Raw genomic sequence first — 54,452 nt, 5'->3', positions numbered from 1 at the left:
TCGTCGCCGTGACGCGCGCGAGCGCGTCCTCGATGCCGCCGCGGTCGCGGCCGACATCGTGGGAGTCCATGGCGTCGACGAGCGCGATGTAGCTGTTCGCGTCGAAGCGGCGCGTGAACTTGTTGCCGTGGAAGTCGAGGTAGCTCTCCACCGCGAACCGGCCGCCGTGCCCGAGCGGGCTCTTGTCGGACTGCCATGACCGCTGGAAGCGCTGGTTGAGCTCGGTGGGGCTGCGGTAGTTCAGCAGCGCCATCCGCCGGGCGAGTGCCAGCCCCCGGTGGGGGCCCTCGCCGTCGGGGGCGTCGTAGTACTCGCCGCCGGCGAACCGGGGGTCGATCTGGATCGCCTCCAGCTGCACGCCGTTGAGGGCGATCTGGTCGGCCGTCGTCACCGGCGGTGCCGACAGCACCGCGAGGCGCTCCACCCGCTCGGGGTGCCCGACGCCCCACTCCAGGGCGTGCATGCCGCCCATCGAGCCGCCGATGACCGCCGCCCACCGGTCGACGCCGAGCGCGTCGGCCAGGCGCACCTGCGCGGCGACCTGGTCGCGGATCGTGAGGTACGGGAAGCGGGAGGCCCACTCGTAGCCGTCCGGCGCGATGGAGGACGGGCCGGTCGAGCCCTGGCATCCGCCCAGCATGTTCGGCGCCACGACGAACCAGCGATCGGTGTCGACGGGGGCGCCCGGCCCGACGATGTCATCCCACCAGCCCGCCGTCGGGTGGCCCGGTCCCGCGGGCCCGCGCACATGGCTGTCGCCGGTGAGGGCGTGCAGGATGAGGACCGCGTTGTCGCGGGCGGCGTTCAGCTCGCCCCAGGACTCGTAGGCGAGACGGATGCCGGGGAGCTCCTCCCCGCCCTCGGTGGCGAACGCGCCGAAGGCCGCGAAACGACGCTCGCCGGCCGGATCGCCGTCGCGCCATGCGCCGGTCGCCGGCGGACGCGCGCGCAGCAGGCGCGCGTCGGCCTCCGTGATCGGCGCGGAGGGCACCGTGTCTTCGGAGGTCTGCCAGTCCATCCATCCATTCTCCCGGGTCGGCGCGGATGCCGTCGTCGTGTTACGGGCGCCGGTGACGGCGGCCGGATGTCGCAAAAGCAGGCTGAATCGACCTCCGCGGTCCGCGGGGGACCGAGAAGGTGCGATTCAGCCTGCTTTCGGAACGGAACCGGCGCGGCGCTGTCACGGGCGACGCGGCACCGGAGCCGGCACGGCGCTGTCACGGGCGGCGCGGCACCGGAACCGGCGCCGGCGGCGCGGCTCAGGCGCGGGCGGCCTCCGAGACCCGGCGCGCGGCGGCGAACGCCTGCTCCAGGTCGGCCTTCAGGTCGTCGATGTTCTCGAGGCCCACCGACAGGCGCACCAGACCCGGCGTGACACCGGCGGTGAGCTGCTGCTCCGGGGTGAGCTGGGAGTGGGTGGTGGATGCCGGGTGGATCACGAGCGAGCGCACGTCGCCGATGTTGGCGAGGTGGCTGAACAGGCTCAGCGAGTTGACGAACTCACGGCCGGCCTCCACGCCGCCCTTCAGCTCGAAGGAGAGCACGGCGCCGACGCCCTTCGGGGCGTAGCGGTTGGCGGCGGCGTACCACGGCGAGCTGGGCAGCCCGGAGTAGTTCACCGACGCGATGTCGTCGTGGTTGTCGAGCCACTCCGCGATCTCCTGCGCGTTCTGGACGTGACGCTCGATGCGCAGCGAGAGCGTCTCGACGCCCTGCAGCAGGTTCCACGCGCTCTGCGGCGAGATCGCCGAGCCGAGGTCGCGCAGCAGCTGCACGCGCGCCTTGATGATGTACGCGAGGCCGTCGCCGACGGCCGTGGTGTAGCTCGCGCCGTGGTACGACTCGTCGGGCTCGGTGAGCCCCGGGAACTTCTCGACGTTCTGCGACCAGGCGAACGAGCCGCCGTCGATGATCGCGCCGCCGATCGTGGTGCCGTGGCCGCCGAGGAACTTCGTGACGGAATGCACGACGATGTCGGCACCGTGCTCGAACGGGCGGATGAGGTACGGGGTCGCGATCGTGTTGTCGACGATGAGCGGCACGCCCGCCTCGTGCGCCACGTCGGCGACGAGGCGGATGTCGAGGATGTTGATCTTCGGGTTGCCGATCGTCTCGGCGAACAGCAGCTTGGTGTTCGGGCGGACCGCGCGGCGCCACTCCTCGGCGTCGTCCTGGTTCTCGACGAACGTGACCTCGATGCCGAGCTTGGCGAGCGAGTACTTGAACAGGTTGTACGTGCCGCCGTAGATCGAGCTCGACGAGACGATGTGGTCGCCGGCCTGCGCGATGTTGAGGACGGCGAAGGTCGCGGCGGCCTGGCCGCTGGCGAGCGCGAGCGCGCCGGTGCCGCCCTCGAGCGCCGCCAGGCGCTGCTCCAGGACGTCCTGCGTCGGGTTCTGGATGCGCGTGTAGATGTTGCCGAACTCCGCCAGCGCGAACAGGTTCGCGGCGTGGTCGGCGTTGTCGAAGACGTAGGAGGTGGTCTGGTAGATCGGCGTGGCGCGAGCCTTGGTGACCGGGTCCGGCGCGGCGCCGGCGTGGATCTGCTTGGTCTCGAAGCGCCAGTTCTCGGGTGCGGACATGTTCGGCTCCTGCGTGGTTCGGGTGGTGGCGGGCGGATGCCGGCGACCACACCGACAGTACGGAGCGCCCCCGATGTCAACAAGCACGGGGAAATGTGACGTAACACCGGTCCGGGTACCGTAGAGGCATGACCAGACGTGCAGTGGTGACGGGGGCCAGTTCGGGGATCGGCGAGGCGACGGTGCGTGCTCTGCGCGCATCGGGCTGGGACGTCGTGGGTGTCGCGCGCCGGGCGGAGCGGCTCGAGGCGCTGGACGCCGAGGTCGGCTCCCGCTCGTTCGCCGCGGACCTGTCGAACGAGGCCGACGTCGCCGCGCTCGTGGCGCACCTCGCACAGACCGGCGATGTCCACGCGCTCGTGCACGTCGCCGGCGGCGCGCGGGGCACCGATCGCGTCGAGGACGGCGACCCCGCCGACTGGCGCTGGATGTTCGAGGCGAACGTGCTGTCCGCACAGCTCGTGACGGCGGCCCTGCTGCCGCTGCTGCGGTCCGCGATCGGGCCGGGCGGACATGCCGACACCCTGTATGTGACGTCGACGGCCGCGCAGACCGCTTACCCCGGCGGGGCGGGCTACAACGCCGCGAAGGCGGGCGAGGCGATGCTCGTGCATGCGCTGCGGCTCGAGCTGAACGGCGAACCCATCCGCGTCACCGAGATCGCCCCGGGCATGGTCTACACCGAGGAGTTCACGCTCAATCGCCTGGGCGGTGACCGGGCGAGCGCGGAGCGGGTGTACGAGGGCGTGGAGCACCCCCTCACGGCATCCGACGTCGCTGATGTCATCGCGTACGCGCTGAACGCGCCGGGACATGTCAACCTCGACCTCGTGACGATGCGCCCCGTCGCCCAGTCCGCGCAGCACCTGCTGGCCCGCGGCCCGCTGCGTCCGCGCGGCTGAGAGCGGGGTCTCGCGCTCAGGCGGGGGGAGCGTCGGCGAACGCGACCTTCGGGACGAACAGCAGCAGGACGGCGGCGAGGAACCCGCCGCCGGCGCAGATCGCCCACACGGTCATGTATCCGCCGAGGGATGCCGCGGTCTGGCTCGCGACGGCGCCCACGCCCGCCGCGAGCACGACGCCGAACACCGCCGACGAGAACGTGCCGCCGATCGTCTTGGTCGTGTTGGTGAGCGCGGACGCCACGCCCGTCTGCCCGAGCGGTGCCGCCGCGGCGGCCGCGGCCGGCAGCGCTCCGACGAGCGCGCCGCAGCCGAGGCCCGCGATGCACAGGTTCAGCAGCACCTGCCAGAGCTCGAGGTGGAACGGCAGGAACAGCGTGTAGCCGACGCCGACGAGCAGCGTCGCGACGATCAGCACGATGCGCGGGCTCGCCCGGCGCGAGGTCACCGCGAACAGGATCGCGCCGACGATGAGCGACACGAGGTACACGCCGATGATGTTGGAGCGCTCCGTGGCATCCAGCCCCAGGCCGTACCCGAGCGAGCGGTCGGTGCCGGCATACGTGGACAGCGGACCCTGCGCGCCGAGCAGGCTGATGCCGATCAGGAACGCCGTGACCTGCACGGGCCACATCTCGGGGCGACGCAGCACGCGGATGTCGATGGCCGGGTCCTGCTGGCGCAGCTCGTACCGCACGAACAGGGCGAAGACGGCGAGACCCAGGACGATCAGCGCGATCACCCAGGTCCAGGCGTCCGCGCCGAGGCCCAGCTCGCCGATCATGCGCATCCAGGCGAGGCCGCCGGTGACCAGCAGCAGGCCCCAGGCGAGCAGCACGAATCCCCACAGGTCGAGGGAGCGGCCCGGCTCCGGCTTCGACTCGGGCACGCCGAACCAGATCACGACGGCGACGAGGGTCACCGCCACCGCGGGCACGATGAGGGTCGTGGTGAGGTCCTGCGTGGCCGCGAAGATGCGCCCGGCGGCCAGCGCGCCGATGATGGCACCGGCCTGCAGGCCCACGACGAGCAGGCCCGCCGCGCGCCGCGTGGTCGACACGCCACGCTGCTGACGCCGGCCGCGCTCGAAGATGAGCGCGATCTCCAGCGGCAGCCAGACGACGTAGAACCCCTGCAGCGCCCACGCGATGAGGAACGACCAGAAGGATGTCGCAAAGGCCAGCCACCAGGTCGCCCCGGCCGTGAGGATCGCCGCGATCAGCAGGATCTTCTTGTGCCCGTACATGTCGCCGAGCTTCGCGAGGATCGGCACGACGAGCGCCGACAACAGCAGCTGCGATGCCTCGAACCAGTTGACGTCGGAGTCGTGGATGCCGAGCGTCGTCACGATGTCGCTGAACAGGGGCACGTAGTAGCCCTGCAGGATGCCGCTGACGAGCTCGACCAGCACGAACCATCCGATGAGCGCGGCGGTGACGCCGACCGCCGAGGAGCGCACAGACGCGGTTGCGGTGGCGAGCGCTCCCAGAGCCGACTTCGATGTCACGGCGCTCAGTCTAGGGGCGTGCCCGCCGGTCGCCGCGCACGCCGTGATGCGGCGCGCGGCCGTGCGCGACGCCGCCGGCGGCGGTTCGCGCCGGCTCACCGTGTGCTCGTAGGCTGAAGGCGTGACGAGCGACCGCGAAGTGCTGACCTGGGACGGATTCGGCGAGGCGACGCGCGAGCTGTCGCGCAGGATCCTCGCCGACGGCTTCGTCCCCGACATCGTCGTCGCGATCGCCCGGGGCGGCCTGCTGCCCGCCGGGGCGATCGCCTACGGGCTGGGCGTGAAGAGCTGCGGAGCGCTGAACGTCGAGTTCTACACCGGCATCGGCACCGTGCTCGACGCCCCGGCGCTGCTGCCGCCCGACCTCGACCTCGGCTACCTCCCGGGCAAGCGCGTGCTGCTCGTGGACGACGTCGCCGACAGCGGCCGCACCCTCGCGCTGGCGGTGCGGATGCTGCAGGACGCGCAGGCCGACGTGCGCTCGGTCTGCATCTACACCAAGCCGGGTTCGGTCGCCTCGCCCGACTACTCGTGGCGCGAGACCGACCGCTGGATCGACTTCCCGTGGTCCGCCGCCGGCACGGTCGCCGAGGAGGACGCCGGCGCCGAGGCGAGCGCCTGATGGCGATGACCCTCGGCGAGCTCGCCGCGGCCGGCCTCGTCGACCCCAGCTGGGCGCAGGCGCTCGCCCCGGTCGCGCCCGATATCGCGGCGCTCGGCGAACGCCTACGCGCCGAGGTCGCCGCCGGAACGCACTACCTCCCCGCGGGCGACAAGGTGCTGCGTGCCTTCGCCCGGCCGCTGTCCGAGGTGAAGGTGCTGATCGTCGGACAGGATCCCTACCCGACACCCGGCCATCCGATCGGGCTGTCGTTCGCCGTCGATGCCCACGTGCGCCCGCTGCCGCGGAGCCTGTCGAACATCTACACCGAGCTGGAGGCCGACCTCGGCGTCCCGCGGGCGCCGCACGGCGACCTGTCGGCGTGGAGCGATCAGGGCGTCATGCTGCTCAACCGTGTGCTGACCGTGGCGCCGGGCGCTCCGGCATCCCACCGCGGGTGGGGTTGGGAGAAGGTCACCGAGCACGCCATCCGCACGCTCGTCGCCCGCGACGCACCGCTTGTGGCGGTGCTGTGGGGGAGGGATGCCGCGAACCTGCGGCCCCTGCTGGGCGCCACCCCGATCGTCGAGTCGGCGCATCCGTCGCCGCTGTCGGCGAGCCGCGGGTTCTTCGGGTCGCGCCCGTTCTCGCGCGTGAACGCGCTGCTCGCACAGCAGCAGGCCGCGCCGGTCGACTGGCGCCTGCCCGCGTAGGCTGTCGCGCATGCTGGAAGAGGAGTACGACAAGACGCGCCGGCGCCTGCCGGCGCATCTGCGCCGCGTCGAGACCGAGCGTCCGTTCTCGTTCGAGATCCGCCCGGTGCAGGATGCCGACATCCCGGACATCCGCGAGATCTACAACCACTACGTGACGAACTCCGTCGTCACCTTCGATGAGAAGAAGTGGTCGCTCAAGCAGTGGCGCGACAAGGCGGCGCACCTGCACAAGCTCGGCATGCCGTTCCTCGTCGCGCAATCCCCGTCGGGGCAGGTGCTCGGATACGCGCTCGTCCAGCCGATGTCGTCGAAGTCGGCGTACCGGTACAGCGTCGAGAACTCGATCTATCTCGGGCAGGCCGCGACCGGCAAGGGGCTCGGCCGGGCGCTGCTGGAGGCGCTGATCGCGGCATCCGAGGAGGCGGGCATCCACCAGATGGTCGCCGTCATCAGCGACAAGGGCGCGGAGGCGTCGATCGCGCTCCACGAGAAGCTCGGCTTCGTCGAGGTGGGGCGGATGGGGCGCGTCGGCTTCAAGTTCGGCCGCTGGCTCGGCACGATCTACCTGCAGAAGCAGCTGCAGCCCAAAAAGCGCCGGCGGAAGCTGTTCGGCGCCGGTCGGTGAGCGGCGGAGTCACCCCGCCGCCGCCTCCCGCACCGCATCGATGAGCGTGCGCCACGGCCCGGAGGCCTGATCCTCGGTGAGGTCCGCGTGCCGCGAGGCGTCCGGCAGCGTGGCCCGCACCGACCACGCGAACCGGTCCGCGCCCGTCGGCCGCGCGCTGTCGCACTCGTCCCACGGGCAGGCCTCCACCAGAGCGCGCCACTGCGCGGCATCCTCGGCGCTCTGGGACTGCACCGCCCAGCGCCGCGTCATCCCGGCGATGCCGCCGGACCGACTGACGGTCACGGCCACGACGGCGTCGGGCTCGCCCCCTGCGGGTTCAGGATCGTTCGTCACCGTTCACGACCCCGACCGCGGACCACGCGGTGCGGACGGCGTCGGCCTCCTCCGAGTCCTCACCGTACTCCCGCGCGGCGACGGCCACCGTCTCCGCGGCGAAGGCCGCGAAATCGGCGGTGCGCGAAAGTCGTCCGCCGGTGAGCGCCAGGTACCAGATGCGGCCGGCGCGCTCCCATGCGTACCCGCCGAGGGCCGTCGCGACGAGGTGGAACGCCTTGTTCGGGATGCCGGAGTTGATGTGCACGCCGCCGTTGTCCTCGGTCGTCTCGACGTAGTCGCGCATGTGCGCCGGCTGCGGGTCGCGGCCGAGCACGTCGTCGTCGTAGGCGGTGCCGGGCGCCTTCATCGACCGCAGAGCCGTGCCCTGCACGGCATCCGTGAAGATCCCCGCCCCGATCAGCCAGGACGCCTCCACGGCGCTCTGCCGCACGAGATGCTGCTCCGTGAGCGCGCCGAACACGTCGGCGACGGACTCGTTCAGGGCGCCGGACTGTCCCTGATACTCCAGGCCCCCGGCGTGTTCGATCACGCCGTGCCCGAGCTCGTGTCCGATGACGCTCACCGAGCCGGTGAAGCCGGTGAAGACCTCGCCGTCGCCGTCGCCGAACACCATGCGCTCGCCGTCCCAGAACGCGTTGTCGTACTTCTGGCCGTAGTGCACGGTCGCCTCCAGCGTGCCGCCGGCGCCGTCGATGGCGGCGCGGCCGAAGGCGTCCCACAGCAGGTCGAACGTGTCGCCGAGGCCGTCGAAGGCCTGGTTGACCGCCACGTCGTCGGATGCCGGGTCGTCCTCGCCGCGCACCCGCACGCCCGGCAGCGTCTCACGGTGCTGCGCGTCGGAGATCACGCGATCCGGTGCCGGAGAGCCCTCCAACACCAGCGCGTCGCCCTCGACCGTGACGTCGAGGTTCGCGCGCGTCGGGTGGTAGACGCGGGGCGTCGCGAGCGTCGCGCGGGCGGCCTCGGCTGCGACGGCCAGGTGCGGGGCCTCGGCGGTGGCCAGCCGTGCCAGCAGGTAGGGCGGGATGATCGCGTGCATGCGGGTCACCCTACGCCGCGCCCCCGACACCGGTCAGCCCCGGGGCGGGTCGATGACGGGGATCGAGGCGAGCAGGCGCCGCGTGTAGGCCACCTGCGGCGCGAGCAGCACCTTCTCGGTCGGGCCCTCCTCCACGATCCGGCCGTCCTTCATCACGAGGACCTCGTCGCACAGGTTCTGCACCACGCCGATGTCGTGCGAGACCATGACGAGGGTCAGCTGCTGGGCGGCGCGGAGCTCCCGGATGAGCTCCAGGATCTGCGCGCGGACGGTGACATCGAGCGCCGACAGCGGCTCGTCGCCGACGAGCAGCCGGGGCCGGTGGACGATCGCGCGCGCCAGCGCGACGCGCTGACGCTGACCGCCGGAGAACTCGTGCGGGTAGCGGTCGGCCATCTTGGGTTCGAGGCCCACGTCGGTCAGCACCTCGTGCACGCGGGCACGGCGGTCGCCCTCGATCCCGAGCGCCCACAGCGGCTCCCCGACGATGCGGCCGACGCTCATGCGGGGATCGAGCGAGGCGTACGGGTCCTGGAAGACGATGCCGGTCTCGCGTCGCAGCCAGTGCAGCGACCGCGCACCGGCCCGCGCGTCGACGGCGCGCCCGGCGACCTCGACGGTGCCGCCCGTCGGCACGTCGAGGCCCAGCATGAGGCGCACGAGCGTGGACTTGCCCGAGCCGGACTCGCCGATGATCCCGACCGCGGAGCCGGCGCGGACGTCGAGGTCGGCGTCGTCGAGCGCCGTCGTCCAGCGCTTCGGCGTGAACAGGCGCCCGCCGCGCTGGCGGAAGCGCCGGGTGAGGCCCCGCACCCGCACCAGTTCCCGGGGATCCTGCCGCCGGCCCGTGCCCGGCGCGTCGTGCTCGGTCATGCCGCACCTCCCGGTCGCCACAGCGTGGCGGTGGCATCGCGCAGCAGACCCTGGGTGACGGCCGACTCCGGGGCCGTGAGCAGCCGTGACAGCGGTCCGCTCTCCACGACCCGGCCGTCATCGAGGACGACCGCGTCGGTCGCGATCTGCGACAGCACGGCGAGGTCGTGCGTGATGAACACGAGCGACATGCCGTCCTGCGCGACCAGACCGTGCAGCAGCTCGAGGATATCCGCCTGGATCGTGACGTCGAGCGCCGTCGTGGGCTCGTCGGCGATCAGCAGCCGCGGTCGGCAGGCGAGGGCCATCGCGATCGCGACGCGCTGACGCTGTCCGCCGGACAGCTGGTGCGGATAGCGGCGCACGATCTGCGCGGGGTCGGGCAGTCGCACGCGCTCGGCCTCGGCGATCGCGCGCGCGGCGGCATCCGCCCGCCCGATCCCCTCGTGGATGCGGACCGACTCGGCGATCTGGCGCCCCACCGTGCGGATGGGGTTGAGGGCGGTGCGGGGCTCCTGGAAGACGATGCCGATCTCGTCGCCGCGCAGGCGCGCGAGCTCGCGGTCGGCCAGCCCGATCAGCTCGCGATCGTTCCAGCGGATGCTGCCGGTCGCCGTCGCGCCCTCCGGCAGCAGCCCGAGCACGGCGAGCGCGGTGAGCGACTTGCCCGAGGCGGACTCGCCGATGAGGCCGACCCGCGCGCCGTCCGGGACGTCGAACGAGACGCCGTCGACGACACGGCGGCCGTCGATCGTGATGACGAGATCGCGGACGGCGAGGCTCATGCGATCACCGCCGGGGTGTGCGTCTGCGCCTCGGGCCGGGCGCGGCGCCGGGACAGCGTCGGGTCGGTGGCCTCGCGCAGCCCGTCCCCGAGCAGATTCAGCCCCAGCACCGTGAGGGTGATCGCGAGCCCCGGCCACACCACCGTGAGGGGGTGCACGGAGATGTACGTCTGCAGGTCCTTCAACAGCAGCCCCCAGCTCGGCTCGGTCAGCGGCGCCCCGAAGCCGAGGTAGCTGAGGCCGGCCTCGGCGAGGACCGCGACCGCCATGCCCCACGACAGCTGCACGATGAACACCGGCGCCACGTTCGGCAGTAGATGGCGCCACAGGTTCTGGAACGGGGTGAGGCCGCTCGCGCGCCCGGCCAGCACGAAGTCGCTGTGCAGCACGCGCCGCAGTTCCGGCCGCGTGACGCGGGCGATGTTCACTCCGAAGCCCATGCCCACCGACACGATCACGACCCAGAGCGAGCCGCCCCACACCGATGAGATCATCATCGCGATCAGCAGCACGGGAAAGGCGATCAGGATGTCGACGAGTACGGCGACGGTCTCGCGCAGCCAGCGGGCGGTGAGGGCGCCGAGGGCGGCCAGCAGGACGCCGATGAGGGTCGCCACGACGCCCGCACCGAGCGCGACCCACACCGTCGTGCGCGCGCCCGCCATGAGCAGGCTCAGGATGTCGCGCCCCGACCCGTCGGTCCCGAGCAGGTGCGGCCAGCCGGGAGGCGCCCAGCGTCCCGACACGTCGACACGCTGCGGGTCGAACGGCAGCCAGAAGCGGGCGACGAGCGCCGTGAGGCCGATCACGGCGACGACGATGAGGCCGAAGCGCCCCGTGCCGAGGTGCCACAGCCGGTGCAGCCACGCGAACCGGGCGGTCCCCGGGCTCTGGTGTCGAGGTGTCATTCCGCCTCCCGCTGCCGGGGGTCGATGACCCGGTGGACGAGGTCGACGACGAAGCCGACGACGAGGACGAATCCGGTAAGCACGAGCAGCTCGCCCTGCACCTTCGGCAGGTCGCGGTTGCCGACATCGGCCACCAGCATCCGCCCGATGCCGGGCAGGCTGAACAGCTGCTCGATGACGACGGCGCCCACGATGATGCCGGCGACCTGCAGGCCGAGCACCGTGATGATCGACAGGCCGACGGTGGGCAGCCCGTGGCGCACCAGCGCCTGGTTGCGCGTCAGGCCCTTCGCGGCGGCGGTGCGGACGAAGTCCTGACCGGTCGCCTGCAGCGTCGCCGACCGCACGAAGCGCATGAGCATGGCGCCCTCGACGACCCCGATCGTCACCGCCGGCAGCAGCAGCGACCGGAAGGCGAGCGAGGGCTCGGACCACCCGCTGCGCGGAAATCCCTGGGCGGGCAGCCACCCGAGCCACACCGCGAAGACCAGCACGAGCATCATGCCGGCCCAGACGACGGGGACGGCGGCGACGGCCTGTGCCCCCACGCTCATCAGGGTCCCGTCGCGGTGACCGCGCCGCATCGCCGAGAAGACGCCGAAGGGGAGCGCGATCAGCAGTGCGACGGTCATCGACATGAGCCCGAGGGGGATCGTGACCTGCCCCTTCTGGAGCAGTTCGTCGACGACCGGCGCCCCGGTCAGCAGCGACGTGCCGAGATCGCCGCGGGGGATCCCGCCGATCCAGGTGAGGTACTGCGTGATCAGCGGCTCGTTCAAGCCCATGCGCTCGCGCAGCGACGCGATCTGCTCGGGGGTGGAGTTCATCCCGGCGATGAGCTGTGCCACATCGCCGGGAAGAACCCGCAGCGTGAGGAAGATCAGCGCGCTGGCGACGAGGAGGCCCAGCAGCAGCAGGGCCAGTCGCGTCAGCGCGTAGCGGATCACCTCCGGTCGATCAGCCCTGGCTCTTGGCCAGCTCGGAGAGGTTGAGGCGCTCGTTGACGTTCACCGACGGGAAGCCGGTGACCCCGGAGGCGACGGCGACGACCGAGGCGCCGTTGTACAGCCAGTCGGCGGCCTGGTCCTCGGCGACGATCTTCGCGGCCTGCTTCAGGAAGTCCGCGGCGGTGTCGGGGTCGGTCGCGGCGACCGACTTGGCGTACAGCGCCTGAACCTCGGGGTTGTCGTAGGTGAAGTAGTAGTCCGGGTTCGCCCAGTTCTCGAAGTCACGCGCCTCGGTGTGCAGCACGAAGCTCAGCTCGTAATCCTTGTTGATGTAGACGTTCTGCAGCCAGGCGCCGAACTCGACGGCATCGACCTTCAGCGTGATGCCCACGTCGTGGAGGTTCGAGACGAGGATCTGCGAGACCGTCGTGCCGTAGAACGACGGGATCGTCAGCGTCAGCGTCAGGTCGCTGAAGCCGGCGTCGGCGAGGAGCTTCTTCGCGGCATCCGGATCGAACGGCGCCGTCGACTCGAGGTCCTCGTAGCCCGGGTCGAGCTCCGGGATCGGACCGTACAGCGTCTGGCCGGCGCCGAGCGCCTCGATGATGGCGTCGTGATCGATCGCCTGACGGATCGCCTGACGCACGCGCTTGTCGGCGAGCGGCCCGGTCGTGGAGTTCATCGCGAGCGTGCCCTTGTCGGTGGACTTGCCGACGACGACGGCGAAGTCGCCGTTCGCCTCGATCTGGTCCTTGAGGTTCGCGTCGAAGCCGGTCACGACGTCGAGCTCCCGGGCGAGGGCGCCGTTGAGGGCCGCCTGCGTGTCGGGGATGTAGTCGAAGACGACCTCCTTGACCCCGGCGGGCTCACCCCAGTAGTCGTCGTTGCGCTCGAACGTGATCGAGTCGCCCTGCTTCCAGTCGGTGAGCTTGTAGGGGCCGGTGCCGTTCGCCTTGGTCTTGCGGTCGGTCGTGTCGCCCTCCTTGAACACCAGTCCGGCGCGACCGGTGAGGTTCCACAGCAGGGTGGAATCCGGTGCGCTGAGGGTCAGCACGATGTCCTGGCCGTCCGCGGCGATCGTCGTGACGTTCGCGAGGCGGGCGGAGTCGCGGTGGTCCGCGTTGTCGCGCACCTCGGTCAGCGACGTCACCACGTCCTGCGGGGTCAGCTCCTGACCGTCGTGGAACGTGACGCCCTCGCGGAGCGTGAAGGTGTAGGTCAGGCCGTCCGCCGAGACCTCGTGGCGCGAGGCCAGGGTGTCGACGATCTCCTGATCGGGCGTGCGCGAGACGAGGCCCTGATAGACGTTGTCGATGAGGATCTGATCGAGCGCGGCGCCGGCGGTCTCGCGGATGTCGAGGTTGCTCGGCTCGGCGACCAGGCGCACCGCGACGGAGGCGTCGGGGTCGGCCGGTCCTGCGGTGGCCGTCGGCGACGCGGTGCTGCCGCCGGTGCAGGCGCTGAGCAGCAGCGCGCCGGCCGCGAGCAGCGCGGCAGCGGCGACGGTGGTGCGACGAGGCATGTGGGGGGGTGTCCTTTCGCAAGGGCGGGGGCGCGTCGTTGCTGTTTCGCACGGCCCGCGAACTCGGGTGCGCGTTACAGCCTAGGCTTTGCGCATCCGCGCACGGTCATCGTCCGTCTCAAACCGTCGCGGGGCGTCACGTGTTCCGTGCGACGAGGCGGGCGAGCGCCACCGGCTGCTCCTCCTGCACGTTGTGGCCCGAGGCCACGTCGATGACGGATGCCGCGGGCACCCGGCGGCGGAACTCGTCGGCATCCGCGGGGGTGACGAAGCCGCGGTCGCCGCGGACGAGCGTGATCGGCGCGGTGACGGCGGCGAGGTCTTCCCAGCCGGATGCCGAGAGCGCGCCGCGCAGCGTGCGCTGCTGCGCCCCCGCGGCCTGAGCGGCGGCGGGATCGGCGGCGAGGGCGTTCGCCAGATGCGCGAAATGGTGCTTCCACTCGACGCGGCCGTCGGGGCGGATGCGGGAGTTGAGGAAGACGCCGCGGGTGGCCGCCTCGCGGGAGCCGCCCAGGCCGAACGACAGCGCCCGCTCGACGAGTTCGTCGCGGCTGGCCCAGTCGGTCGGCCCCGCGAAGAACGCCGCGATCGACGCGGCGTCGCCGTTGGGGTCGATCCCGGGGGTGATGTCCACGATGACGAGTTCGCGGACGAGATCCGGGTGCGTGGCGGCCAGAGCGGCCGCGGTGAGGCCGCCCAGCGACTGGCCGACGAGCACCTGGGGCGCCGTGGTCCACGCCGCGATCGCGTCGGCGATGTCGGCGGCGAGCGTGCGGCCGGTGTACGCGGCATCCTCGCGCCAGGAGGAGTCGCCGTGCCCGGGCAGGTCCAGCGCGAGGGCGGGCAGGCCCAGCGCGAGCACCGTGGTGTCCCACGTGTGCGCGTTGAGGCCCGCGCCGTGGAGGAAGGTGACGACCGGGGGAGCGTCGCCGTAGGCCAGCGCGCTGACGGTGCGACCGTCGGGGAGAGCGTGGGTGAGGCGTCGCACCGAGGGCACCTCGGCGGGTGTCCCCGCCGCGCGCAGCTCCGCAGCCTGCGCGGGGAGGAAGGAGAACTCGTCCATCCCGCCATTGTGGTGCATGCCCGCCCCCGGGTCTCCGGGCCGGCGCGCGGGGCCGGGTGCCGATGCGGGCCCGGGGCACGGGGCGGGGGAGGCGGGGTGCGCCGTAGGCTGGGCGCATGACCTCGGAACGCCGCGTCCACCTCTCCCGCTCGGCCCGTCCCGCCTACGACGCCCTGGAGGCGTTCTCCCAGACCGTCGGCACGATCGCCGCCGAGGCGGGCATCGACGACCGCATGAAGGAGATCGCCCTCATCCACGCGTCACAGTTGAACGGGTGCGCGTACTGCGTGCGCGTGCACGTGGACCGCGGCGTGCAGGCGGGACTGACCGCGGACGAGATCGCCCAGCTGCCGGTGTGGCGCGAATCCGGCGTGTTCACGGCGCGGGAGCGCGCGGCGCTCGAGCTCGCCGAGCGCTACGTCTACATCCACGAGGAAGGCATCCCCGACGACGTGTACGACCATGTCGGCGGCATCCTCTCCGAGCAGGAGTACGTCGCCCTCAGCTGGCTGCTGGTGTCGATCAACGCGTTCAACCGCATCACGATCGCCGGGAAGTACCCGGTGCCGCCGCGTCGCGGCGAGCGGGCGAGCACCGACCCGGCATGAGCGACGTCCCCGGAGCGCTGAACTTCCGCGACGTCGGGGGCCTTCCCGCCGGCGCGGCGCGGACGCGCGCGGGCGTGCTGTTCCGCTCCGGCAACCTCGCCCGGCTGGACGACGACGGCCGCGCCGTGCTGGCGCGGCTCGGCATCCGTCGCATCGTCGACCTGCGCGAGGACGACGAGCTCGCCCGCGAGCCGAGCCGTCTGGGGGCGCTGCCCGTGGAGACGGTGCGCGTTCCGCTGTTCCTCGGGTCCACGGCATCCTTCTTCGTCGAGGACATCTCGCTGCCGGAGATGTACCGTGCGCTCGTCGACGGCTCGGCAGACCGCATCATCGCCGCCGCGCGCGCCGTCATCGCCGACCAGCCGGTGCTCGTGCACTGCACGGTCGGCAAGGACCGCACCGGGGTCACGATCGCCCTGCTGCTGGCCGCCGCCGGTGTCGAGGAGGATGCCGTCGTCAGCGATTACGCCCGCACCGAGACCCTGCTGCCGCGCGAGCGCAACGCGCGGGTCGTCGCGCACCTGCGTCGGATGCACCCGGAGGCGCGCCATCTCGAGGATCTCGCGACGCGCTCGCCCGCGCCGGTGATGCGGACGGTGCTCGAGGACGTGAGCGCCCGGTTCGGCTCCGCGGCGGACTATCTGCGCGCCGGCGGTATGGCCGACGACGAGCTCCGCGCCCTGCGGGACGTCCTCATCGACCGAGATTGAGGTAAGGCTACCCTTAAAGGGGTTATAGTAGAGTCATCATGAGTTCCCCGGTCCTGCATCTCAGCGCGCACAACGAGACGGCCTGCAAGGCGTCGCGTCACGCGCGTGTGCAGCATCTCATCACCGCGGACGAGAACGCGCTCGCCGAGCTCGGCGCGCTGCTCGCGACCCTGCCGATCTGCTCGACCGGGCGCGTGTTCATCGAGGTGCCCGACGCGACGTGGATCTCACCGGTCGACGTTCCGGTGCGCATGATCGTGACGTGGCTCGACCGCTCCCGCCGCACCGGCGACCCCGGCACCGGCCGTGCCTGCGCTCCCGGTCAGGCGCTCAGCCGCGCCGTGAACGCCTGGGCCGACGAAGTGCTGTGCCCGGCGGACGAGACGGATGCCGCGTGCGTCGACGGCACCCGCATCCACCTGCTCGGCGGGTACCTCGGCACGGCCGACATCTTCGATCACCTCACCGACGCGCTCGGCGTCGCCCCGGAGCGGGTGCACACGCCGGAGCGCTTCGGACTGCTCAGCGCCCGCTGAGGCCCCGCGGCACGTAGTTGCCGTCCTCGAGGCCGGCGAGGATCTCGAACCGGTTCGTCAGCGGGTTGCGTCCTGCCAGCAGGTACAGCAGCGGCATGAGAAAGCCGTAGCGGCGCCACTGCCGCGCATGCACCGCCTCGTGCCGCAGCACCGCGTCGGTGACCGGAGCGGAGCCGGTGAGGTAGCAGCCGCCGACGCAGACGCCGCCGCGACCGAACGTCCACGCGGGCATGCCGGAGAACACCCACAGCCCGGCACGCCGCTCGATGCGACCGGTCGACCACAGCGTTCCCCAGACCCACCCGACGGCGGTGCCCCACGCGTAGCCCGCCAGGCTCAGCGGCGAGTCCAGCAGCATCCGCGGGATGATCGCGTCCAGACGCGCGCCGCGCGCGACGGCACGGTCGGCCCGCTCCCGCCAGCCCGCCGGTGGCGTCGCGATCACGCGAGCGCCCCGACGACGCGGAGGATGGTGCCGAGGTCGTCGACCGCGGCGGCGGGGTCGGCGGGGGCAAAACCGGCGATCGAGGCGCCGACGAGCGGCCGCCGGGCGCGGACGGCGGCGATGGCGCTCGTCAGCTGGTCGAGTGTGAGGCCGAAGGGCACGGGCAGGCCCACCCCGGTGATGACGGCCGGGTCGAGCACGTCGAGGTCGACGTGGATGTACACCGCGGAGGCCCGCGTCGCGGCGACCGCCTCGGCGGGGGCGCCGGGGTCGGCGAGGTCGTCGACCGACAGCACCCGCAGGCCCACCTCGTCGACGAAGGCCTGCTCGGCAGGGTCGAACTCGCGGGCGCCGGCGAGGACCACGCGGTCGGCGGCGACGGCTCCGCTCCCGGGCAGCGGAAGGTCGGTGAACACCGCGCGCAGCGCCATCCCCGCGAACGCGCCGGACGGCGAGGTGGCGGGGGAGTTGAGGTCGGCATGGGCGTCGAACCACACCACGGCGAGGTCGGGATGCTGCTCGGCGGCATGCGCGATGGCGGGGACGGCGACGCCGCAGTCGCCGCCGACGACGATCGCGGGCTTGGCCGCCTGGCCGAGGGCGTCCGTGACGGCGTCGGCGATGCGGGCGAGGGCACTGTACCGGCGGATGCCGGTGCCCAGCGCCTCGCCGGCGGAGGCGGGCACCTCGACGCGTGCGGTGGAGGCGCGGGGAAGGTCGCCGGCGATCGCCTCGGCACCGTCGACGAGGTGCATCGCCCGGGCGGCGGGAGACCCCTGCCACTGCGGGACCACGAGGAATCGGGTCATGCAAGCATCCTCTCGTGCCTGACAGCCTGGACAAACCACTCGCGGCGCGAGAAACCACGCCTGCCGTGGTTTCTCGCGCCGGAGATGGTGTCTCGCGCGGGGCGGGCTGCCGCCCCCGCGCGGTGTGGTCTTACTGCTCCAGGGCGGGAGCGGCGGTGCCGCCGGTCTTCAGCGCGGCCAGGCGCGCCTCGACCTCGGTGAGCTCGCCGACGTCCTCGAGCTGGTTGAACTGGGCGTCCAGCGACGACGCGGCGATCTCGGCCTTGCCGGCGGCGAGGGCCTCCTGACGGCGGACCTTGTCCTCGAAGCGGCCCAGCTCGCTCGTCGGGTCGAGCACGTCGATCGACTTGACGGCGTCGTGCACCTTGTTCTGCGCCTCGGCCGACTTCGCACGGGCCAGCAGCTCGGAGCGCTTCGACTTCAGCTGCTCCAGCTTCTGCTTCATGCCGTTGAGGCCGTCCTTGAGCTTGTCGACGACCTCGGTCTGCGCTGCGATGGCCGGCGCGAGGGCCTTGGCCTCGTTCTCCTCGGTGATCTGGCGCTGCAGCGCGATCTTGGCCAGGTTGTCGAACTTGTCGGCATCCGTCGTGTTGCCGGTGCCGCGCAGCTCGTCGGCCTTCTTGCTGGCCGCGAGGGCCTTGTTGCCCCACTCGGTGGCCGCCTTGACGTCCTCCTCGTGGTCCCGCTCGAGCAGGCGCAGGTTGCCGATCGTCTCGGCGATCGCCGACTCCGCGTCGGCGATGTTGTTGGTGTAGTCGCGCACCAGTTGGTCGAGCATCTTCTGCGGGTCTTCAGCGGAGTCGATCATCGCGTTGATGTTCGCCTTCACGAGGGTCGAGATGCGGCCGAAGATGGACTGCTTTGCCATCGGTTTTCCTTTCCTAGCGGGAAGCTGTGGGTCAATCGTTCAGTGAGGGGCGAGGGATGCCGGCGCCTGCGCGGCCGATCGGGGACGGCTCAGAAGCGGCCCCCTCCGCGGCGCGAGCGTGTGCCGCCGCCGCCGAAGCTGCCGGGGCTCATGCCCCCGCCGCGCGAACCGCCGCCGAAGCCACCGCCGAAACCGCCGCCCCCGCGGCTGCGGCCGCCACCGCCACCACCGCCCAGCAGCGAGTTGATGACGATGCCGCCGAGGATCGCGCCCATCACGTTGCCGCCGGAACCCGAGCCTCCGGAACCGCCGAACATGCCGCCCGCGCCGGAGCCGAACGCGCCGACGTCGTTCTGGGCGTACTGGATCGCCTGTGCGGCGAGGTCGTTCGCGCGCTGCGCGTACTGGACGGCCTGTGCCGGGTCGGCCTGCTGCAGCTGCCGCGCCTGCACGAGGGCAGCGCCGGCTTCGGCGAGCCGCGTGCGGGCCTCGGCGCCGATCGCGCCGCGGCGGGACGTGATGAAGTCCTCGGCCGCCGACACCTGGGCCTGAGCCTGGGTCATGAGGGCGCCGAGCTGGTGCTGCGCGCGATCGGCCCGCTCCTGCGCGTCCCGGATGCCGGCGAGCATCGCGTCGATCTCCTGGTTGGCCTTGTCGAGACCCTGCAGCGCGACGAGGGGCTGCTGGGCGGTGCCGGTGAGCAGGGCGCGCGCGGCGTCGACCTGCTGCCGCGTCGCGGCGACGACGGGAGCGAGCCGGCCATCGGGATCGGGCAGGGCGCTGGCCGTGGCGATGTCCTTCTCGAGGTCGGCGATGAGGGCCGCGGCATCCGTCTCGGCCTTCGCGAGATCGCCGCCGAGCTTGCCGATCGCGTTCTGCAGCAGTTGCGCCTGCGCGACGGCCTCTTCGGCGGCACGGATGCTGAAGGCAGCGCCGCCGCCGTTGCCGGCGTCGAGCTGCTGCTGCGCGGCGGCCAGTTGCTCCCGGGCGAAGTCGAGGCGCTGCTGGGCCTGCTCGGGGTCATCGGCGACGGTCGCGAGGGCGGCGGGGGCGTAGCGCTGCTGCAGCGCGGTCAGGGCGGCCACCGCTGCGGCGTGCTCACCGGAGACCTGGGTGTGCAGATCGGTCACGTGCGCGAGCGCCGCGGGCGCGTTCTGCTCGAGCTTGCGGAGTTCGTCGAACGCGGCGGCTTTGGCGTCGAGCTCCGACCCGGCGTGCTCGCACAGCTCGATGATCCGCGTGTTCCACGCACGGACATCGCCCTCGGCATCCGGCTGCTCGTCGTCGAGCTTCTGCTTGAGCGCGAACGCCTCGTCGAGGTCGTGCCGGGCCGCGGTGAGGGCATCGTCGAATTCTTTCGCCGCCGCGTCGCCGAACTCGGCCCGCGCGAAGCCGAGCTCCTGCTCACTCGTCTTGATGGCGTCGTCGGTCTGCACGAGGGCAGACGACGCGCGGCGGCCGAGCTCTTCGGTGGAGAGGCCCGCGAGCGGATCGACCGGAGCGCCGTCGGCACCTGCGCCGCCCGCGACCGCGGGCTGGCGCGTCTTGCGCCGCGAGCGGACCACGATCCAGATGACGAGGCCCGCGAGGGCGATCACGACGACGATGAGGAGGATGGGCACGAGTGCGCCCCCGCCGTCGTCGGCGCCGCCGGATCCCCCGCCGATCGCGGCGGCGAGGCCGTCGGCGGCCGCGAAGGCGGCGCCCGACCAGTCCGGGTTCTCGCTGTCGAGGGCCGGCTGGATGCGCTGCTGCTCGATCGTTCCGAGCTGATCCTCGGTGACCGGACCGTCGGAAGAGCCCGACAGGTAGAAGGTCCGCCCGTCCGTCGCGATCGCGAGGAGGTACTGGTGGGGGCCGAGGCCGTTGTTCGTCGCCGTCGTGTTGGCCCAGTCCTCGGGAGAGGAGGGGTCGGTGAAGGTGGGGACGTACACGACCCACAGGTCCACGCCCGAGCTGGAGTTCAGCGCCCGCAGGCGTGCGTCGACGGCGGATTCCTCGCCGCTGGAGAGCACGTCCGACTGGTCGACGACCCGGGTCGAGCCGAGCGTGACCGGGTCTGTCGCCGATGCCGCCGCCGCACCCCCGAAGATGATCGCCGCCGCGGCCGTGATGGCCAGCAACAGTCGCGTTCGCATGCGGGATCCCTCCTGCGCGGGAACGTTTGCCCCCTTTCCCCGATCCTATGCCCCGCGGTGCATGTGCCGGTAGGCCGTCGCGAGGGCTGTCGCCTGCGGATCGGCTATGAATCGCCGGTCGTCGCCGATCCCGAGCGTCGCTGTCCCGCCACGCCGCGCACGCCCGGTAGGGTGACGGCTTCGGAGGGTGGATCATGAGCGACGGATTCGGTGCCGACCGCTACGGGACGGACGTCCTGGCGAAGGGCTGGCGCGAGGCGGGCCGGCCGGTGGTGCCGCAGGTCGCGGCCGAGCGCGACCTCGTCGTCGAGGTCGCCGGCGACGGATTCTGCGGCGCGGTGACCGGTGTGCGCAGCGGTCATGTGGAGTTGGAGGACCGGGTCGGCAGGCGCCGGGTGTTCCCCCTCGGCGGGGGCTTTCTGATCGACGGCGCCGCCGTCGTGCTGACGCCCCCGGCGGCCGCCGTCGCCGCGCCGAGACGCACGGCATCCGGGTCGTTCGCGGCTCCCGAGACGCGGGCGCGGGTCGCGCGTGCGTCCCGCATCCTCGTCGAGGGTCGGCATGACGCCGAACTCGTCGAGAAGGTGTGGGGCGACGATCTGCGCGCCGAGGGCGTCGTCGTGGAGTATCTGCAGGGCGTCGACCTCTTGGAGTCGGTATTGCGCGACGAGCCGCCGGGCCCCGACCGGCGCTACGGCGTGCTCGTGGACCACCTCGTGCCGGGGTCGAAGGAGTCGCGCATCGCGCAGGCGGTGGAGCGCGGCCCGCACGGCGCGCACGTGCGCATCGTGGGGCATCCGCACATCGACGTGTGGCAGTGCGTGCTGCCGCGCGCCATCGGCATCGCGGCGTGGCCTGAGGTCCCGCGCACCATCGAGTGGAAGGTGGGCGTCAGCCGCGCTCTCGGCTGGCCGGCGCGCGACCAGGCCGACCTCGGCCGCACGTGGCAGCGCATCCTCGGCGCCGTGAACAGCTACCGCGACCTCGACCCTGCGTTGCTCGGCCGCGTCGAGGAGCTCATCGACTTCGTGACCGCCTGACCCCTCGCGGGTACCGCCCCGGCGCCGAGGTCGCCCGTTCCGCGCCTCGCGGGGGAGAGGGAGAGCGCGCGGGTACGCTGGACGGATGCCGGATGCCAGCCCCGACAGCATGCCCGACACCCCGCGGTTCCGCGACAAGCCCGTCTCGTTCGTCCGCCGCAGCGGCCGGATGAGCGACGCGCAGGAGCGCGCTTGGGCCGAGCTGGCGCCGCGCTACGTCCTCGAGGTGCAGCGGGATGCGGCGGCCACGAGCATCCTCCCCGGCACCGGGATCGACCCGGCATCCGTCTTCGGGCGCCGTGCGCCGCTCGTCGTCGAGATCGGCTCGGGGCAGGGGCACGCGATCGTGCATGCCGCGGCGGCGCATCCGGACACCGACTTCCTCGCGGTCGAGGTGTTCCGCGCGGGGCTTGCCCGCACCATGCTCGACGCCGATCGCGCCGGCGTGCGAAACCTCCGCCTCGTCGAGGCGAACGCGCCCGAGGTGCTCGAGCATCTGCTGCCCGAGGCGAGCGTCGACGAGGTGTGGATCTTCTTCCCCGATCCCTGGCACAAGGCAAAGCACAACAAGCGGCGGCTCATCGCACCGGCCTTCCCGCCGCTGGCGGCGCGGGCGCTGCGGGGCGGCGGGATGCTGCGGCTCGCGACGGACTGGGAGGACTACGCCCTGCAGATGCGCGACGTGATGACGGATGCCGCGGAGTTCGCACCGGCCTTCGACGGCGACTGGGCGCCCCGCTTCGACGGGCGCACGATGACGGCGTTCGAGCGCAAGGGCATCGCGAAGGGCCGCGAGATCCGCGACCTCGCCTACCGGCGGCGCGACCGCGGATGAGACCGGTCGTCGCGGCATCCCGCCCCTCGCTGTCGGCGGGGACGGCACCCGCGCTGCTGGTCTGTCTCGCGGCGCCGGCGTTCTTCGTCCTGCTGCTGCCGTGGCTCGGGTGGCTCCTCCTCGCGGCGGGCGTCGGGGCGGCGTGGCTGATGGAGCGCGGGCGCGTCCGGGCACCCGGACCGTCGCTCACCCGGGACCTGTCGCTCATCGCGCTCGGGATGCTGATCGTCAGCGCGATCTCGCTGGAGGCCGAGCTCGACGACCTGTCGATGCTGCGGTTCATGCTCGCGCTCGGCGGCGCGGTCGTCGTGCCGTACGCGGTGTCGCGGTGGGTCTACCGCGACCGGGCGATCGCCTTCCCGTGGCGCGGCGGTGGGCGCTGGCGCGGATGGCAGTGGGCGTGGCTGGGTGCCGTGCTCGTGCTCGGCTGGCTGATCCTGCCGTTCTACTTCATCACGTCGGGCGTCTACCTCAACTGGCCCGTCGTGGACACCCCGGACCTCATCGGGCGGCTGTTCATCGGGGTGGGAGCGGTCGGCATCTGGGACGAGCTGTTCTTCATCTGCACGGTGTTCGCCCTGCTGCGCCGACATTTCGCGGATGCCGCGGCCAACGTGCTGCAGGCCATCGTCTTCGTCTCGTTCCTGTGGGAGCTCGGCTACCGCGCCTGGGGACCGGTGCTGACGATTCCGTTCGCGCTGCTGCAGGCCGTCATCTTCTTGAAGACCCGGTCGCTGGGGTACGTCGTCACGGTGCATCTGCTGTTCGACGCGGTCGTGTTCGCGGTGCTCGTCCACGCTCACAACCCGGGGCTGCTGGACGCGGTGTTCCTCGTCTCGCCCTGAGGTCCTCACGTCGTGCCCAGGTGCTGATCAGGGCGGGTCGCTATGATCGGACGCGGACCACAACCGGTCCCCGGACGAGGGTTCAGTACCCGGTGAGCGACAAGACTGGCCGAAAGGTCACGTCATGTCGTGGGTCATCCTCATCATCTCCGGAATGCTCGAGGCCGTCTGGGCCACCGCGCTCGGCAAGTCCGAGGGCTTCACCAAGCTCGCCCCGACGATCGTGTTCGGCGTCGCCCTGGTCGCCAGCATGGGCGGTCTCGCATGGGCGATGCGCGACATCTCCACCGGCACGGCCTACGCCGTGTGGGTCGGCATCGGCGCGTCGCTCACCGTCGCCTACGCGATGATCACCGGCGACGAGCAATTCTCCCTCATCAAGATGCTGCTCATCCTGGGGCTCGTCGGATGCGTCGTGGGCCTCAAGCTCGTCGGCCACGAGTGACGCGGCATCCGCCCTGTCGTTCACCTTCAACCTGACGGTCAGGTGACTTCGAGGTGAACTCTTGACGCCGGATCGGCGCTGAGTATCTTGGGTTCTGCGAAGGACAACGGAGACAGAAAGAACTCGAAAGAGATCCCGAAACAGAGACCGACACCGCATTGATGATCGCCCCGAGGCTTCGGCCCCGGGGCGATCTTCGTTGTGCCCGCGGGGTGTCGAGTTCGTCGCCTCAGAAGGCCTGCAACAGAGCCGGTCCGAACGCGACGAGCGCGGCGATCGGCACGACGAGCACGCCGATCGCTGCGACGCCAATCGCCAGCATGCTGCCGAGCACCGACAGCACGGCCGCACGTGTCGTCGACAGGGCGGATGCCGGGGTGGCGCCCGCCGGCGTCGTCCGGCCGGGGGTGGCGCTCCGGCCGGCGGTGGGCCTTCCGGTGGGGGAGAGGGAGATCGTCGCGGTGGTCATACTCCGACGCTACGAAGCCGCGGCGCGCACCGCGTCGTCCGCCGGGGTGAACCGCATCCGCCTGCAGGATGATGTCCCGCGCGAGGCCGAGTCCGCGGGGTGGGCAGTTGTGGCTGCTTCCCTCGCGCGAGGCAGCCACAACTGACAGATCAACGCGCCGTCAAGCGAGTATCAGCGTTCCGCCGCGGTGATCGCCGCGACGATTGCGGGAAATTGCACCGTGATGGCCTGCCAGAGGATCTCCTCGTCCGTGCCGTCGTAGTCGTGCGCGATGAAGTTCCGCACGGCGCGGATCCCGCGCCAGTCGACCTCGGGATGAGCCGTGCGAAAGCGCTCCGGCAGGCGGTCGGCCGCCGCGGAGAGGTCCATGAGAAGAGACCGCGCGATGCGACGCTGGTCATCGTCGTCGGGGTCGACGAATCGGTCTCGTCCACGCTCCGCAACGCGTCGGGCGGTGACCGCGAAGCGGGCGATGTCGGCGAGGATCGCGGGGATCCTGTCGCCGGGGTCGTTCATAGGGCAACCGCCTCCGCGCGGATGTGGTCGATCGCCGGCCCCGTGCCGCGATCGGAGACCACGTCGACGTCGACGCCGAGCAAGTCCGCCGCGTCGACCATGAATCCGGCGAGGTCGAAAACCGAGGCATCCGGCAGAGGATGGACGAGAAGGTCGACGTCGGAGCCCGTGCCGGCCCGTCCTCGGGCGACGGAGCCGAAGACGCGGACATCTCCGAGCCGTCGCGCCTTCGCCGCCTCAAGGAGGGGACCTCGCAGCGCGCGAACACGCTCGAGAGTGGGAATGCTGAGTGTCGACTCAAGCTTTTCCCTGGTAGCTGCAGCGGGAACTCGCCTGCCGCGTTCGTAGGCCGCGATATTCGGCTGAGGAACTCCGGAGCGAGATGCCAGCTCCCGCTGAGTCAGCCCGGATTCCCGCCGGCGGCGCCGGAGGTCGTCGCCGTAGGGAACCATCATGACCTCATGATAGCGAGGCGATATCGACCGCCGAGGCCGTGGGGTGGGCAGTTGTGGCTGCTTCCCTCGCACGAGGCAGCCACAACTGACAGGTCAACGCGCCGCGCGCGAGACGCGCCGACGCGCGAACACGCAGGAAGTGGTGGAGTGGGTTGTACGCGGAACCTGTTTTGCCGCGTGATTCCTCGGGTCTGAAGGGGGTTCGGGGAGCGTAATCCTCTGCGCTCGGCTCGATAATCCTCTGGCCGTCGAACCAGGTGGTGCGCCGAACTGAAGTGGGCGGCGTCCCGGCAGCGGCCATACTGTTCCTCATGGTGAGGACGGGAGCTCGCGCGGCAGTGTTGCGATCGTTGCTATCCGCGGCGGGCATGGAGTTCGTCGACGGCACGTGCCCGTTGCGGATGGACGCTCTCCCCGCAGAGTACGGGAGGCGGTAAGCCAGCTCTACGAGGAACTGGGCGGGGTTCGTTCGGATCCTCGATTCGCGCCTGGCGGCTGGGACTTGATCACGAGGGACGGGTTGGCGGTGGAGCTCGACGAACAGTTCCACTTCACCCGATACCGGGCGATGACGTTGCGGATCAAGCGGCTCGGAGCCCTCCCTTGGGCTGGGCCATACTTCGACTACTGCGCACAGTTCGAGTCGGCTGCGGCTCGGGGCGGTGGGCGGTGGACGAGCCCGTCGACCGAGAAGATGTTCGGCGCTTCGGATCCCGTCGGCGTGTTCGGGAAGCGGGGGAGTGCGCGAGCGAAGCAGCGAGCGCTGTATGACGCGATGAAGGATTTCGCTGCGTCGGTCGGCGTGGTGCGGCTTGCGCGGATCTCGATCTATGACCGCGTCAATGGTGCGACAGTCGATGACGTCCTTTACGGGCGAGTTGCCGTGGATCCTCCGCAGGTACGGGCTTCGCTGGAGGCGCGGGCTTACCCGGCCGCGTCTTGACTTAACTGTCGGAACCAGCGCACCGCGCTGAAGTAGGGATAACAAGGTCTGATTGTTACGGAAAAGGCGCGCGCCTGGGATGCTGGTCGCGTGAGCGAGCACAAGAAGCTGGATCCCAGGGCGGTGGTGTCGTCCGGCCTGAGCCGCGCACTGCAAGCGCAACAACCAGTGGCCGTCGCTAACGTCGAACGCCTTCGTCGAGTTCACCCGGACAAGAGCCCAGCCGAACTCGTTGCATACCTCGACAAGTGGTACATCGCGACGGTGGCGGGTACGGGGGCCGGCGCTGGGATGGCGGCTGTTGTTCCTAACGGGTTTGTCCAGGTTCCGGCAGCATTGGTCGACCTTGCCGCATACCTCGAAGCGTCGGTGCTCTACACGCTCTCAGTTGCCGAAGTCCACGGCCTGCACCTCGAGGACGCCGAACGTCGCCGTCTACTCGTCACCGCCGTCCTCGTCGGGAACTCCGCATCGACGCAGGTCCTGGAAAAAGTGATCGGTCGCTCTGTTCCGTACTGGGGGCGGAAAATCGTGGAGGCGATCCCCATGGAAGCGATCAAGCGGGTGAATCATGTGCTTGGGCCCCGGTTCGTCACTAAGTGGGGCGCGAAGACGGGAGTGCTTGTACTCGGCAAGCAGATCCCCTTCATGATCGGTGCCGCCATCGGTGGTGGCGGTAACGGGTTGCTCGGTTGGTTTCTCGTGAAGTCCGGCCGAAAGATCCTTGGCCCCCTTCCGAATGAGTGGGATAGAAAAGCGCCCGGGGCGGCCGCGGGTGACCTGCTTGGATTAGCAGTTCCAGGGCCCGACCCCGACTGATGCGACCGCGCGGGGTGGCCTGTACCGCAGCCCGTTCTGCTCGCCACCACATTGACCTCGGCCGGAGAGGACGTGGGGCTGGCTCTTGACGGCTGGAGAAGGGCTGGAGAAGACCGTCCACGCGGGCGCGCGAGAGCGCGAAACTGACCCAACGTGGAAGCTCGTTGGGCTGGCGTAGCTAGAGTTGGGCAGGACGGACAATGTCGCATCTAGTGGCGGTGCTGCACAGCCTCGCGCCCGGCACCGCGGTCTCGTTTAATCGGTACTTGTTGGCCGTCGAACGGCGCGCGAATCTGTTTGTTATGAGTCGTATTACCAACACTTGTTAAGCTAAATGTTGGTAAGATTTACCCATGTCCACACGTGCGGCTCCCACGCAGATCCCGATCGACCCGGTCTCCTACGAGACGCTCGACTGGAAGCCGCGCACGCCGGAGCTGTACTCTCGCGCCGAGCTGCAGCGCCAGACCGGCCCCTACGATGCTGCGATTACGCCGCAGATCGCAGCCTGGTCCCCGGTTGTGTCGGCGGAAGACGCCGCCGACGTTGAGGACGCCACCCGCCAGCTGGTCGAGTTCGACCAGCACGCACAGAAGAAGCTCGGCACTGACAACCCCGCGCTCGGACCGATGACTGCGATCCTGCTGCGCACGGAGTCCGCGTCGTCCTCACAAATCGAGCAGCTGACGACGTCGGCCAAGCAACTCGCCCTCGCGGAGATCGACGAGGGCGACAAGCGGAACGCGCTCACCGTCGTCGGCAACGTGCGCGCCATGGAAGCAGCGCTCGCTCTGGCCGACGACATCAGCGAGGACTCCATCCTTGCCATGCACAGGGCGCTGATGCTCCACCAGACTGGCTTCCCGCCCGAGGACGCCGGCCGGTACCGCCAGGAACAGGTGTGGATCGGTCGAGGTGAAGCCGGCCCCCGCCTGGCCGACTTCGTCGCCCCGCATCATAACCGGATCTCCGGTGCGATCGAGGACCTCGTCGACTTCGTCAAGCGACAGGATGTCCCCGTGCTCGTCCAGGTCGCCGTCGCCCACGCTCAATTCGAGACGATCCACCCGTTCCCGGACGGCAATGGCCGGACCGGCCGCGCGCTGGCACAGTCGATTCTTCGCAACAAGGGCGTGGTCGGCTCGACCGCGGTGCCGATCTCGGCCGGCCTCCTTGTGGACGTCCACCGCTATTTCGACGCGCTCAGCTCCTTCAGGGAGGGTGACGCTGGCCCTATAATCCGCGACTTCGCGAACGCGAGCCGGATCGCGGCGACCACGGGAACACAGCTCGTCGATGATCTCGTCGAGCAGCTCGACGAGTCGCGCGAGAAGATGACCGGCATCCGTGCGGATGCCGCGGCGTGGAAAATTCTGCCCACTCTCGTCGGCCAACCTGCGGTGAACGTGAGGTACCTGAAGAGCGCGCTCGGCCTCGGCGAGATGGCCGCGCTGCGCGCGCTGGACGCGCTGACGGAGCGGGACGTGCTCACCGAGACCACGGGGAAGAGCCGTGGCCGCGTCTGGCAGCACCGCGCCATCTTCGAGGTCCTTGACTCGTACGCCTCGGTGATCCGCCGGATGTCGGCGCGCTGACCTGAAGCCGGCTCACTCAAGGGCGGTTTGGGCAGGTCTACCCCGCGCATAGGGCGGGAGCCGGCCCGAGCCCGCTCTGACGTTCGTCGCGAGGCAACCGCAGTGCCGAAGCCTATCCCCGGCGGTGGGCAAGAAGCGCCGCGGCGCTCCACCGCACTGGACGCCATAGCCGCTGACGCGATTCTCTTCGTTTCCCGGTCGTCGTCTTCTTGATCGTCGTCGTCATCGTCATGACGATCATCAACAGCGACGTCGTCGACGTCGTCGTCGCGGTCTTCGTGATGGTCGTCGCCGCGACGGCGGCGGCGCCATCCTCCGAGCCATCACCCTCTGGCTCAAACGGTTAGGAGACACGCCCTAGTCGCTCGGACGAGATCGTGGCTGAACTGTAGCGGGACCTTCGTCGCCGGGGTGTACCGGAGGAGTTCGCACATCGCTGTGGCGCCCAGCAGTTCGACGTCCACGGTGCCGCCTGTGGGTAGTAGCGGCTCCACTGCGCCCTTTAGCAGTCCAGCCTTGTTCGCTTGGTCGTGAGAGCTCTTGAGGATGTCTTCAGCACCCTTGGTGGCGTACAGGAAGTGAACGTGCACCACCGGGGACTTCGCGAGCAGATGAGTGTAGACCGATCGATAGATTCGCGTTCGCTCGAGCAGTGTGGTCTCATACACAGCCTCGAGCGACTTCTCATCCGCGGTCCTCGGCAGAAGCTGTGTAAGGGAATCCCGAGCGCGAGTGATGGGATCGCTCTTCCAACTGGGACTCCATTTCGACTGGATCACGAAGACGTCGAGTCGAGGCCCCTGCGCGATCGCATTGACGGCGCTCGCCTGGCCAGCAACGACAGGGCTGTCTATATCGAGAATTTCGTTCTCGTTGAGAACTACGTAGAAGCTATCGATGCCACCGTCCTTCGCCTTCTTTACGACCCCCTTCGCCACGTCACTAGTGTGTTGCACCGCTAATTCATTTCTAGTTTTGTAGAATGGAGTATGTCGCGACGAGGACCTGTGCTTCCCGAGCTGACCCTCTCGGATGTGGAGCGTGATCAGCTGGAGCGGTGGGTGCGTCGCCGCAAGTCGGCGCAGGATCTCGCTCTGCGTTCGAGGATCGTGCTGGAATGCGCGACGGGCAGCTCCAACTCCGAGGTATCCAGGCGGCTGTTGGTGTCATTGCCCACGGTGCGCAAGTGGCGGACCCGGTTCCTTGAGCAGCGTCTCGATGGGCTCGTCGACGAGCCGCGGCCGGGACGGCCGCCGCTGATCGGAGTGGACCGGGTTGAGCAGGTCATCGTCGACACTCTGGAATCGACCCCGAAGAATGCGACGCACTGGTCGAGGGCGAAGATGGCCGAACGTTCCGGGCTGTCGCGCTCGACGGTGGGGCGGATCTGGAAGGCATTCGGACTCAAGCCCCATCTGGAGGAGGGTTTCAAGCTCTCCAACGACCCATTGTTCACGGAGAAGGTCTACGACATCGTCGGGCTCTACCTGAACCCGCCGGAGTCTGCCGTCGTGCTCAGCGTCGACGAGAAGAGCCAGGTGCAGGCGTTGGCCCGCTCGCAGCCCGCGTTCCCGCTGATGCCGGGCGTCCCCGAGCGGCGCACGCACGACTATGTCCGGCATGGCACGACGAGCCTGTTCGCCGCGATGAACGTCGCCGACGGCACGGTGATCTCCTCGGTGCATCGCAAGCACCGCTCGGTTGAGTTCAAGAAGTTCCTGACCAAGATCGACAAGAACGTTCCCGAACACCTCGACGTGCACGTCGTCTGCGACAACTACTCCACGCACAAACATCCGACTGTGAAGGCGTGGCTGGAGAAGCATCCCCGGTTCCACATGCACTTCACCCCGACGTACTCCTCCTGGATCAACCAGGTCGAGCGGCTCTTCGCCGAAGTCACCCGCGACCTGTTGCAACGCTCCGACCACCGCAACGTTCAGTCCCTGGAGAGAGACCTCCGCGACTGGGTGAAAGCCTGGAACGAGAACCCGAAACCATTCATCTGGACCAAGACCGCCGAAGACATCCTCGACTCCATCGCCCGATACCTGAAACGAATTAACGGATCAGGACACTAGTAGTACTTGGTTAGGTTCTTGTTAATGGTCGTGATGACTGTTAACCTCGCGGCGTGCGGGCGGATGAGATCGAGCGGGTGCGGGCCGAGTTGGACGGGTTCGTCGGGGAGGTGTTCGCGTCGCTTGCGCGGAAGGATCAGCGGGCCAAGGGCGGCTGGTATCTGCGGGGGCTGATGCTGGAGGGGCGCCGCAAGTCGATGCAGCCGATGGGGGATCGGCTCGGGATCGACTATCAGCAGCTGCAGCAGTTCGTGTCCTCGTCGCCGTGGCCGGTGGAACCGGTGCGCCGGCAGCTCGCGCGGAAGGCGGTGGGGCTGATCGGGCCGGAGGCGTGGGTGGTCGATGACACCGGGTTCGTCAAGGACGGCCCGGCATCCCCGGGGGTCGCCAGGCAGTACTCGGGCACGCTCGGGAAGGTCGGGAACGTGCAGATCGGCGTCACCGTGCACGCCGTGACGGACACTGCGTCGTGCCCGTTGGACTGGCGACTGTTCCTCCCCGAGGCGTGGGACGACACCTGTTCGGAGAGCAACGAACACGCCGAGCTGGTCGCTGCCCGACGGGTCAAGGCGCAGATCCCGGACACGGTCCGGCACCGCGCGAAGTGGGAGCTTGCGTTGGAGATGATCGACGAGCTTCGCGCCTGGGGCCTTGTCCCGCCGGTGATGGTCGGTGATGCCGGCTACGGGGAGATCGGGTACTTCCGCACCGGCCTGACCGAGCGAGAGATCCCCTACGTGGTGCAGGTGAAGTCATCCACCAGCCTGCACGACGCCCAGGCCCGGTTCGAGATACCCACCCCGACAGGGAAGCCGGGGCGACCGTTCACGCAGGCGAGTTACCAGGGCACGCCGGTGCAAGCGAAGACCTACGCCCAGGCGCTGCCAGCCAGCGCGTTCGCGGAGGTGTCCTGGCGGCAAGGCTCCAAGGGGATCATGACCAGCCGATTCACCGCAGCCCGCGTGCGTCCCGCGAACCGGAACCTGCCCAAGAATCCGGACGGGTCGCTGCCCGACTGCTGGCTCCTCGTCGAATGGCCCGAAGACGCCACCGAGCCCACCGACTACTGGCTATCCACTCTCGCCGAGGACACGCCGATCGCCGAGCTGGTCCGGCTTGGGAAGATCCGCTGGCGCATCGAGCACGACTACCGCGAACTCAAACACGGCCTCGGCCTGGACCACTTCGAAGGCCGCACCTGGCTGGGCTGGCACCACCACGTCACCCTCGTGACCGCGGCGCACCTCTTCGTCACGACACAGCGCCTCACCACAGCCCCAAAAGCGGCCGGGGCAGCCTGACCTTCTACGAGACCCTCCGCGAACTCCAGACCGCGGTCATCCGTCTCATGTCATGTTGCCCCTACTGCCGAAGAGCCGGACCAACCTAACCAAGTACTACTAGTCGAGGGCGAGTATTCCTTGAGGATCTGAGTGGATGCGAAGTACTCGTAGGCATCCCCATCCGCCATTCCTGGGTAGTTCGCTGCGCGCCACTCCATGAACGCGGCTTCGAGCACATCCTGATCTGGCGTGTTGGGCATGCCACCGAGTGAATCACAGTGGCGAACGGGCCGCGTCGTGATGTTCGACCCGGTCGACGTGACCGTGTTCGGCAAGCTCGCCCGCAACCTCCAGCGCACGCTCGCGGGTCACCCGCATCCCGGAGTCGCAGTGTGAGCGCCGCGTAGTCAGGATGGCGGAACCGGTGCACTTACGCGTCGCGTCCTTGGTTTACGCTCCTGAATCATCCGCGCAACACAACGCTCGAACACGAAAGTTCAGCTCGACCCTCCCCGCGCTGGCGAACCCAGTTCGGCCCGCCGCCCCTCTCTCGTCTTCGGACGGGAGGGGGCGTCTTTGTCGTTGTCAGCCGCCGCGCACGCCGGGGATCGTGTCGCCCATCCAGGGGCGCAGCGCGGCAGTGAGACGTGATGGGATGCAGTGACGTCTACACCAAAGGGGACCCGGTTGCCCGAGTCCCCTTACGGTTGTTGTGCCCCCGACAGGAATCGAACCTGCGACCTTTGGTACCGGAAACCAACGCTCTATCCCCTGAGCTACGGAGGCGTACCGATCGAGGTTATCACCGAGTGAGCGCGCCGACCGCCGCCGCGAGCCGCTCCGCCAGGTACCGGTGGCCCAGCGTGGTCGGGTGGTAGCGCCCGATGCCGGTGTCGATGACGGCGGCGTAGTTGTCGGTGGTGATCCAGTCCTGCATGAGGGGGGAGATGTACCACCAGCCGCGCGCGGCGGCGGCCGCCGCGAGGTCGCGGTCGATGCGCGCCGTCGCCGCTTCGACCGGAAGCACCTGCGGCGCGGGGCCGAGGATGACGATCTGCGCCCGCGGGTAGGTGGCTCTGCCAGGTCATCCCACGCCGCATCCACCGCGGCGCGGTAGGCGTCGGCGGGGAGCTTCCGGTCGTTGATCGAGCCCTGCACGATGACGAGGTCGGGGTCCAGCGCCGGGTCGAGCGCCGCGATGCGGGTGCCGAAGTCGGGACCGTCGATGCCGGGCTTCAGGTATCCCGAGCCGCGGACGCCGTCGACGATGGTCGTCCACCCGGCCAGCTGTGCCACGACGTAGGCGTAGCCGAGCGTCGGCGCGGCCGCCGCCGAGCCGTATGTCCACGAGTCGCCGAAGATCAGCACGGTCGGGTTCTCGGGCAGCTCCAGGGCGGCGGGTGTGAGCGGGACGGCGCCGTCGCCCGCGCCGGCCGCGACGGTGGCGGCGGGCGTCGCCCACGGGCGCCAGAACCCGACCACGACGATCGCCGCGACGAGGCCCGCGACCAGCACCGTGAGCCCCGCCGAGACGCGCGAGCGAGGCGTGCGGACGGCGAGCATGCGCCTACGGTAAGTCACGTTCCGGACAAACCGGAAACCCCGCCGCCGCGGGCGGTCGCACCGGCATCCACACACGTGTGCGGCGCACCGTCGCGAGCGTGCGAGGATACTCCGGTGCAACGCCTCGTGACCGCTGAACTCGACCTGGAACTGGGGTCCTCCGTCGACCTGATCTTCCAGATCGCCGCCGCCCAGCCGGCACCGGTCATCCGCGAGGAGCTGACCTTCACGCAGGGCGATCGCGTGTACACGCCGAGCGAGATCGTCGACCAGTCCGGCAGCCGCCTGCACCGTCTGCAGGGCGACGCGGGACGCCTCGAGGTGCGCTACGAAGCGCTCATCGACGGGCACGTCTCCCCACGCGCCACGAGCGACCTCGAAGCCATCACCTACCTGCGCCCGAGCCGCTACTGCCAGTCCGACGAGGTCTTCTCGCAGGCGCGACGCCAGTTCCGCGGGCTGCGGGGCATGGATCTGATCAACGCGGTGAGCGAGTTCGTCGCCTCCAGCACCACGTATACGCCCGGGCTCAGCCAGGGCACCGACTCGGCCGTGACGACCCTCATGACGGGTCAAGGGGTGTGCCGCGACTACGCGCACGTCGTGATCGCGCTGCTGCGGGCAATGGACATGCCCGCGCGCTATGCCGCGTGCTTCGCGCCGGGGCTGCGCCCGATGGACTTCCATGCCGTCGCCGAGGCCTACCTCGACGGCAGCTGGTACGTCATCGACGCCACGCGGCTCAGCAACCGACGCTCTCTCGTGCGGATCGCGACGGGGAGGGACGCCGCTGACTGCGCGTTCCTCAGCTATCACGGCGGCTATGTGGGCCTCGAGCGCATGCGGGTCGATGCCTGCACCGTGCCGGACGACGCGTCGGATGTGGCGGCGCAGGATGCCGCGGCCGCGGCATCCGACCCCGCCCTCGACGACGCCGCCGAGCTCGTCATCCTCGGCTGAGGACGGCTCTCGGAGACCGCGCTCGTAGACTGGTCGGGCCATGAATCCTGATGCCCTCTCCGCAGCCCTCCTCGCCGTCATCGCCCCGCTCGCCGAGGCGCGACGACCCGGTGCCGCCGCGGACCTGACCGTCGCCGACCTGCCGCTGGAGCGCCCGCGCAACCGCGACCACGGCGACTGGGCCTCGAACGCCGCCCTCAAGCTCGGCAAGGCGGTGGGGGCGAACCCGCGCGAGTTCGCGCAGGAGATCGCGACGGCGCTGGCGGATGCCGAGGGCATCGCGAGCGTCGAGGTCGCGGGCCCCGGCTTCATCAACATCCGCCTCGAGGCCGGCGCCGCCGGCGCCCTCGCGAAGACGATCGTCGAGGCGGGTGCCGCGTTCGGCACCAACACGTCCCGCGCCGACGAGATCATCAACCTCGAGTTCGTGAGCGCCAACCCCACCGGACCGATCCACCTCGGCGGTACGCGGTGGGCCGCCGTCGGCGACGCCCTCGCCCGCATCCTCGCCAGCCAGGGCGCGCAGGTGACGCGCGAGTATTACTTCAACGACCACGGTGCGCAGATCGACCGCTTCGCGCGCAGCCTCGTCGCCGCCCACGAGGGCCGCCCGACGCCCGAGGACGGCTATGGCGGCGGCTACATCGACGACATCGCCCGCCGCGTCGCGCTCGCATACCAGGGCGACATCGACGAACTCGAGCCCGCGGCCAAGCAGGAGGCGTTCCGCGAGATCGGCGTCGGCCTGATGTTCGACGAGATCAAGAAGTCGCTGCACGACTTCGGTGTCGACTTCGACGTGTACTTCCACGAGAACCACCTGCACGAGACGGGCGCCGTCGAGCGAGCCGTCGCGCGCCTGCGGGAGCTCGGCCACATCTACGAGGCCGACGGTGCCACCTGGTTGCGCTCGACCGAGTTCGGCGACGACAAGGACCGCGTCGTCATCAAGAGCGACGGCAACCCGGCCTACATCTCCGGCGACCTCGCGTACTACCTCGACAAGCGCGAGCGCGGCTTCAACCGGTGCATCATCATGCTCGGCGCGGACCATCACGGCTACGTGCAGCGCCTCATGGCGATGACGGCGGCGTTCGGCGACGAGCCCTACGTCAACCTGCAGATCCTCATCGGCCAGATGGTGAACCTCGTCAAGGACGGCCAGCCCGTGCGGATGTCCAAGCGCGCCGGCACCGTCGTGACCCTCGAAGACCTCGTGGAGATCGTGGGGACGGATGCCGCGCGCTACGCGCTCACCCGCAGCTCCGCCGACTCGAACCTCGACGTCGACCTCGACGTGCTGCAGAAGCGGACGAACGACAACCCCGTCTTCTACGTGCAGTACGCCCATGCCCGCACCCACAACGTCGCCCGCAACGCGGCGAGCCTGGGCGTGACCCGTGACGCCTTCGTGCCCGAGCTCCTCGACCACGAGACCGAGTCGGCGCTCCTCGGCGCCCTGCAGGAGTTCCCGCGCGTCGTGGCCTACGCCGCCGAGGTGCGCGAGCCGCACCGCGTCGCGCGCTACCTCGAGGAACTCGCCGGCCTCTACCACCGCTGGTACGACAACTGCCGCGTCACCCCTCTCGGCGACGAGGAGGTCACCGACCTGCACCGCACCCGCCTATGGCTCAACGACGCCACCGGTCAGGTGCTGCGCAACGGCCTGACCCTCCTCGGCGTGAGTGCCCCCGAGCGCATGTGACCGACATGAGCGACGAGCACCCGACCCAGCCGCTGCCCGACCCCCGGGCGCAGTGGGTGCTGTCGACGGATGCCGGGGCGCCGGCATCCGCGCCCGGCGCCCCGACCCGGCGTCGACGCTGGCCCTGGCTCGTCGCCCTCCTCGCCGTCGCCGCGCTCGTCGTCGGCGCCTGGTTCGCGGGGGAGTACATCGCCCGCGGCATCGTGGAACGGACGATCCGCGACCAGCTGATCACCCACCTCGATCTGCCCGCCGATCAGCAGATCGACGTCGACATCCCCGGTCAGATCCTGCCTCAGCTGATCTCGGGGCGCCTGGACTCGGTCACCGTCTCGAGCGCCGACGTGCCGTTCGGGGGTCTCAGCGGCGACGTCGTGGTGCGCGCCACCGGCATCCCGATCCGCGGTGACGCCCCTGCCGAGTCCGGCTCTGCCACGGTCACCCTCGACGAGGCGGAGGTGCGCACGCTGCTGGCGAGCGTGGACGGCTTCCCCTCCGAGACGGTGACGCTCGCCGAACCCGATGTCGTGATGACGACGGAGCTGCAGCTGTTCGCCCTGACGGTCCCGGTCGGCGTGAGCCTCACCCCGAGCGCCTCCGCGGGAGACCTCGTCCTCACTCCGCGGACCTTCCGGGTGGCGGATGCCGAGATCTCCGCCGACGCCCTCGTCGCCCAGTTCGGCGCCATCGCGACGACGATCGTGCGGGATTGGGACGTCTGCATCGCGCAGTACCTGCCCGCCGGGCTGACGCTCACCTCCGTGCAGGTCGTCGGGCAGGAGGTCGTCGCCGACTTCGACATCGACGGCGCGATCATCACCGACCCTGCGCTGCAGCAGAACGGCACATGCGCCTGAGCGCGAGCCCGTCGACACATGCGCGGAGCCGCATGAGCCGGTGCCCTAGACTTCAAGGACCGCCGTCCAGGACCGCCGAGCGTGACGTGACCGCCGGCGACCAGCTTCCCACCCGATTGGTTGTCCCCGTGTCCGCCGCATCCGACCGCCCGCTCGTGCCGGAGTGGCTCTCCTCTCCGGAGGACGTGAACGCCCTCGTCGACGAGGTCTGGCCGGCGTCCGCGCAGCGCGACGAGCACGGTGAGCTCCGGCTCGCGGGCGTGGCGGTCAGCGATCTGCGGGAGCAGTTCGGCACGCCCCTGTATGTGCTCGACGAGGATGCCGTGCGCGCCCGCGCCCGCGAGGTGCGCGAGGCGTTCACCGCGGCGACGGCGCGGCACGGTGTGCAGGCGCGCGTCTACTACGCCGGCAAGGCGTTCCTGTCGACCGAGGTCGTGCGTTGGGTGAGTGCCGAGGGCCTGGCCGTCGACGTCGCGACGGGGGGAGAGCTCGCCGTGGCGCTCGCCGGTGGCGCGGACCCCGCCCGCATCGGCGTGCACGGCAACAACAAGTCCACCCGCGAGCTCGAGCGCGCGGTCGAGGTCGGCGTCGGGTCGATCGTGATCGACTCGCCGATCGAGCTGGAGCGCCTCGCCGCGATCGTCGAGCGCATGCCCCGCGCCGACGGCGCGCCGCAGAGCGTGCTCGTGCGCGTCAACAGCGGCGTCCACGCCGAGACGCACGACTTCCTCGCGACCGCCCACGAGGATCAGAAGTTCGGCTTCGCCCTCGAGGACGCGCCCGCGATCGTCGCGCGCATCCGGGAGCTGCCGGGCCTGAGCTTCGCCGGCCTGCACTGCCACATCGGCTCGCAGATCTTCGGCACGCGCGGCTTCGAGGAGTCCGCCGCGCGCGTCGTCGAACTGCACGCGCAGCTTCTCGCCGGCGGCGAGATCCCGGTGCTGAATCTCGGCGGCGGATTCGGCATCGCCTACACGTCGGTCGACACCCCGACCCCGATCGCGCAGCTGGCCGACGGCATCGTCGACGCCGTCGCGCGCGAGTGCGAGGTCCGCGGCATCCCCCTGCCGAACCTCGCCTTCGAGCCGGGGCGCGCCATCGTCGGCCGCGCCGGCGTCACCCTGTACGAGGTCGGCACCGTCAAGCCCGTCCGGGTCAGCGACGCCCTCGAGCGGCTGTACGTCAGCGTCGACGGGGGCATGAGCGACAACGCCCGCCCCGCGCTGTACGGCGCGCAGTACTCCGCACGCATCGCGTCGCGCACCTCGGATGCCGCGCCCGCCCTCGCTCGCGTCGTGGGTCGTCACTGCGAGTCGGGCGACATCGTCGTCGACGCGGAGTACCTGCCCGCCGACGTCACCCCCGGAGATCTGCTGGCGGTGCCCGCGACCGGCGCATACTGCTTCTCGCTCGCGAGCAACTACAACTACGTGCCCCGCCCGCCCGTCGTCGCCGTCTCCGGCGGCCGGGCGCGGGTGATCGTGCGCGGCGAGACCGTCGACGACCTGCTCGCGCGGGACGCGGGCTGGTCCCCGGCATCCGCGTCGAACGTGACCGTATGGGAGGACTCCGAGTGACCGACTACCGCCGTCTGCGCGTGGCTCTGCTGGGTGCGGGAGCCGTGGGCTCCCAGGTCGCGGGGCTGCTGCGCAAGCACGGGGATGAGCTCGCCGACCGCGCCGGCGCCGCGCTCGACCTCGTCGGCATCGCGGTGCGCAACCCCGACGCCCCCCGCGACGTCGACCTGCCGCGCGAGCTGTTCACGACCGACTCCGAGCAGCTGATCGTCGGCGCCGACATCGTCATCGAACTCATGGGCGGCATCGAGCCGGCCCGCACCGACATCCTGCTCGCGCTGAACTCCGGCGCCGACGTCGTCACCGCCAACAAAGCGCTGCTGGCCACGCACGGCCCGGAGATCTTCGACGCCGCCGACCAGGTCGGTGCCTCGGTGTACTACGAGGCCGCCGCCGCCGGCGCGATCCCGATCATCCGGCCGCTGCGCGACTCGCTCGCGGGCGACCGCGTGCAGCGGATCATGGGCATCGTCAACGGGACGACCAATTACATCCTCGACCGGATGGACCGCGAGGGCAGCGACTTCGCCGACGTGCTGGCCGACGCGCAGGCGCTCGGCTACGCCGAGGCCGATCCGACCGCCGACGTCGAGGGATACGACGCCGCGCAGAAGGCCGCGCTCCTCGCCTCCCTCGCCTTCCACACAGCCGTGCCGCTGGACGCCGTGCATCGCGAGGGCATCACGCAGATCGACGCGCAGATGATGGATGCCGCGCGCCACGCCGGCTACGTCATCAAGCTGCTCGCGGTGTGCGAGCGCCTCACCGGGCCGGGCGTCGACTCGCCCACCGGCGAGGCGATCTCGGTGCGCGTCTACCCCGCGCTGATCCCGCGCGAGCACCCGCTGGCGAGCGTCCACGGCGCGAACAACGCCGTCTTCGTGCAGGCCGAGGCCGCCGGCAACCTCATGTTCTACGGCGCCGGCGCCGGCGGCGTGCAGACCGCCTCGGCAGTGCTGGGAGACGTCGTCTCGGCGGCGCGCCGGCACATCGCCGGCGGCGTCGGGGTGGGGGAGTCCACCCGGGCGAACCTGCCGGTGCTGCCGATCGGCCGCGTCACGACGCGCTATCAGATCACGCTCGAGGTCACCGACACCCCCGGCGTGCTCGCGACGGTCGCCGGCATCCTCAGCGACGGGCGCGTCTCGATCGCGACTGTCGAGCAGACGGTGCTGCGGAACGCGAACGGCGAGCCCGGAACCGCGCGGCTCGTCATCGGCACCCACACGGCGCTCGAGCAGGATCTCAGCGAGACCGTCGACCGCCTCGCCGCCAGCGGCGTGGTCGGACGTGTCGAATCGGTATTGCGAGTAGAAGGAGACTGACATGGTCCACGTCTGGCAGGGAGTCCTGCGCGAATTCGCCGACCGGCTGGGCGTCACCGACGCCTCGACCGTCGTCACGCTCGGCGAGGGTGGCACGCCGCTCATTCCCGCCGCGGCCCTCTCGCAGCGCACCGGCGCGGAGGTCTACGTCAAGTTCGAGGGCATGAACCCGACCGGCTCCTTCAAGGACCGCGGCATGACCGTCGCGCTCTCGCGAGCCGTCGAGCACGGCGCGAAGGCCGTCATCTGCGCGTCGACGGGCAACACGTCGGCATCCGCCGCCGCCTATGCCGCGCACGCCGGCATCACCGCCGCCGTCCTCGTCCCCGAGGGCAAGATCGCGATGGGCAAGCTCAGCCAGGCCGTCATCCACGGCGGCCGGCTCATCCAGGTGCGCGGCAACTTCGACGACTGCCTCGAGATCGCCCGGGAGCTCGCGGACAACTACCCGGTGCACCTCGTGAACTCGGTCAACCCCGACCGCATCGACGGGCAGAAGACCGCCGCCTACGAGGTCGTCTCGCAGCTCGGCGACGCGCCGGACTTCCACTTCATCCCGGTCGGCAACGCCGGTAACTACACCGCCTACGCCCGGGGCTACCGCGAAGAGGCCGCCCGCGGCGTCGCGACGAAGGTGCCGCGCATGTTCGGCTTCCAGGCGGAGGGGTCGGCACCGCTCGTGCGCGGCGAGGTCGTCAAGAGCCCCGAGACGGTCGCCTCGGCGATCCGCATCGGCAACCCCGCCTCGTGGGAGCTGGCCCTGGAGGCGCGCGACGCCACCGACGGCTGGTTCGGCGCGATCGACGACGACCGGATCCTCGCGGCGCAGAAGCTGCTCGCCGCGACCGCCGGCGTCTTCGTCGAGCCGGCGTCGGCGATCAGCGTCGCGGGCCTGCTCGACCGGGCCGAAGCGGGACTCGTTCCCGCCGGCGCGAAGGTCGTGCTCACGGTCACCGGCCACGGCCTCAAGGACCCGCAGTGGGCGCTGCGCAACGCCGACGGCAGCGAGATCGCCCCCACCGTCGTGGACGCGTCGACCAGCGAGGTCGCCGCGGTGCTCGACCTGGCATGAGCGAGCGGAGCGTCGCGGTCCGGGTTCCCGCCACGAGCGCGAACCTCGGCCCCGGCTTCGACACCCTGGGCCTCGCGCTGAGCGTGTACGACGAGCTCGTCGTCACGGCTCTGCCCGAACCCGGGCTCGAGATCGTGGTGAGCGGCGAGGGTGCGGCGGATGTCCCCACCGACGCATCGCACCTCGTCGTGCGGGCGATGGCGTACGCATTCGAGGCGTGCGGGCGGTCGCTTCCCGGCATCCGTCTCGTCGCGCACAACACGATTCCGCACGGACGCGGCATGGGCTCGTCCGGTGCGGCCGTCGTCGCGGGGCTCCTCGCGGCCAAGGGGCTGCTGGCCGGCGACGTCGAACTCGGCGACGACACCCTGCTGCGCCTGGCCACCGAGCTGGAGGGCCACCCCGACAACGTCGCGCCGGCCCTGTTCGGCGGCCTGACGATCGCGTGGATGGACGAGGGCGGTCCGCAGCACAAGAAGCTCCTCGTGCATCGCGGCGTCTCGCCGCTGGTGTTCGTGCCCGACTTCACGATGTCGACGTCGGTCGCGCGCGGCCTCGCGCCGTTGCAGGTGACGCGAGAGGATGCCGTCTTCAACGTCTCCCGCTCGGCGCTGCTGATCGCGGCGCTCACACAGAGCCCCGAACTGCTGCTGGCGGCCACGGAGGACAAGCTGCACCAGTCCTACCGGGCGCAGGCGATGCCGGCGACCGATCAGCTCGTGCGCGCGCTGCGCGCGCAGGGCTTCGCCGCCGTCGTCTCCGGCGCCGGGCCGAGCGTGCTCGTGCTCGCCGACGGACCCGGGCAGCGCCTGGCCGCGGCCGAGCTCGCCGCCACCGTCACCGACACCCCGTGGGAGCCGCTCATGCTGGCCGTCGACGTCAAGGGTGGTACAGTGAGGGACTATACGGAGGGTGCCACGGCGTGACCGTGAATCTGGCCTCCGTCGCAATTCTGCGAACCCCCGCATAACCCCCGGCGCTGTATCGGCCGTCCGTCACGGACGCAGATGCGTGCACCGAAAGGTCGCGCCTGTCGTGGACGGCGCTCATGCGGACCTGTCCAATCCACATGTCCCAGAAGGAGAACTCGTGGAGTCCCTCTCCGAGATCCAGACCGAGAACACCGATGAGGCGCGCGAGGATGCCGCCGCCGAGGTGACCGAGACCCCCACCGCCGCCGCGCCCGCCGAGGACCAGCCGGCCGAGGCCCCCGCCGCCGAAGAGGCCCCCGCCGCCGAGGAGGAGCCCGCCGCTGAGGCGGCCGCTGCGGTGGAGGAGCCCGCCGCTGAGGCGGCCGCCGCCGTGCAGACCGAGGCGCCCGACGTCGAGGTGCCCGCTGACGCCGCCGCGCCGGCAGCTGCTGAGGAGCCCGCCGCGGAGGAGGTGCCCGCTGAGGCTCCCGCCGCGGAGGAGGCGCCGGCCGTCGCCGAAGAGGCCGCCGCCGCGCCCGTCAAGGCGCCGCGCAAGCGTGCGCCGCGCCGCGCCAAGAGCACCGATGTGCCTGCCGAGGCCCCCGCCGACACCGCTGCCCAGACGCCGGCATCCGACGCCGCCGCGGACGAGACGCCAGCATCCGCCCCCGCGGGCGACGAGACCGTCGACGAGGCCGCCGCCGCGTCGGAGACCCCGATCGACGACAGTGCTGCGAGCACCACGGCCGACGAGAGCGCCGCGACCGACGCGCCCGCCGAGGGCGACGCCGCGCGGGTCGAGGCGCCCGCCGAGGGCGAGTCCACCGGCCGCAGCCGCAGCCGGTCGCGCAGCCGCAGCCGCAACCGCGGTCAGAAGTCCGACAACGGCCAGAACAGTCAGCCGGCGCAGAACGGCCAGAACGCGCAGGGTGCACAGTCCGGCGCGCCCGCCGAGGAGAGCGCGCCCGCGCCGGAGGACGAGCAGTCCTCGGGGCGCGGCCGTCAGCGCAACAAGCGTCGCGGCCAGAACAGCACGGGCGACGAGTTCGAGACCGAGATCGGCGAGGACGACGTCCTGATCCCGATCGCCGGCATCCTCGATGTGCTCGACAACTACGCGTTCGTGCGCACGACGGGGTATCTCCCCGGCACGAGCGACGTCTACGTCTCGCTCGGCCAGGTCAAGAAGTACAACCTGCGCAAGGGCGACGCCGTCGTCGGCGCGATCAAGCAGCCGCGCGAGGGTGAGCAGTCCAGCCGCCAGAAGTACAACGCGCTCGTCAAGGTCGACGCGATCAACGGCCTGTCGGTCGATGACGCCGCGAACCGCGTCGAGTTCGGCAAGCTCACCCCACTGTACCCGCAGGAGCGCCTGCGCCTGGAGACGGCGCCCGAGAAGCTGACCCAGCGCATCATCGACCTCGTCGCCCCGATCGGCAAGGGTCAGCGCGGCCTCATCGTCGCGCCGCCCAAGGCCGGCAAGACCATCGTGCTGCAGCAGATCGCGAACGCGATCGCGACGAACAACCCCGAGGTCCACCTCATGGTCGTGCTCGTCGATGAGCGTCCCGAAGAGGTCACCGACATGCAGCGCACCGTCAAGGGCGAGGTCATCGCCTCGACCTTCGACCGTCCCGCCGAGGACCACACTACCGTCGCCGAGCTCGCCATCGAGCGGGCGAAGCGTCTTGTGGAGCTCGGTCGCGACGTCGTCGTGCTGCTCGACTCGATCACCCGCCTCGGCCGCGCCTACAACATCTCGGCGCCCACGAGCGGTCGTGTGCTCTCCGGCGGCGTGGACGCGTCGGCGCTGTACCCGCCCAAGCGCTTCTTCGGCGCCGCGCGCAACATCGAGAACGGCGGATCGCTCACGATCCTCGCGACCGCGCTCGTGGAGACCGGGTCCAAGATGGACGAGGTCATCTTCGAGGAGTTCAAGGGCACCGGCAACAGCGAGCTGCGCCTGAGCCGTCAGCTCGCCGACAAGCGCATCTTCCCGGCCGTCGACGTCAACGCGTCGTCCACCCGCCGCGAGGAGATGCTGCTGAGCCCCGACGAGGTCAAGATCACCTGGAAGCTGCGTCGCGCCCTCGCCGGCCTCGACCCGCAGCAGGCCCTGGAGGTCGTCCTCGGCAAGCTCAAGGAGACGAGCTCCAACGTCGAGTTCCTGGTGCAGATGCAGAAGTCGATCCCGACGCCGACCGGCGGCGGTCACAGCCACGGGCACGAGAACAGCATCCGCTGATCGTGTTCGAGTCCGTCGCCGGGCTGATCGCGGAGCACAAGGCCGTCCAGGAGGAGCTCTCCGACCCGGCCGTGCACGCCGACGCCGCCCGGGCGAAGCGCGTCAACCGGCGCTACGCCGAGCTGTCGCGCATCGTGGCGGCCCACGACGCCTGGGTCGCGGCATCCGCCGATCTGGAGGCCGCGCGTGAACTCGCCCGGGAGGACGACGCGTTCGCCGATGAGGTCCCGGCGCTCGAGGATCGGCTGGCCGCCGCGCAGGAGAAGCTGCGCCGGCTGCTGATTCCGCGCGACCCCGACGACGCGCGCGACGTCATCATGGAGATCAAGGCGGGGGAGGGCGGCGCCGAGTCGGCGCTGTTCGCCGCCGACCTCCTGCGGATGTACCTGCAGTACGCGGCGTCGCAGGGCTGGAAGACCGAGCTGCTGGAGCGCACCGAGAGCGATCTCGGCGGCTACAAGGACGTGCAGGTCGCGATCAAGGGCTCCTCGTCCGACCCCGCGCAGGGCGTGTGGGCGCACCTGAAGTACGAGGGCGGCGTGCACCGCGTGCAGCGCGTGCCGGCGACGGAGTCGCAGGGGCGCATCCACACCTCCACGACGGGCGTGCTGGTCTTTCCCGAAGTGGACGAGCCCGAAGAGGTGCAGATCGACGCGAACGACCTCAAGATCGACGTGTTCCGCTCGTCGGGGCCCGGCGGCCAGTCGGTCAACACGACCGACTCGGCCGTGCGCATCACGCACGTGCCCACCGGGATCGTCGTGTCGATGCAGAACGAGAAGAGCCAGCTGCAGAACCGCGAGGCGGGCATGCGGGTGCTGCGTGCCCGCCTGCTGGCCAAGCAGCAGGAAGAACGGGATGCCGCGGCATCCGACGCCCGTCGTTCGCAGATCCGCGGGATGGACCGCTCCGAGCGCATCCGCACGTATAACTTCCCGGAGAATCGCATCGCCGATCACCGCACCGGGTACAAGGCCTACAACCTCGATCAGGTGATGGACGGCGCGCTGGGGCCGATCGTCGAGTCGGCGATCGCGGCGGACGAGGAGGCGCGCCTGGCGGCGCTGGGCGGCGACTGACGGCTGAGCCGCAGGACTGACGCGCGCGCCGGCGCTGGTCTACCCTGTCGCCCATGGCGCCCCGGAGTTCCTCGGCGGCATCGGGATCATCGCGACGTTCGTGGCGATCGTGATCGTGGTGCTGATCCCGCAGGCGGGGCTCACGATCTCCGAGCCGATGGCGTGGTTCCTCGCGCCCGTGATCGTCTGGATCGTCACGGCGCTCGCGACCTGGCTGCTGCCGCCGCTGTTCATCAAGAAGAAGCTGGCCGAGCGCCGCGCCTGACCGCGCCGGCCGCCGCGCGCCGCGCGCGACGTGCTAACTGCAAGGGATGGCGTGCGACACGCCGTGACAGCGCCGCTGCGGCCCGCGTGTCGGCCGCAAAGCCTTGCAGTTCGTTCGGGCGGATGCCGGGTGGGTGGCGCGGCGGTGGCGGGGGCGGATGCCGGGCCGGAGACGGGGCGGGCGGATGCGGGGTCAGATGAAGTACTCGGGCGCGGTGAGCAGGGCGCGGGTGTCGTCGCCGGCGCCGCGCTTGCGCGGCTTCGCGGGCACGCCCACGAGCACGGAGTCCTCCGGGGCGTCACGGGTGACGACGGCGTTCGCGCCGACGACCGACCCGGCGCCGATCGTGATCGGTCCGAGGATCTTCGCCCCGGCGCCCACCGCCACCCCGTCGCCGAGAGTGGGGTGACGCTTGCCGGCATCGCGCGTGCGGCCGCCGAGGGTGACGCCGTGGTACAGCATGACGTCGTCGCCCACCTCGGCCGTTTCGCCGATGACGACACCCATGCCGTGGTCGATGAAGAAGCGGCGGCCGATGACGGCGCCCGGGTGGATCTCGATGCCCGTGAGCCATCGCGTCACCTGCGACAGCGCGCGCGCCGGGAAGCGCAGGCCGCGCGTCCACAGGGCATGAGCGAGCCGGTACGACCAGATGGCGTGCAGGCCCGAGTAGAGCACCGCGATCTCGAGTCCGCTGCGCGCCGCGGGGTCGCGGAGCTTCGCCGCCGCGATGTCTTCCCGCACGCGCGCGACCGCGCCGATGCGCGCCCGGCCGGTCACTTCGCGCCCTCGCGCGGCTCTTCGCGGAGGTGCTCGTACAGCGCCGTCGACAGGTACCGCTCACCCGAGTCGGGCACCACGACGACGATGCGCGCGCCCGCGGCATCCGCTCGCGCGGCGATCTGCAGCGCCGCCCACACGGCCGCGCCGGCCGACATGCCGGCGAGGATCCCCTCGCGCGTCGCGAGCTCGCGCGCCACGGAGATCGCGTCGTCGAACGCGACGGTGACGACCTCGTCGATCACCGACCGATCCAGTACGTCGGGCACGAAGTTCGGCCCGATGCCCTGGATGCGGTGTCCTCCGGCGCGGCCCTCGCTGATCACGGGGGAGTCGGCCGGCTCGACGAGCACGACCTTCACGTCGGGGTTGCGCTCCTTGAGCACCTGGCCGACGCCGGTGATGGTGCCGCCGGTGCCCGACCCCGCGACGAACCAGTCCACCCGGCCGTCGGTGTCGCGCCAGATCTCCTCCGCCGTGGTGCGACGGTGGACGGCGGCGTTCGCCTCGCTCTCGAATTGCCGGGCGAGGACCGCTCCGGGCGTCTCGGCCACGATGCGCTTCGCCGCCTCGACCGCCTCGGTCATGCCCTTGTACGGATCGGTCAGCACGAGCTCGGCGCCGTACGCCTTCAGCAGCGTGCGGCGCTCCTTCGACATGGATGCCGGCATCGTCAGCACCACGCGGTAACCCCGCGCCGCCCCGATCAGCGCGAGCGAGATCCCGGTGTTCCCGCTCGTGGACTCCACGATCGTCCCGCCGGGCCGCAGCTGGCCGGACTGCTCGGCCGCCTCGACGAGCGCGTACCCTAGGCGGTCCTTGACCGACGAGCCCGGGTTGTAGAACTCGAGTTTGGCGAGCACCTCGGCGCCGAGTCCCTCCGTGAGCGCGTTGAGGCGCACGAGGGGGGTCTCGCCGAAGGCGGTGGTGATGTCGTGATGGATGCCGGGCACGTGCGCGATCAGTCCTCGCGCAGGTCGTCGAACAGCGCGGTCGACAGGTAGCGCTCGCCGGTGTCGGGGACGATCACGACGATGTTCTTGCCGGCGTTCTCCTCGCGAGCGGCGACCTGCAGGGCGGCCCAGACGGCCGCGCCGGACGAGATGCCGGCGAAGATGCCCTCCTTCGCGGCGAGGTCGCGGGCGGTGGCGATCGCGTCGTCGAACTCGACGGTGACGATCTCGTCGAACACGTCGCGGTCGAGGATCGGGGGGACGAAGTTGGGGCCGATGCCCTGGATTTTCGCCGGTCCGGGGGTGCCGGTGGACAGCAGCGGCGACGCCGACGGCTCGACGGCGACGACCTTGACGCCGGGCTTGCGCTGCTTCAGCACCTGGCCGACGCCCGTGATGGTGCCGCCGGTGCCGATGCCGGCGACGAAGATGTCGACGGCGCCGTCGGTGTCGCGCCAGATCTCCTCGGCGGTGGTCTTGCGGTGGATTTCGGGGTTGGCGGCGTTCTCGAACTGACGGGCGAGGATCGCGCCGGGGGTCTCCGCGACGATCTCCTGCGCCTTCGCGACGGCCGCCTTCATGCCACCGGCGGGGTCGGTGAGCACGAGCTCGGCGCCGAAGCGCTTCAGCAGCTGGCGGCGCTCGATCGACATCGACGAGGGCATCGTCAGGATGACCTTGTAGCCGCGCGCGGCACCGACGAGGGCCAGCGCGATGCCGGTGTTGCCGCTCGTGCCCTCCACGATCGTGCCGCCCGGCTTCAGCTCGCCCGAGGCCTCCGCGGCGTCGATGATGGCGATGCCGATGCGGTCCTTCACGCTCGACCCGGGGTTGAAGTACTCGAGCTTGGCGATCACGGTGCCGGGCAGGCCTTCCGAGACGCGGTTGAGCGTGACGAGGGGGGTGTTGCCGAATGCGCTCGTGATGTCGGAGTGGATGCCGGACATGGTCTGCCTTTCGTGCGGTCGGGGTGGGGCTGGTCGTCAGCCGCGCGGGCACGCGAGGACGCGCCCCACAGATCGAACCAGCCTAGGCGGCACGGCTATTCCCGTGCGGATTGTGACGATTCTTCACGGCTAGGCTGGAGACTCCCATGAGCTGCGAGCACGATCCCGACGCGCCACGGCCGCTGTCGCTGTCCGCGCTGCTGCGCGCCGCCACCGACACCCTCGCCGCGGCGGGCGTCCCGACGCCCGACGTCGACGCCGAACTGGTCGCCGGTCACGTGTTCGGACTGTCGCGGGGAGAGCTCGCGGCGGCATCCCTCCGCGGCGACGCGGCCGGCGACGGCGGACGGGATGCCGGCGACCTCGCCGTCTTCGCCGAGCTGATCGAGCGCCGCGCCGCCCGTGAGCCGCTGCAGCACCTCACCGGCACGGCTCCCTTCCGCCACCTCGAGCTGCGCGTCGGGCCCGGGGTGTTCGTCCCGCGGCCCGAGACCGAGATGGTCGCCCAGCTCGCGATCGACGCGTTGCGCGCGACGGCGGATGCCGAGCCGATCGCCGTCGACCTCGGCACCGGTTCGGGCGCGATCGCACTGGCGATGGCGACCGAGGTGCCGCACGCGCGGGTCCACGCGGCGGAGAACTCCGTCGATGCCTTCATCTGGGCCAAGGAGAACTTCGCGCGCATCGCGCCCCACGCCCGCCTCGCCTTCATCGACCTCGCGGAGGCGTTCGGCGAGCTCGACGGCACCGTCTCGGTGCTCGTCTCCAATCCGCCGTACGTTCCGGATGCCGCGATCCCGCGCGACCCGGAGGTGCGCTTCTGGGACCCGCCGGCGGCCCTGTACGGGGGAGCGGACGGCCTCGACGTCGTGCGCACCCTCTCGCGCGTCGGCCTGCGGCTGCTGCGTCCCGGCGGCACCCTGGTGATCGAGCACGGCGAATGGCAGGGAGAGCCCATTCGCGAGCTGCTGGCCGCCGACGGCTGGTGCGCGAAGGCGACGCACCCCGACCTCACCACGCGCGACCGCGCGACCACCGGCATCCGTCCCTGAAGGGGCACGCCGTAGACTGGGGCGGATATGTCCGAGCTCTTCGACTGCCGTGACCCCGAGCAGCTGCTGCCGGGGCTGCGACGGGCCCGTCAGGCCATCGGGCGGGGCGAGCTGGTCGTCATGCCGACCGACACGGTCTACGGCATCGCCGCCGACGCGTTCAGCGCCGGCGCCGTCGCATCGCTTCTGGCCGCCAAGGGCCGCGGCCGGCAGTCCCCGCCGCCGGTGCTCGTCGCGGGGCTCGCGACGATGCGCGCGCTCGTGGCGGAGGTGCCGGAACCCGTGGAGCGCCTGGTCGAGGAGTTCTGGCCGGGTGGCCTCACGATCGTGCTGCCGGCGCAGCCGTCGCTGTCGTGGGACCTCGGGGACACCAACGGCACGGTGGCGGTGCGGATGCCGGCCGAGCGGATCGCCCTGGAGATGCTGGAGGAATGCGGCCCGCTCGCGGTCTCCAGCGCCAACCTCACCGGCCGCGCGGCGGCCATCGACGTGCACGGTGCCCGGGAGATGCTCCGCGACAGCGTCGCGGTCTACCTCGACGGCGGTCCCTCCACGCACGGCGTCGCCTCGACCATCGTCGACGCCACCGGCCTCGTCGGCGGAACCCGCGCGGTCCGCGTGCTCCGCGACGGCGCCGTGTCGCGGCAGCGTCTGCGCGACGTGCTGGGCGAGCTGCTCGAGCCCGACGACCCCGACGCGCCGCTGCCCGGCGACGGCGCGCGGCGCGACGAGCCCGCCGGCGACGGCCCCGCGGCGGGCGACGCCGCGCCCGACGGCCCTGTGCCCGCCCCATGAAGTTCTACGTTCTGACCGTCGTACTGACGGCGGTGGCCACGCTCGCGCTGACCTGGGTGGTGTGGCGGATCGGCATGCGCTACCGGCTGTACCCGGAGATCCGCGAGCGCGACGTGCACACGACGCCCAAGCCGCGCGTGGGCGGGGTCGCGATGTTCCTCGGAGTGCTGGTCGCCTTCGCACTGTCGTCGCAGATCTCGTACTTCTCGATCATCTGGAGCGACCCCGAGGCGATCTGGTCGATCCTGGGGGCGGCGCTTCTCATCGTCATCGTCGGGGTCGCCGACGATCTGTGGGACCTCGACTGGATGATCAAGCTCGGCGCGCAGTTCGTCGCCGCCGGCATCGTCGTGGGGCTCGGGGGCATCCAGATCTTCTTCATCCCGCTGGGCGCGCAGATCGTCGTCTCCAGCTGGGCGAGCTTCACGCTGTCGGTGTTCGCGATCGTCATCGTCATGAACGCCGTCAACTTCATCGACGGGCTCGATGGCCTGGTCGCCGGCGTCGCCCTCATCGCGAACGTCGTGTTCTTCGTCTACAGCTACCTCGTCGTGCGCGACCTCGGCGAGTCGAGCTACTTCAACCTCGCCTCGTTCCTCGCCGCCGCGCTCATCGGCGTGTGCCTCGGATTCCTGCCGATGAACTGGAGCCCGTCCAAGCTCTTCATGGGCGACTCCGGCGCGTTGCTGCTCGGCCTGCTTATGGCGGCCTCCGCGATCGTCCTCACGGGGGGATTGGACCCGAACCTGCTCAGCGACAACGACGTGTTCGGCCGTTCCCAGCTGCTCGGTGCCTTCATCCCGATCCTGCTGCCGGTCGTCATCGTGCTGCTGCCGCTGCTGGACTTCGGGATGGCGATCATCCGGCGCATGGGCCGGGGACTTTCGCCCTTCTCACCCGACCGCAAGCACCTCCACCACCGCATGCTCGACATGGGCCACAGCGACCGCGACGCGGTGCTGGTGTTCTACGCGTGGACGGCGGTCGTCTCCATCGGCGTGCTGCTGATGTACATCGGAACGACACAGGACTGGCCCGGCGACTACCTGTTCGGCGTCGGCTACGTCCTCCTCGGCATCGCCGCCTGCCTCGTCGTCACCCTGCTTCCCACACCCCGCACTCCGGCCGCGCCCGTCGCGGCACCCGAACCGAGGACGCCATGACCGCCCCCACCGTCTCCAGCACACCCGTCCTGCGCACGACCCTGCTCTGGTCGGCCGTGGCCACCGGCATCCTCGCGATCGCCGGCGCCGTCATCGGCTTCGCCGTCGCCGGCTGGTCGGGACTGTGGAGCGCGCTCATCGCGATCCTCCTCGCCGCCGTCTTCCTCGGCTTCACCGGCGCGACCATCCTCATCGCGAACCGCTGGTTCGGCGATCCGCTGTACGTGCCGATCTTCTTCGGATCGGTCATGGGCGGTTGGATCCTGAAGTTCGTCGTCTTCATCGTCGTGCTGATCGTGCTGCGCGGGCAGCCGTGGCTGAACGCAACCGTCTTCTTCGTCGCGCTCGTCGTCAGCGTCGTGCTCTCCCTCGTGATCGACGTCGTCGTCATGCTGCGCATGCGCATGCCCCACGCGAGTGACGTGAGCCTGCCGACGCTCGCCGACGTCATCGACGAGGCCCGAGGGCCGCGTCAGTCCGAGAGTCCGGAGGGCCTGCCGGAAGAGGGGGATGCCGGTGCCGACGCCCCCGATGCGGACGCGGGCACTCCCCGCGCCTGATAGGCTTTCTCTGCGCCCGTTCGCGCCGCCCACACCAGCAGTGCAACGCGTGCGCAGTGACGCTCACACCGACCATCGTCGCACCGGCTCGCCGGTGCCCCGAAGCTGGAGCCAGCGCTGTTTACCCAAGCTGCGACCCTGATCGCCAAGTCCGCCGAAGACGGCGAGTTCCACGGACCCTCGATCGATGAGTTCTTCCCGGAGGCCGTCTTCCAGATCGGCGATCTGGTCATCAACCGGATCCATCTGATCCAGTTCCTCGCGACCATCGCCGTCGTGCTGATCTTCTGGCTCGGCACCCGCCGCATGACGATCGTCCCCGGCCGGTTCCAGTCGATCGTCGAGATGGGCCTGGACTTCGTCCGCGTGAACATCGCCGAAGACCTGCTCGGCAAGAAGGACGGCCAGCGGTTCCTGCCGATCCTCACCACGATCTTCTTCATGATCCTGTTCATGAACATCACGGGTGTGATCCCCGGGCTGAACATCGCCGGCACCGCGATCATCGCCGTGCCGCTGCTGCTCGCCGTGGTCGCCTACGTGACGTTCATCTACGCCGGCATCAAGAAGAGCCCGAAGAACTTCTTCAAGAACTCGCTGTTCCCCTCGGGTGTGCCGTGGCCGATCTACTTCATCGTGACGCCCATCGAGCTCATCTCGACCTTCGTCATCCGCCCCGTCACCCTGACGCTGCGACTGCTGATGAACATGATGGTCGGTCACCTGCTGCTGGTGCTGTTCTTCTCGGCGACGCAGTTCTTCCTGTTCACGATGGGCGGCTGGTGGTCGGCCCTCGCGGCGGGCTCGCTCGCCTTCGGCTTCGTCTTCACCCTGTTCGAGATCCTGGTGGCCGTCCTCCAGGCTTACGTCTTCACCATCCTCACCGCGGTCTACATCCAGCTCGCGGTGGCAGAAGAGCACTGAGCGGGCGGGGCTTCCGCCTCACCCACCCAACCCCCGAAAGGAAAAACCCGTGGACGCAACTACGGTTCTCGCCGATGTCACCGGCTCCATCGCGACGGTCGGCTACGGCCTCGCCGCCATCGGCCCCGCCATCGGCGTGGGCATCGTCGTCGGCAAAACGATCGAGGGCGTCGCCCGTCAGCCCGAGCTGGCCGGCCGCCTGCAGGTGCTGATGTGGATCGGTATCGCCTTCACCGAGGCGCTCGCCTTCATCGGCATCGCGACCGCCTTCATCTTCGGCGCCTGATCGCCCTCACCAGTTCTTAAGGAGACAGGATGCACAGTCTTGTCGCGTACGCCGCGGAAGAGGCGGGCCACAACCCGCTTCTGCCCGCCCCGTACGACATTCTCTGGTCGGCGGTCTGCTTCGTCATCATCCTCTTCGTCTTCTGGCGGGTTGCCCTGCCGAAGATGAAGACCCTGCTCGACCAGCGCGCTGCCGCCATCGAGGGCAACATCGCCAAGGCCGACGAGGCGCAGCGCAAGGCCGAGGCCGCGCTCGAGGAGTACACGGCCCAGCTCGCCGAAGCCCGCAAGGAGGCCGGTGAGATCCGCGATGCCGCCCGTGAGGACGGCAAGAAGATCATCACCGAGGCGCGCGAGATCGCGTCTGCTGAGGCTGCGCGCCTGACGGCGGCCGCCCACACGCAGATCGAGGCGGAGCGCCAGTCGGCGCTCGTGTCGCTGCGCAGCGAGGTCGGCACCCTGGCGCTCGACCTCGCCGGCCGCGTGATCGGTGAGACCCTCTCCGACGACGCCAAGGCGAAGGGCGTCGTCGACCGCTTCCTCGCAGATCTCGAGAAGGTCAAGTAATGGGCAGCGCGACCACTCAGGCTCTGGCGGCGACCACGTCGGCGCTGAACACGGCCACCGTCGACGACCTGAGCATCGCTCGGGAGCTGTTCGTCGCGGCGCGCACGCTCGGCGAGTCGTCGCAGCTGAGCGGCGCGCTGTCGGCCTGGGGCGTTCCGGGGCAGGCGCGGGCGAAGGTGGCCGAACAGGTCTTCGCCGCGCTGCAGCCGACCGCCCGCTCCCTCGTCACCGCCGCCGTCGCCGAGCGCTGGTCCTCGACGTCCGACCTCATCTCGGGCATCGAGGAGCTGGCGATCCGCGCCGCGGCACTGGGCGCTCCCCGTGTCGACGTCGAGCAGGAGCTGTTCGAGGTGTCCCGGGTCGTCGCCGACAACCCCGACCTCGAGCTCGCGCTCGGCAGCCGCCTGGGCGATGCCGCCGCGAAGGGCGCGCTCGTCGCCCGCATTCTCGACGGCCGCGCGAGCGAGGCCACGACGCTGATCGTGTCCGAGCTCGTCCAGCAGCCGCGGGGGCGGCGCGTGCGCGCGCTGCTGTCACGGGCGCTCCGACTGGTCGCCGACCAGCGCGGCCGCACGGTCGCGAGCGTGCACGTGGCGCAGCCGCTGGATGCCGCGCAGCTCGAGCGTCTGCGCTCGGGTCTGTCGCAGCGCTACGGCAGCGACGTGGCGCTGAACGTCGTCGTGGATCCGAAGGTGGTCGGCGGCGTGCGCGTGGAGATCGGTGACGACGTCATCGATGCCACCGTCTCGTCGCGCCTGAACGACCTGCGGCAGCGACTCGCAGGCTAGAACTTCCCGCTCGAGGTGAGCGGACATGCCGGGGCCGCCCGGCGACAGACATCCCACAAGAAGGAACACCATGGCAGATCTGACCATCAGCCCCGACGTCATCCGTGACGCGCTGAAAGACTTCGTCGCCGCGTACGAGCCGTCGGCCGCTGCCGCGACCGAGGTCGGCACCGTCGTCGACGCCGCCGACGGCATCGCGCACGTCGAGGGCCTTCCCGGCGTCATGGCCA

General features: G+C 70.6%; 60 protein-coding genes, 1 tRNA gene, 1 pseudogene and 1 riboswitch (2 of these 63 only partly in view). Of the genes and pseudogenes, 36 read left to right on the top strand and 26 right to left on the bottom strand.

What is annotated here, in order from left to right; genetic code table 11:
- Together metX and JOD60_RS14710 are read right to left on the bottom strand one after the other, a co-directional pair.
- Positions 1 to 1,018 carry the 5' portion of a homoserine O-acetyltransferase MetX gene (gene metX, locus JOD60_RS14715; protein ID WP_076691369.1) on the bottom strand. It extends 185 nt beyond the left edge of the window, so only the first 1,018 of its 1,203 coding nucleotides appear in the window; its start codon is at positions 1,016 to 1,018; its stop codon lies off the left edge, out of view.
- 241 nt (positions 1,019 to 1,259) lie between these two features.
- Positions 1,260 to 2,582, bottom strand: a complete 1,323-nt coding sequence (locus tag JOD60_RS14710) for a bifunctional o-acetylhomoserine/o-acetylserine sulfhydrylase (protein WP_076691368.1) — start codon at positions 2,580 to 2,582, stop codon at positions 1,260 to 1,262.
- Positions 2,583 to 2,710: 128 nt separating this feature from the next.
- On the opposite strand from JOD60_RS14710, the gene JOD60_RS14705 reads away from it, so the two are divergent.
- Complete coding sequence (locus JOD60_RS14705; protein WP_198159060.1) at positions 2,711 to 3,484, top strand: SDR family oxidoreductase; 774 nt, start codon at positions 2,711 to 2,713, stop codon at positions 3,482 to 3,484.
- 16 nt (positions 3,485 to 3,500) lie between these two features.
- Here JOD60_RS14705 and JOD60_RS14700 read toward each other — a convergent pair whose 3' ends face one another.
- On the bottom strand, positions 3,501 to 4,991 hold the full coding sequence (locus tag JOD60_RS14700; protein WP_232321630.1) for an MFS transporter: 1,491 nt from the start codon (positions 4,989 to 4,991) through the stop codon (positions 3,501 to 3,503).
- Between the two features lie 121 nt (positions 4,992 to 5,112).
- Here JOD60_RS14700 and JOD60_RS14695 point away from each other — a divergent pair, with 121 nt between their 5' ends.
- From JOD60_RS14695 to JOD60_RS14685, 3 genes are read left to right on the top strand one after another with little or no spacing between them, the layout of a single operon-like run.
- Complete coding sequence (locus JOD60_RS14695) at positions 5,113 to 5,613, top strand: phosphoribosyltransferase (RefSeq protein ID WP_076691364.1); 501 nt, start codon at positions 5,113 to 5,115, stop codon at positions 5,611 to 5,613.
- Positions 5,613 to 6,305, top strand: coding sequence for a uracil-DNA glycosylase (locus JOD60_RS14690; protein ID WP_076691363.1), 693 nt, complete (start codon positions 5,613 to 5,615; stop codon positions 6,303 to 6,305). Before JOD60_RS14695 ends, JOD60_RS14690 begins: the two co-directional genes overlap by 1 nt.
- Before the next feature lie 10 nt (positions 6,306 to 6,315).
- The gene (locus JOD60_RS14685) at positions 6,316 to 6,933 is read left to right on the top strand and encodes a GNAT family N-acetyltransferase (RefSeq protein WP_076691362.1); all 618 of its coding nucleotides are present in this window, start codon (positions 6,316 to 6,318) and stop codon (positions 6,931 to 6,933) included.
- A gap of 9 nt (positions 6,934 to 6,942) precedes the next feature.
- Here the strand turns inward: JOD60_RS14685 and JOD60_RS14680 are convergent, their stop codons facing one another.
- The 8 genes from JOD60_RS14680 to JOD60_RS14645 form a co-directional block, all read right to left on the bottom strand.
- Positions 6,943 to 7,269, bottom strand: coding sequence for a protealysin inhibitor emfourin (locus tag JOD60_RS14680; protein ID WP_232321629.1), 327 nt, complete (start codon positions 7,267 to 7,269; stop codon positions 6,943 to 6,945).
- Positions 7,253 to 8,311 (bottom strand): M4 family metallopeptidase, encoded by a 1,059-nt coding sequence (locus tag JOD60_RS14675; protein ID WP_076691360.1) that lies wholly within the window; start codon positions 8,309 to 8,311, stop codon positions 7,253 to 7,255. The genes JOD60_RS14680 and JOD60_RS14675 overlap by 17 nt, the downstream gene beginning before the upstream one ends.
- Positions 8,312 to 8,344: 33 nt before the next feature.
- On the bottom strand, positions 8,345 to 9,184 hold the full coding sequence (locus JOD60_RS14670; protein ID WP_084202030.1) for an ABC transporter ATP-binding protein: 840 nt from the start codon (positions 9,182 to 9,184) through the stop codon (positions 8,345 to 8,347).
- Entirely contained in the window at positions 9,181 to 9,969 is a 789-nt protein-coding gene (locus tag JOD60_RS14665; protein ID WP_076691359.1) for an ATP-binding cassette domain-containing protein, read from the bottom strand. Before JOD60_RS14665 ends, JOD60_RS14670 begins: the two co-directional genes overlap by 4 nt.
- Positions 9,966 to 10,877, bottom strand: coding sequence for an ABC transporter permease (locus JOD60_RS14660; RefSeq protein WP_076691358.1), 912 nt, complete (start codon positions 10,875 to 10,877; stop codon positions 9,966 to 9,968). The genes JOD60_RS14665 and JOD60_RS14660 overlap by 4 nt, the downstream gene beginning before the upstream one ends.
- A complete protein-coding gene (locus tag JOD60_RS14655; protein ID WP_076691357.1) occupies positions 10,874 to 11,824 on the bottom strand; it encodes an ABC transporter permease in 951 nt (316 codons plus the stop codon). Before JOD60_RS14655 ends, JOD60_RS14660 begins: the two co-directional genes overlap by 4 nt.
- A 10-nt stretch (positions 11,825 to 11,834) precedes the next feature.
- The gene (locus tag JOD60_RS14650; RefSeq protein WP_076691356.1) at positions 11,835 to 13,346 is read right to left on the bottom strand and encodes an ABC transporter substrate-binding protein; all 1,512 of its coding nucleotides are present in this window, start codon (positions 13,344 to 13,346) and stop codon (positions 11,835 to 11,837) included.
- A gap of 136 nt (positions 13,347 to 13,482) precedes the next feature.
- A complete protein-coding gene (locus JOD60_RS14645) occupies positions 13,483 to 14,409 on the bottom strand; it encodes an alpha/beta fold hydrolase (protein ID WP_076691355.1) in 927 nt (308 codons plus the stop codon).
- A gap of 116 nt (positions 14,410 to 14,525) precedes the next feature.
- Here JOD60_RS14645 and JOD60_RS14640 point away from each other — a divergent pair, with 116 nt between their 5' ends.
- From JOD60_RS14640 to JOD60_RS14630, 3 genes are read left to right on the top strand one after another with little or no spacing between them, the layout of a single operon-like run.
- Positions 14,526 to 15,017 (top strand): carboxymuconolactone decarboxylase family protein, encoded by a 492-nt coding sequence (locus JOD60_RS14640; RefSeq protein WP_076691354.1) that lies wholly within the window; start codon positions 14,526 to 14,528, stop codon positions 15,015 to 15,017.
- The gene (locus tag JOD60_RS14635; RefSeq protein ID WP_076691353.1) at positions 15,014 to 15,727 is read left to right on the top strand and encodes a tyrosine-protein phosphatase; all 714 of its coding nucleotides are present in this window, start codon (positions 15,014 to 15,016) and stop codon (positions 15,725 to 15,727) included. Before JOD60_RS14640 ends, JOD60_RS14635 begins: the two co-directional genes overlap by 4 nt.
- A 38-nt stretch (positions 15,728 to 15,765) precedes the next feature.
- Positions 15,766 to 16,263, top strand: coding sequence for an SIP domain-containing protein (locus tag JOD60_RS14630; protein ID WP_076691352.1), 498 nt, complete (start codon positions 15,766 to 15,768; stop codon positions 16,261 to 16,263).
- Here JOD60_RS14630 and JOD60_RS14625 read toward each other — a convergent pair.
- The 4 genes from JOD60_RS14625 to JOD60_RS17060 form a co-directional block, all read right to left on the bottom strand.
- A complete protein-coding gene (locus JOD60_RS14625) occupies positions 16,250 to 16,708 on the bottom strand; it encodes a Fe-S oxidoreductase (RefSeq protein WP_076691351.1) in 459 nt (152 codons plus the stop codon). The two genes, JOD60_RS14630 and JOD60_RS14625, sit on opposite strands and share 14 nt — an antisense overlap.
- Entirely contained in the window at positions 16,705 to 17,517 is an 813-nt protein-coding gene (locus JOD60_RS14620) for an arginase family protein (protein ID WP_076691350.1), read from the bottom strand. The genes JOD60_RS14625 and JOD60_RS14620 overlap by 4 nt, the downstream gene beginning before the upstream one ends.
- A 130-nt stretch (positions 17,518 to 17,647) precedes the next feature.
- Positions 17,648 to 18,385, bottom strand: a complete 738-nt coding sequence (locus JOD60_RS14615) for a PspA/IM30 family protein (RefSeq protein WP_076691349.1) — start codon at positions 18,383 to 18,385, stop codon at positions 17,648 to 17,650.
- Positions 18,386 to 18,474: 89 nt separating this feature from the next.
- Positions 18,475 to 20,523 carry a TPM domain-containing protein gene (locus tag JOD60_RS17060; protein WP_076691348.1) on the bottom strand — a complete coding sequence of 683 codons (2,049 nt, stop codon included), beginning with the start codon at positions 20,521 to 20,523 and terminating at the stop codon, positions 18,475 to 18,477.
- A 194-nt stretch (positions 20,524 to 20,717) separates the two neighbouring features.
- Here JOD60_RS17060 and JOD60_RS14605 point away from each other — a divergent pair, with 194 nt between their 5' ends.
- From JOD60_RS14605 to JOD60_RS14590, 4 genes are all read left to right on the top strand, one after another.
- On the top strand, positions 20,718 to 21,563 hold the full coding sequence (locus JOD60_RS14605; protein ID WP_076691347.1) for a DUF3097 family protein: 846 nt from the start codon (positions 20,718 to 20,720) through the stop codon (positions 21,561 to 21,563).
- Between the two features lie 85 nt (positions 21,564 to 21,648).
- The gene (trmB, locus tag JOD60_RS14600; RefSeq protein ID WP_232321628.1) at positions 21,649 to 22,398 is read left to right on the top strand and encodes a tRNA (guanosine(46)-N7)-methyltransferase TrmB; all 750 of its coding nucleotides are present in this window, start codon (positions 21,649 to 21,651) and stop codon (positions 22,396 to 22,398) included.
- Positions 22,395 to 23,243: a CPBP family intramembrane glutamic endopeptidase gene (locus JOD60_RS14595; RefSeq protein WP_076691346.1), complete on the top strand. Its 849-nt coding sequence runs from the start codon at positions 22,395 to 22,397 to the stop codon at positions 23,241 to 23,243. The genes trmB and JOD60_RS14595 overlap by 4 nt, the downstream gene beginning before the upstream one ends.
- 49 nt (positions 23,244 to 23,292) lie before the next feature.
- A riboswitch (guanidine-III (ykkC-III) riboswitch) is annotated at positions 23,293 to 23,357 on the top strand.
- Between the two features lie 10 nt (positions 23,358 to 23,367).
- Positions 23,368 to 23,688 carry a DMT family transporter gene (locus tag JOD60_RS14590; protein ID WP_076691345.1) on the top strand — a complete coding sequence of 107 codons (321 nt, stop codon included), beginning with the start codon at positions 23,368 to 23,370 and terminating at the stop codon, positions 23,686 to 23,688.
- 229 nt (positions 23,689 to 23,917) lie between these two features.
- Here JOD60_RS14590 and JOD60_RS14585 read toward each other — a convergent pair whose 3' ends face one another.
- From JOD60_RS14585 to JOD60_RS14575, 3 genes are all read right to left on the bottom strand, one after another.
- Positions 23,918 to 24,157, bottom strand: coding sequence for a hypothetical protein (locus tag JOD60_RS14585; RefSeq protein WP_076691344.1), 240 nt, complete (start codon positions 24,155 to 24,157; stop codon positions 23,918 to 23,920).
- A 171-nt stretch (positions 24,158 to 24,328) separates the two neighbouring features.
- A complete protein-coding gene (locus JOD60_RS14580; RefSeq protein ID WP_076691343.1) occupies positions 24,329 to 24,673 on the bottom strand; it encodes a HepT-like ribonuclease domain-containing protein in 345 nt (114 codons plus the stop codon).
- Positions 24,670 to 25,128: a helix-turn-helix domain-containing protein gene (locus JOD60_RS14575; RefSeq protein ID WP_076691342.1), complete on the bottom strand. Its 459-nt coding sequence runs from the start codon at positions 25,126 to 25,128 to the stop codon at positions 24,670 to 24,672. Before JOD60_RS14575 ends, JOD60_RS14580 begins: the two co-directional genes overlap by 4 nt.
- A 388-nt stretch (positions 25,129 to 25,516) precedes the next feature.
- Here JOD60_RS14575 and JOD60_RS14570 point away from each other — a divergent pair, with 388 nt between their 5' ends.
- The 4 genes from JOD60_RS14570 (at position 25,517) to JOD60_RS14555 (ending at position 28,832) form a co-directional block, all read left to right on the top strand.
- Positions 25,517 to 26,071, top strand: a complete 555-nt coding sequence (locus JOD60_RS14570) for a DUF7255 family protein (RefSeq protein WP_420811362.1) — start codon at positions 25,517 to 25,519, stop codon at positions 26,069 to 26,071.
- 90 nt (positions 26,072 to 26,161) lie between these two features.
- A complete protein-coding gene (locus tag JOD60_RS14565; RefSeq protein WP_198159059.1) occupies positions 26,162 to 26,890 on the top strand; it encodes a hypothetical protein in 729 nt (242 codons plus the stop codon).
- 353 nt (positions 26,891 to 27,243) lie between these two features.
- The gene (locus tag JOD60_RS14560) at positions 27,244 to 28,485 is read left to right on the top strand and encodes a Fic family protein (protein ID WP_076691339.1); all 1,242 of its coding nucleotides are present in this window, start codon (positions 27,244 to 27,246) and stop codon (positions 28,483 to 28,485) included.
- Between the two features lie 209 nt (positions 28,486 to 28,694).
- Positions 28,695 to 28,832, top strand: a complete 138-nt coding sequence (locus JOD60_RS14555) for a hypothetical protein (protein ID WP_157127958.1) — start codon at positions 28,695 to 28,697, stop codon at positions 28,830 to 28,832.
- On the opposite strand, the gene JOD60_RS14550 is transcribed toward JOD60_RS14555, so the two are convergent.
- Positions 28,821 to 29,423, bottom strand: coding sequence for a hypothetical protein (locus JOD60_RS14550; protein ID WP_076691338.1), 603 nt, complete (start codon positions 29,421 to 29,423; stop codon positions 28,821 to 28,823). The two genes, JOD60_RS14555 and JOD60_RS14550, sit on opposite strands and share 12 nt — an antisense overlap.
- Positions 29,424 to 29,474: 51 nt before the next feature.
- On the opposite strand from JOD60_RS14550, the gene JOD60_RS14545 reads away from it, so the two are divergent.
- Together JOD60_RS14545 and JOD60_RS14540 are read left to right on the top strand one after the other, a co-directional pair.
- Positions 29,475 to 30,566, top strand: coding sequence for an IS630 family transposase (locus JOD60_RS14545; protein WP_076690049.1), 1,092 nt, complete (start codon positions 29,475 to 29,477; stop codon positions 30,564 to 30,566).
- Positions 30,567 to 30,619: 53 nt separating this feature from the next.
- A complete protein-coding gene (locus tag JOD60_RS14540; RefSeq protein ID WP_157127903.1) occupies positions 30,620 to 31,867 on the top strand; it encodes an IS701 family transposase in 1,248 nt (415 codons plus the stop codon).
- Between the two features lie 695 nt (positions 31,868 to 32,562).
- On the opposite strand, the gene JOD60_RS14535 is transcribed toward JOD60_RS14540, so the two are convergent.
- From JOD60_RS14535 to JOD60_RS17360, 3 genes and pseudogenes are all read right to left on the bottom strand, one after another.
- A tRNA-Arg gene (locus tag JOD60_RS14535) sits at positions 32,563 to 32,635 on the bottom strand.
- Positions 32,636 to 32,651: 16 nt separating this feature from the next.
- Positions 32,652 to 32,876: a hypothetical protein gene (locus JOD60_RS16830; protein ID WP_232321627.1), complete on the bottom strand. Its 225-nt coding sequence runs from the start codon at positions 32,874 to 32,876 to the stop codon at positions 32,652 to 32,654.
- Between the two features lie 110 nt (positions 32,877 to 32,986).
- Positions 32,987 to 33,412: pseudogene (locus JOD60_RS17360) on the bottom strand (SGNH/GDSL hydrolase family protein); the annotation flags it as partial.
- A 114-nt stretch (positions 33,413 to 33,526) separates the two neighbouring features.
- Here JOD60_RS17360 and JOD60_RS14525 point away from each other — a divergent pair.
- The 10 genes from JOD60_RS14525 to JOD60_RS14480 all read left to right on the top strand — a co-directional run bounded on the left by JOD60_RS14525 (position 33,527) and on the right by JOD60_RS14480 (position 45,408).
- Positions 33,527 to 34,372: a transglutaminase-like domain-containing protein gene (locus tag JOD60_RS14525; protein ID WP_076691337.1), complete on the top strand. Its 846-nt coding sequence runs from the start codon at positions 33,527 to 33,529 to the stop codon at positions 34,370 to 34,372.
- 40 nt (positions 34,373 to 34,412) lie between these two features.
- A complete protein-coding gene (argS, locus tag JOD60_RS14520) occupies positions 34,413 to 36,077 on the top strand; it encodes an arginine--tRNA ligase (protein ID WP_076691336.1) in 1,665 nt (554 codons plus the stop codon).
- A gap of 5 nt (positions 36,078 to 36,082) precedes the next feature.
- Positions 36,083 to 36,934 carry an LmeA family phospholipid-binding protein gene (locus tag JOD60_RS14515; RefSeq protein ID WP_076692239.1) on the top strand — a complete coding sequence of 284 codons (852 nt, stop codon included), beginning with the start codon at positions 36,083 to 36,085 and terminating at the stop codon, positions 36,932 to 36,934.
- 128 nt (positions 36,935 to 37,062) lie between these two features.
- Positions 37,063 to 38,511 (top strand): diaminopimelate decarboxylase, encoded by a 1,449-nt coding sequence (gene lysA, locus JOD60_RS14510; protein WP_076692238.1) that lies wholly within the window; start codon positions 37,063 to 37,065, stop codon positions 38,509 to 38,511.
- On the top strand, positions 38,508 to 39,836 hold the full coding sequence (locus JOD60_RS14505) for a homoserine dehydrogenase (RefSeq protein ID WP_076691335.1): 1,329 nt from the start codon (positions 38,508 to 38,510) through the stop codon (positions 39,834 to 39,836). Before lysA ends, JOD60_RS14505 begins: the two co-directional genes overlap by 4 nt.
- 1 nt (position 39,837) lies before the next feature.
- On the top strand, positions 39,838 to 40,908 hold the full coding sequence (gene thrC, locus JOD60_RS14500) for a threonine synthase (RefSeq protein WP_076691334.1): 1,071 nt from the start codon (positions 39,838 to 39,840) through the stop codon (positions 40,906 to 40,908).
- Positions 40,905 to 41,834, top strand: coding sequence for a homoserine kinase (thrB, locus tag JOD60_RS14495; protein WP_076691333.1), 930 nt, complete (start codon positions 40,905 to 40,907; stop codon positions 41,832 to 41,834). Before thrC ends, thrB begins: the two co-directional genes overlap by 4 nt.
- A gap of 163 nt (positions 41,835 to 41,997) precedes the next feature.
- On the top strand, positions 41,998 to 44,064 hold the full coding sequence (gene rho / locus JOD60_RS14490; RefSeq protein ID WP_076691332.1) for a transcription termination factor Rho: 2,067 nt from the start codon (positions 41,998 to 42,000) through the stop codon (positions 44,062 to 44,064).
- A gap of 2 nt (positions 44,065 to 44,066) precedes the next feature.
- Positions 44,067 to 45,143, top strand: a complete 1,077-nt coding sequence (gene prfA / locus JOD60_RS14485) for a peptide chain release factor 1 (protein ID WP_076691331.1) — start codon at positions 44,067 to 44,069, stop codon at positions 45,141 to 45,143.
- A gap of 100 nt (positions 45,144 to 45,243) precedes the next feature.
- Positions 45,244 to 45,408 (top strand): hypothetical protein, encoded by a 165-nt coding sequence (locus tag JOD60_RS14480; protein WP_198159057.1) that lies wholly within the window; start codon positions 45,244 to 45,246, stop codon positions 45,406 to 45,408.
- A 192-nt stretch (positions 45,409 to 45,600) separates the two neighbouring features.
- Here JOD60_RS14480 and epsC read toward each other — a convergent pair whose 3' ends face one another.
- The 3 genes from epsC to cysK (JOD60_RS14465) are packed head-to-tail and all read right to left on the bottom strand — an operon-like array spanning position 45,601 to position 48,088.
- On the bottom strand, positions 45,601 to 46,188 hold the full coding sequence (epsC, locus tag JOD60_RS14475; protein ID WP_076691330.1) for a serine O-acetyltransferase EpsC: 588 nt from the start codon (positions 46,186 to 46,188) through the stop codon (positions 45,601 to 45,603).
- Positions 46,185 to 47,141 carry a cysteine synthase A gene (gene cysK, locus JOD60_RS14470; protein WP_076691329.1) on the bottom strand — a complete coding sequence of 319 codons (957 nt, stop codon included), beginning with the start codon at positions 47,139 to 47,141 and terminating at the stop codon, positions 46,185 to 46,187. The genes epsC and cysK (JOD60_RS14470) overlap by 4 nt, the downstream gene beginning before the upstream one ends.
- An 8-nt stretch (positions 47,142 to 47,149) precedes the next feature.
- Positions 47,150 to 48,088 (bottom strand): cysteine synthase A, encoded by a 939-nt coding sequence (gene cysK / locus JOD60_RS14465; RefSeq protein ID WP_076691328.1) that lies wholly within the window; start codon positions 48,086 to 48,088, stop codon positions 47,150 to 47,152.
- Positions 48,089 to 48,234: 146 nt separating this feature from the next.
- Between cysK (JOD60_RS14465) and prmC the strand changes: the two genes are divergently transcribed.
- From prmC to JOD60_RS14445, 4 genes are read left to right on the top strand one after another with little or no spacing between them, the layout of a single operon-like run.
- Positions 48,235 to 49,140, top strand: coding sequence for a peptide chain release factor N(5)-glutamine methyltransferase (gene prmC / locus JOD60_RS14460; RefSeq protein WP_076691327.1), 906 nt, complete (start codon positions 48,235 to 48,237; stop codon positions 49,138 to 49,140).
- 27 nt (positions 49,141 to 49,167) lie between these two features.
- Positions 49,168 to 49,935: an L-threonylcarbamoyladenylate synthase gene (locus JOD60_RS14455; RefSeq protein ID WP_076691326.1), complete on the top strand. Its 768-nt coding sequence runs from the start codon at positions 49,168 to 49,170 to the stop codon at positions 49,933 to 49,935.
- Complete coding sequence (locus JOD60_RS14450) at positions 49,932 to 51,098, top strand: MraY family glycosyltransferase (RefSeq protein WP_076691325.1); 1,167 nt, start codon at positions 49,932 to 49,934, stop codon at positions 51,096 to 51,098. The genes JOD60_RS14455 and JOD60_RS14450 overlap by 4 nt, the downstream gene beginning before the upstream one ends.
- Complete coding sequence (locus JOD60_RS14445; protein WP_076691324.1) at positions 51,095 to 51,658, top strand: Cg1360 family ATP-synthase-associated protein; 564 nt, start codon at positions 51,095 to 51,097, stop codon at positions 51,656 to 51,658. The genes JOD60_RS14450 and JOD60_RS14445 overlap by 4 nt, the downstream gene beginning before the upstream one ends.
- Before the next feature lie 63 nt (positions 51,659 to 51,721).
- Here the strand turns inward: JOD60_RS14445 and JOD60_RS16825 are convergent, their stop codons facing one another.
- Positions 51,722 to 51,904: a hypothetical protein gene (locus tag JOD60_RS16825; protein ID WP_076691323.1), complete on the bottom strand. Its 183-nt coding sequence runs from the start codon at positions 51,902 to 51,904 to the stop codon at positions 51,722 to 51,724.
- Here JOD60_RS16825 and atpB point away from each other — a divergent pair.
- The 5 genes from atpB to atpA form a co-directional block, all read left to right on the top strand.
- Positions 51,842 to 52,582, top strand: coding sequence for a F0F1 ATP synthase subunit A (gene atpB, locus JOD60_RS14440; RefSeq protein WP_076691322.1), 741 nt, complete (start codon positions 51,842 to 51,844; stop codon positions 52,580 to 52,582). The two genes, JOD60_RS16825 and atpB, sit on opposite strands and share 63 nt — an antisense overlap.
- A gap of 49 nt (positions 52,583 to 52,631) precedes the next feature.
- Positions 52,632 to 52,868 (top strand): ATP synthase F0 subunit C, encoded by a 237-nt coding sequence (atpE, locus tag JOD60_RS14435; protein WP_076691321.1) that lies wholly within the window; start codon positions 52,632 to 52,634, stop codon positions 52,866 to 52,868.
- Positions 52,869 to 52,897: 29 nt separating this feature from the next.
- Positions 52,898 to 53,434, top strand: a complete 537-nt coding sequence (locus JOD60_RS14430; RefSeq protein WP_076691320.1) for a F0F1 ATP synthase subunit B — start codon at positions 52,898 to 52,900, stop codon at positions 53,432 to 53,434.
- The gene (locus tag JOD60_RS14425) at positions 53,434 to 54,222 is read left to right on the top strand and encodes a F0F1 ATP synthase subunit delta (RefSeq protein WP_076691319.1); all 789 of its coding nucleotides are present in this window, start codon (positions 53,434 to 53,436) and stop codon (positions 54,220 to 54,222) included. Before JOD60_RS14430 ends, JOD60_RS14425 begins: the two co-directional genes overlap by 1 nt.
- Before the next feature lie 70 nt (positions 54,223 to 54,292).
- Positions 54,293 to 54,452, top strand: the 5' portion of a protein-coding gene (atpA, locus tag JOD60_RS14420) for a F0F1 ATP synthase subunit alpha (RefSeq protein WP_076691318.1). 1,481 nt of this gene lie beyond the right edge of the window; the window shows 160 of its 1,641 coding nt (coding positions 1–160); it begins with the start codon at positions 54,293 to 54,295; the stop codon falls past the right edge of the window.

This window comes from Microbacterium aurum, assembly GCF_016907815.1.
GTDB classification, from domain to species: domain Bacteria; phylum Actinomycetota; class Actinomycetes; order Actinomycetales; family Microbacteriaceae; genus Microbacterium; species Microbacterium aurum.
Note: the sequence above shows the minus strand (reverse complement) of the source record. Positions and strands in the feature narration are given on the sequence as shown.

Coding starts and splice junctions, on each gene's coding strand:
- JOD60_RS14590 (WP_076691345.1), top strand. CDS start 23,368: ATGTCGTGGGTCATCCTCATCATCTCCGGAATGCTCGAGGCCGTCTGG.
- JOD60_RS14635 (WP_076691353.1), top strand. CDS start 15,014: ATGAGCGACGTCCCCGGAGCGCTGAACTTCCGCGACGTCGGGGGCCTT.
- prmC (WP_076691327.1), top strand. CDS start 48,235: ATGAGCTGCGAGCACGATCCCGACGCGCCACGGCCGCTGTCGCTGTCC.
- JOD60_RS14575 (WP_076691342.1), bottom strand. CDS start 25,128: ATGATGGTTCCCTACGGCGACGACCTCCGGCGCCGCCGGCGGGAATCC.
- JOD60_RS14665 (WP_076691359.1), bottom strand. CDS start 9,969: ATGAGCCTCGCCGTCCGCGATCTCGTCATCACGATCGACGGCCGCCGT.
- JOD60_RS16825 (WP_076691323.1), bottom strand. CDS start 51,904: ATGGATCCGGTTGATGACCAGATCGCCGATCTGGAAGACGGCCTCCGG.
- cysK (WP_076691328.1), bottom strand. CDS start 48,088: ATGTCCGGCATCCACTCCGACATCACGAGCGCATTCGGCAACACCCCC.
- JOD60_RS14585 (WP_076691344.1), bottom strand. CDS start 24,157: ATGACCACCGCGACGATCTCCCTCTCCCCCACCGGAAGGCCCACCGCC.
- JOD60_RS14660 (WP_076691358.1), bottom strand. CDS start 10,877: ATGACACCTCGACACCAGAGCCCGGGGACCGCCCGGTTCGCGTGGCTG.
- JOD60_RS14615 (WP_076691349.1), bottom strand. CDS start 18,385: ATGGCAAAGCAGTCCATCTTCGGCCGCATCTCGACCCTCGTGAAGGCG.
- JOD60_RS14690 (WP_076691363.1), top strand. CDS start 5,613: ATGGCGATGACCCTCGGCGAGCTCGCCGCGGCCGGCCTCGTCGACCCC.
- JOD60_RS14450 (WP_076691325.1), top strand. CDS start 49,932: ATGAAGTTCTACGTTCTGACCGTCGTACTGACGGCGGTGGCCACGCTC.
- thrC (WP_076691334.1), top strand. CDS start 39,838: ATGGTCCACGTCTGGCAGGGAGTCCTGCGCGAATTCGCCGACCGGCTG.
- JOD60_RS14620 (WP_076691350.1), bottom strand. CDS start 17,517: ATGACCCGATTCCTCGTGGTCCCGCAGTGGCAGGGGTCTCCCGCCGCC.
- JOD60_RS14640 (WP_076691354.1), top strand. CDS start 14,526: ATGACCTCGGAACGCCGCGTCCACCTCTCCCGCTCGGCCCGTCCCGCC.
- JOD60_RS14645 (WP_076691355.1), bottom strand. CDS start 14,409: ATGGACGAGTTCTCCTTCCTCCCCGCGCAGGCTGCGGAGCTGCGCGCG.
- JOD60_RS14685 (WP_076691362.1), top strand. CDS start 6,316: ATGCTGGAAGAGGAGTACGACAAGACGCGCCGGCGCCTGCCGGCGCAT.
- JOD60_RS14705 (WP_198159060.1), top strand. CDS start 2,711: ATGACCAGACGTGCAGTGGTGACGGGGGCCAGTTCGGGGATCGGCGAG.
- JOD60_RS14650 (WP_076691356.1), bottom strand. CDS start 13,346: ATGCCTCGTCGCACCACCGTCGCCGCTGCCGCGCTGCTCGCGGCCGGC.
- argS (WP_076691336.1), top strand. CDS start 34,413: ATGAATCCTGATGCCCTCTCCGCAGCCCTCCTCGCCGTCATCGCCCCG.
- JOD60_RS14560 (WP_076691339.1), top strand. CDS start 27,244: ATGTCCACACGTGCGGCTCCCACGCAGATCCCGATCGACCCGGTCTCC.
- JOD60_RS14605 (WP_076691347.1), top strand. CDS start 20,718: ATGAGCGACGGATTCGGTGCCGACCGCTACGGGACGGACGTCCTGGCG.
- JOD60_RS14670 (WP_084202030.1), bottom strand. CDS start 9,184: ATGACCGAGCACGACGCGCCGGGCACGGGCCGGCGGCAGGATCCCCGG.
- JOD60_RS14545 (WP_076690049.1), top strand. CDS start 29,475: ATGTCGCGACGAGGACCTGTGCTTCCCGAGCTGACCCTCTCGGATGTG.
- thrB (WP_076691333.1), top strand. CDS start 40,905: ATGAGCGAGCGGAGCGTCGCGGTCCGGGTTCCCGCCACGAGCGCGAAC.
- JOD60_RS14430 (WP_076691320.1), top strand. CDS start 52,898: ATGCACAGTCTTGTCGCGTACGCCGCGGAAGAGGCGGGCCACAACCCG.
- JOD60_RS14445 (WP_076691324.1), top strand. CDS start 51,095: ATGACCGCCCCCACCGTCTCCAGCACACCCGTCCTGCGCACGACCCTG.
- JOD60_RS14425 (WP_076691319.1), top strand. CDS start 53,434: ATGGGCAGCGCGACCACTCAGGCTCTGGCGGCGACCACGTCGGCGCTG.
- JOD60_RS14580 (WP_076691343.1), bottom strand. CDS start 24,673: ATGAACGACCCCGGCGACAGGATCCCCGCGATCCTCGCCGACATCGCC.
- JOD60_RS17060 (WP_076691348.1), bottom strand. CDS start 20,523: ATGCGAACGCGACTGTTGCTGGCCATCACGGCCGCGGCGGCGATCATC.
- JOD60_RS14595 (WP_076691346.1), top strand. CDS start 22,395: ATGAGACCGGTCGTCGCGGCATCCCGCCCCTCGCTGTCGGCGGGGACG.
- JOD60_RS14515 (WP_076692239.1), top strand. CDS start 36,083: ATGAGCGACGAGCACCCGACCCAGCCGCTGCCCGACCCCCGGGCGCAG.
- trmB (WP_232321628.1), top strand. CDS start 21,649: ATGCCGGATGCCAGCCCCGACAGCATGCCCGACACCCCGCGGTTCCGC.
- JOD60_RS14455 (WP_076691326.1), top strand. CDS start 49,168: ATGTCCGAGCTCTTCGACTGCCGTGACCCCGAGCAGCTGCTGCCGGGG.
- JOD60_RS14630 (WP_076691352.1), top strand. CDS start 15,766: ATGAGTTCCCCGGTCCTGCATCTCAGCGCGCACAACGAGACGGCCTGC.
- JOD60_RS14675 (WP_076691360.1), bottom strand. CDS start 8,311: ATGCACGCGATCATCCCGCCCTACCTGCTGGCACGGCTGGCCACCGCC.
- JOD60_RS14710 (WP_076691368.1), bottom strand. CDS start 2,582: ATGTCCGCACCCGAGAACTGGCGCTTCGAGACCAAGCAGATCCACGCC.